Annotated in this window: 59 protein-coding genes and 2 pseudogenes (2 of these 61 cut by a window edge); 40 read left to right on the top strand and 21 right to left on the bottom strand. The window is 53.1% G+C overall.

What is annotated here, in order from left to right:
• The 3 genes from K6R05_RS19005 to K6R05_RS18995 form a co-directional block, all read left to right on the top strand.
• Positions 1-1,131, top strand: partial view of a sugar porter family MFS transporter gene (locus tag K6R05_RS19005; RefSeq protein WP_161736873.1) — the 3' portion only. 321 nt of this gene lie to the left of the window's left edge; only the last 1,131 of its 1,452 coding nucleotides appear in the window; the start codon falls outside the window, past its left edge; the stop codon is at positions 1,129-1,131.
• Between the two features lie 303 nt (positions 1,132-1,434).
• Positions 1,435-1,995 (top strand): lipid IV(A) palmitoyltransferase PagP, encoded by a 561-nt coding sequence (gene pagP / locus K6R05_RS19000; RefSeq protein ID WP_222925633.1) that lies wholly within the window; start codon positions 1,435-1,437, stop codon positions 1,993-1,995.
• An 18-nt stretch (positions 1,996-2,013) separates the two neighbouring features.
• Positions 2,014-3,513 (top strand): alpha/beta hydrolase, encoded by a 1,500-nt coding sequence (locus tag K6R05_RS18995; RefSeq protein WP_222925632.1) that lies wholly within the window; start codon positions 2,014-2,016, stop codon positions 3,511-3,513.
• A 39-nt stretch (positions 3,514-3,552) separates the two neighbouring features.
• Here K6R05_RS18995 and K6R05_RS18990 read toward each other — a convergent pair whose 3' ends face one another.
• Positions 3,553-4,407, bottom strand: a complete 855-nt coding sequence (locus K6R05_RS18990; protein WP_222925631.1) for an aldo/keto reductase family oxidoreductase — start codon at positions 4,405-4,407, stop codon at positions 3,553-3,555.
• A 95-nt stretch (positions 4,408-4,502) separates the two neighbouring features.
• Between K6R05_RS18990 and K6R05_RS18985 the strand changes: the two genes are divergently transcribed.
• Positions 4,503-5,432, top strand: a complete 930-nt coding sequence (locus tag K6R05_RS18985; RefSeq protein WP_222925630.1) for a LysR family transcriptional regulator — start codon at positions 4,503-4,505, stop codon at positions 5,430-5,432.
• Here the strand turns inward: K6R05_RS18985 and K6R05_RS18980 are convergent.
• Both K6R05_RS18980 and K6R05_RS18975 read right to left on the bottom strand, forming a co-directional pair.
• On the bottom strand, positions 5,416-9,930 hold the full coding sequence (locus K6R05_RS18980) for an ATP-dependent helicase (RefSeq protein ID WP_222925629.1): 4,515 nt from the start codon (positions 9,928-9,930) through the stop codon (positions 5,416-5,418). The two genes, K6R05_RS18985 and K6R05_RS18980, sit on opposite strands and share 17 nt — an antisense overlap.
• A gap of 106 nt (positions 9,931-10,036) precedes the next feature.
• Entirely contained in the window at positions 10,037-11,230 is a 1,194-nt protein-coding gene (locus tag K6R05_RS18975) for an MFS transporter (protein ID WP_222925628.1), read from the bottom strand.
• Between the two features lie 152 nt (positions 11,231-11,382).
• Between K6R05_RS18975 and K6R05_RS18970 the strand changes: the two genes are divergently transcribed.
• The 3 genes from K6R05_RS18970 to K6R05_RS18960 all read left to right on the top strand — a co-directional run bounded on the left by K6R05_RS18970 (position 11,383) and on the right by K6R05_RS18960 (position 12,699).
• Complete coding sequence (locus K6R05_RS18970; RefSeq protein ID WP_033735365.1) at positions 11,383-11,655, top strand: AbrB/MazE/SpoVT family DNA-binding domain-containing protein; 273 nt, start codon at positions 11,383-11,385, stop codon at positions 11,653-11,655.
• Entirely contained in the window at positions 11,655-12,020 is a 366-nt protein-coding gene (locus K6R05_RS18965) for a type II toxin-antitoxin system PemK/MazF family toxin (RefSeq protein WP_222925627.1), read from the top strand. Before K6R05_RS18970 ends, K6R05_RS18965 begins: the two co-directional genes overlap by 1 nt.
• A 286-nt stretch (positions 12,021-12,306) precedes the next feature.
• Complete coding sequence (locus K6R05_RS18960; RefSeq protein ID WP_222925643.1) at positions 12,307-12,699, top strand: VOC family protein; 393 nt, start codon at positions 12,307-12,309, stop codon at positions 12,697-12,699.
• 40 nt (positions 12,700-12,739) lie between these two features.
• Here K6R05_RS18960 and K6R05_RS18955 read toward each other — a convergent pair whose 3' ends face one another.
• A complete protein-coding gene (locus tag K6R05_RS18955) occupies positions 12,740-13,357 on the bottom strand; it encodes a pyridoxamine 5'-phosphate oxidase family protein (RefSeq protein ID WP_222925626.1) in 618 nt (205 codons plus the stop codon).
• A 272-nt stretch (positions 13,358-13,629) separates the two neighbouring features.
• Between K6R05_RS18955 and K6R05_RS18950 the strand changes: the two genes are divergently transcribed.
• The 3 genes from K6R05_RS18950 to K6R05_RS18945 all read left to right on the top strand — a co-directional run bounded on the left by K6R05_RS18950 (position 13,630) and on the right by K6R05_RS18945 (position 15,119).
• On the top strand, positions 13,630-14,178 hold the full coding sequence (locus K6R05_RS18950; RefSeq protein ID WP_222925625.1) for a GNAT family N-acetyltransferase: 549 nt from the start codon (positions 13,630-13,632) through the stop codon (positions 14,176-14,178).
• A 136-nt stretch (positions 14,179-14,314) separates the two neighbouring features.
• Positions 14,315-14,446, top strand: coding sequence for a hypothetical protein (locus K6R05_RS22195; protein ID WP_262390929.1), 132 nt, complete (start codon positions 14,315-14,317; stop codon positions 14,444-14,446).
• A gap of 127 nt (positions 14,447-14,573) precedes the next feature.
• Positions 14,574-15,119, top strand: a complete 546-nt coding sequence (locus K6R05_RS18945) for a TetR/AcrR family transcriptional regulator (RefSeq protein ID WP_222925624.1) — start codon at positions 14,574-14,576, stop codon at positions 15,117-15,119.
• Position 15,120: 1 nt separating this feature from the next.
• On the opposite strand, the gene K6R05_RS18940 is transcribed toward K6R05_RS18945, so the two are convergent.
• Positions 15,121-16,002: a LysR substrate-binding domain-containing protein gene (locus K6R05_RS18940; RefSeq protein WP_222925642.1), complete on the bottom strand. Its 882-nt coding sequence runs from the start codon at positions 16,000-16,002 to the stop codon at positions 15,121-15,123.
• Between the two features lie 96 nt (positions 16,003-16,098).
• On the opposite strand from K6R05_RS18940, the gene K6R05_RS18935 reads away from it, so the two are divergent.
• From K6R05_RS18935 to K6R05_RS18925, 3 genes are read left to right on the top strand one after another with little or no spacing between them, the layout of a single operon-like run.
• Complete coding sequence (locus tag K6R05_RS18935) at positions 16,099-16,404, top strand: carboxymuconolactone decarboxylase family protein (protein WP_222925623.1); 306 nt, start codon at positions 16,099-16,101, stop codon at positions 16,402-16,404.
• Positions 16,404-16,793 carry a tautomerase family protein gene (locus K6R05_RS18930; protein WP_222925622.1) on the top strand — a complete coding sequence of 130 codons (390 nt, stop codon included), beginning with the start codon at positions 16,404-16,406 and terminating at the stop codon, positions 16,791-16,793. The genes K6R05_RS18935 and K6R05_RS18930 overlap by 1 nt, the downstream gene beginning before the upstream one ends.
• A complete protein-coding gene (locus tag K6R05_RS18925; protein ID WP_222925621.1) occupies positions 16,790-17,317 on the top strand; it encodes a DUF4865 family protein in 528 nt (175 codons plus the stop codon). Before K6R05_RS18930 ends, K6R05_RS18925 begins: the two co-directional genes overlap by 4 nt.
• A gap of 25 nt (positions 17,318-17,342) precedes the next feature.
• Here the strand turns inward: K6R05_RS18925 and K6R05_RS18920 are convergent.
• From K6R05_RS18920 to K6R05_RS18905, 3 genes and pseudogenes are all read right to left on the bottom strand, one after another.
• A pseudogene (locus K6R05_RS18920) lies at positions 17,343-17,720 on the bottom strand (RidA family protein).
• A gap of 49 nt (positions 17,721-17,769) precedes the next feature.
• Positions 17,770-18,068: pseudogene (locus tag K6R05_RS18915) on the bottom strand (hypothetical protein).
• A gap of 469 nt (positions 18,069-18,537) precedes the next feature.
• Positions 18,538-18,804 (bottom strand): hypothetical protein, encoded by a 267-nt coding sequence (locus K6R05_RS18905; RefSeq protein ID WP_222925620.1) that lies wholly within the window; start codon positions 18,802-18,804, stop codon positions 18,538-18,540.
• 720 nt (positions 18,805-19,524) lie between these two features.
• On the opposite strand from K6R05_RS18905, the gene K6R05_RS18900 reads away from it, so the two are divergent.
• The 10 genes from K6R05_RS18900 to K6R05_RS18855 all read left to right on the top strand — a co-directional run bounded on the left by K6R05_RS18900 (position 19,525) and on the right by K6R05_RS18855 (position 30,675).
• Positions 19,525-20,139, top strand: coding sequence for a TetR/AcrR family transcriptional regulator (locus K6R05_RS18900; protein WP_161736864.1), 615 nt, complete (start codon positions 19,525-19,527; stop codon positions 20,137-20,139).
• A 456-nt stretch (positions 20,140-20,595) separates the two neighbouring features.
• Positions 20,596-21,669, top strand: a complete 1,074-nt coding sequence (locus K6R05_RS18895; RefSeq protein WP_095707936.1) for a TauD/TfdA family dioxygenase — start codon at positions 20,596-20,598, stop codon at positions 21,667-21,669.
• A 132-nt stretch (positions 21,670-21,801) separates the two neighbouring features.
• On the top strand, positions 21,802-23,187 hold the full coding sequence (locus K6R05_RS18890) for an MFS transporter (protein WP_222925619.1): 1,386 nt from the start codon (positions 21,802-21,804) through the stop codon (positions 23,185-23,187).
• A 27-nt stretch (positions 23,188-23,214) separates the two neighbouring features.
• On the top strand, positions 23,215-24,372 hold the full coding sequence (locus K6R05_RS18885; protein ID WP_222925618.1) for an ATP-grasp domain-containing protein: 1,158 nt from the start codon (positions 23,215-23,217) through the stop codon (positions 24,370-24,372).
• A complete protein-coding gene (locus K6R05_RS18880; protein WP_222925617.1) occupies positions 24,373-25,638 on the top strand; it encodes an ATP-grasp domain-containing protein in 1,266 nt (421 codons plus the stop codon).
• A gap of 112 nt (positions 25,639-25,750) precedes the next feature.
• A complete protein-coding gene (locus K6R05_RS18875) occupies positions 25,751-26,875 on the top strand; it encodes an ATP-grasp domain-containing protein (RefSeq protein ID WP_222925616.1) in 1,125 nt (374 codons plus the stop codon).
• Positions 26,876-27,024: 149 nt separating this feature from the next.
• Complete coding sequence (locus tag K6R05_RS18870) at positions 27,025-28,260, top strand: aminotransferase class I/II-fold pyridoxal phosphate-dependent enzyme (RefSeq protein WP_222925615.1); 1,236 nt, start codon at positions 27,025-27,027, stop codon at positions 28,258-28,260.
• Positions 28,238-29,536: an NtaA/DmoA family FMN-dependent monooxygenase gene (locus K6R05_RS18865; RefSeq protein ID WP_222925614.1), complete on the top strand. Its 1,299-nt coding sequence runs from the start codon at positions 28,238-28,240 to the stop codon at positions 29,534-29,536. Before K6R05_RS18870 ends, K6R05_RS18865 begins: the two co-directional genes overlap by 23 nt.
• A gap of 495 nt (positions 29,537-30,031) precedes the next feature.
• Positions 30,032-30,262 carry a type II toxin-antitoxin system VapB family antitoxin gene (gene vapB / locus K6R05_RS18860; protein WP_110332107.1) on the top strand — a complete coding sequence of 77 codons (231 nt, stop codon included), beginning with the start codon at positions 30,032-30,034 and terminating at the stop codon, positions 30,260-30,262.
• Complete coding sequence (locus K6R05_RS18855) at positions 30,259-30,675, top strand: type II toxin-antitoxin system VapC family toxin (protein ID WP_161736537.1); 417 nt, start codon at positions 30,259-30,261, stop codon at positions 30,673-30,675. Before vapB ends, K6R05_RS18855 begins: the two co-directional genes overlap by 4 nt.
• Positions 30,676-31,630: 955 nt before the next feature.
• Here K6R05_RS18855 and K6R05_RS18850 read toward each other — a convergent pair.
• From K6R05_RS18850 to K6R05_RS18830, 6 genes are all read right to left on the bottom strand, one after another.
• Positions 31,631-31,924: a DUF1493 family protein gene (locus K6R05_RS18850; protein ID WP_222925613.1), complete on the bottom strand. Its 294-nt coding sequence runs from the start codon at positions 31,922-31,924 to the stop codon at positions 31,631-31,633.
• Complete coding sequence (locus K6R05_RS18845) at positions 31,918-32,376, bottom strand: STM2901 family protein (RefSeq protein WP_222925641.1); 459 nt, start codon at positions 32,374-32,376, stop codon at positions 31,918-31,920. The genes K6R05_RS18850 and K6R05_RS18845 overlap by 7 nt, the downstream gene beginning before the upstream one ends.
• Positions 32,377-32,523: 147 nt before the next feature.
• Entirely contained in the window at positions 32,524-32,787 is a 264-nt protein-coding gene (locus K6R05_RS22190; RefSeq protein WP_262390928.1) for a DUF1173 domain-containing protein, read from the bottom strand.
• Positions 32,788-32,931: 144 nt separating this feature from the next.
• Positions 32,932-33,252, bottom strand: coding sequence for a hypothetical protein (locus tag K6R05_RS22185; RefSeq protein WP_262390927.1), 321 nt, complete (start codon positions 33,250-33,252; stop codon positions 32,932-32,934).
• Between the two features lie 231 nt (positions 33,253-33,483).
• Entirely contained in the window at positions 33,484-33,804 is a 321-nt protein-coding gene (locus K6R05_RS18835; protein WP_222925612.1) for a hypothetical protein, read from the bottom strand.
• 115 nt (positions 33,805-33,919) lie between these two features.
• A complete protein-coding gene (locus K6R05_RS18830; protein ID WP_222925611.1) occupies positions 33,920-34,615 on the bottom strand; it encodes a B3/B4 domain-containing protein in 696 nt (231 codons plus the stop codon).
• Positions 34,616-34,658: 43 nt separating this feature from the next.
• Here K6R05_RS18830 and K6R05_RS18825 point away from each other — a divergent pair, with 43 nt between their 5' ends.
• Positions 34,659-35,261: a helix-turn-helix domain-containing protein gene (locus tag K6R05_RS18825; RefSeq protein WP_161736542.1), complete on the top strand. Its 603-nt coding sequence runs from the start codon at positions 34,659-34,661 to the stop codon at positions 35,259-35,261.
• Between the two features lie 8 nt (positions 35,262-35,269).
• On the opposite strand, the gene K6R05_RS18820 is transcribed toward K6R05_RS18825, so the two are convergent.
• Positions 35,270-35,773 carry a MarR family winged helix-turn-helix transcriptional regulator gene (locus K6R05_RS18820; protein ID WP_161736543.1) on the bottom strand — a complete coding sequence of 168 codons (504 nt, stop codon included), beginning with the start codon at positions 35,771-35,773 and terminating at the stop codon, positions 35,270-35,272.
• A gap of 137 nt (positions 35,774-35,910) precedes the next feature.
• Between K6R05_RS18820 and K6R05_RS18815 the strand changes: the two genes are divergently transcribed.
• The 4 genes from K6R05_RS18815 (at position 35,911) to K6R05_RS18800 (ending at position 39,135) form a co-directional block, all read left to right on the top strand.
• The gene (locus tag K6R05_RS18815) at positions 35,911-37,068 is read left to right on the top strand and encodes an MFS transporter (protein WP_222925640.1); all 1,158 of its coding nucleotides are present in this window, start codon (positions 35,911-35,913) and stop codon (positions 37,066-37,068) included.
• A 67-nt stretch (positions 37,069-37,135) separates the two neighbouring features.
• Positions 37,136-37,828, top strand: coding sequence for an aspartate/glutamate racemase family protein (locus tag K6R05_RS18810; RefSeq protein WP_222925610.1), 693 nt, complete (start codon positions 37,136-37,138; stop codon positions 37,826-37,828).
• A 25-nt stretch (positions 37,829-37,853) separates the two neighbouring features.
• Positions 37,854-38,183 (top strand): DHCW motif cupin fold protein, encoded by a 330-nt coding sequence (locus K6R05_RS18805; protein ID WP_135911024.1) that lies wholly within the window; start codon positions 37,854-37,856, stop codon positions 38,181-38,183.
• A 211-nt stretch (positions 38,184-38,394) separates the two neighbouring features.
• The gene (locus K6R05_RS18800) at positions 38,395-39,135 is read left to right on the top strand and encodes a YoaK family protein (RefSeq protein ID WP_161736545.1); all 741 of its coding nucleotides are present in this window, start codon (positions 38,395-38,397) and stop codon (positions 39,133-39,135) included.
• Positions 39,136-39,174: 39 nt separating this feature from the next.
• Here K6R05_RS18800 and K6R05_RS18795 read toward each other — a convergent pair whose 3' ends face one another.
• On the bottom strand, positions 39,175-39,900 hold the full coding sequence (locus K6R05_RS18795; RefSeq protein ID WP_161736546.1) for an SDR family oxidoreductase: 726 nt from the start codon (positions 39,898-39,900) through the stop codon (positions 39,175-39,177).
• A 99-nt stretch (positions 39,901-39,999) separates the two neighbouring features.
• Here K6R05_RS18795 and K6R05_RS18790 point away from each other — a divergent pair, with 99 nt between their 5' ends.
• Positions 40,000-40,884, top strand: coding sequence for a LysR family transcriptional regulator (locus K6R05_RS18790; RefSeq protein WP_222925609.1), 885 nt, complete (start codon positions 40,000-40,002; stop codon positions 40,882-40,884).
• Between the two features lie 140 nt (positions 40,885-41,024).
• Here the strand turns inward: K6R05_RS18790 and K6R05_RS18785 are convergent, their stop codons facing one another.
• Positions 41,025-42,041, bottom strand: coding sequence for a substrate-binding domain-containing protein (locus K6R05_RS18785; protein WP_222925608.1), 1,017 nt, complete (start codon positions 42,039-42,041; stop codon positions 41,025-41,027).
• Between K6R05_RS18785 and K6R05_RS18780 the strand changes: the two genes are divergently transcribed.
• The 5 genes from K6R05_RS18780 (at position 41,949) to K6R05_RS18760 (ending at position 45,599) form a co-directional block, all read left to right on the top strand.
• The gene (locus K6R05_RS18780; RefSeq protein WP_222925647.1) at positions 41,949-42,353 is read left to right on the top strand and encodes a hypothetical protein; all 405 of its coding nucleotides are present in this window, start codon (positions 41,949-41,951) and stop codon (positions 42,351-42,353) included. The two genes, K6R05_RS18785 and K6R05_RS18780, sit on opposite strands and share 93 nt — an antisense overlap.
• 100 nt (positions 42,354-42,453) lie before the next feature.
• Positions 42,454-42,648 carry a hypothetical protein gene (locus tag K6R05_RS18775; protein ID WP_161736549.1) on the top strand — a complete coding sequence of 65 codons (195 nt, stop codon included), beginning with the start codon at positions 42,454-42,456 and terminating at the stop codon, positions 42,646-42,648.
• Between the two features lie 728 nt (positions 42,649-43,376).
• The gene (locus tag K6R05_RS18770; RefSeq protein ID WP_262390931.1) at positions 43,377-44,378 is read left to right on the top strand and encodes a catalase family peroxidase; all 1,002 of its coding nucleotides are present in this window, start codon (positions 43,377-43,379) and stop codon (positions 44,376-44,378) included.
• Positions 44,378-44,953, top strand: coding sequence for a cytochrome b (locus K6R05_RS18765; protein WP_222925607.1), 576 nt, complete (start codon positions 44,378-44,380; stop codon positions 44,951-44,953). Before K6R05_RS18770 ends, K6R05_RS18765 begins: the two co-directional genes overlap by 1 nt.
• A 55-nt stretch (positions 44,954-45,008) precedes the next feature.
• Positions 45,009-45,599, top strand: a complete 591-nt coding sequence (locus tag K6R05_RS18760) for a TetR/AcrR family transcriptional regulator (RefSeq protein WP_222925606.1) — start codon at positions 45,009-45,011, stop codon at positions 45,597-45,599.
• Positions 45,600-45,917: 318 nt separating this feature from the next.
• Here the strand turns inward: K6R05_RS18760 and K6R05_RS18755 are convergent, their stop codons facing one another.
• From K6R05_RS18755 to K6R05_RS18740, 4 genes are all read right to left on the bottom strand, one after another.
• Positions 45,918-46,172, bottom strand: a complete 255-nt coding sequence (locus K6R05_RS18755) for a biofilm/acid-resistance regulator YmgB/AriR (RefSeq protein WP_061060655.1) — start codon at positions 46,170-46,172, stop codon at positions 45,918-45,920.
• A gap of 162 nt (positions 46,173-46,334) precedes the next feature.
• A complete protein-coding gene (locus K6R05_RS18750; protein WP_150011759.1) occupies positions 46,335-46,628 on the bottom strand; it encodes a hypothetical protein in 294 nt (97 codons plus the stop codon).
• A 177-nt stretch (positions 46,629-46,805) separates the two neighbouring features.
• Positions 46,806-47,051, bottom strand: a complete 246-nt coding sequence (ycgZ, locus tag K6R05_RS18745; protein ID WP_033735314.1) for a regulatory protein YcgZ — start codon at positions 47,049-47,051, stop codon at positions 46,806-46,808.
• 247 nt (positions 47,052-47,298) lie between these two features.
• Positions 47,299-47,592, bottom strand: a complete 294-nt coding sequence (locus tag K6R05_RS18740; RefSeq protein WP_161736760.1) for a hypothetical protein — start codon at positions 47,590-47,592, stop codon at positions 47,299-47,301.
• Positions 47,593-48,050: 458 nt separating this feature from the next.
• Between K6R05_RS18740 and K6R05_RS18735 the strand changes: the two genes are divergently transcribed.
• From K6R05_RS18735 to K6R05_RS18710, 6 genes are all read left to right on the top strand, one after another.
• Positions 48,051-48,965, top strand: coding sequence for a metal ABC transporter substrate-binding protein (locus K6R05_RS18735; RefSeq protein WP_222925605.1), 915 nt, complete (start codon positions 48,051-48,053; stop codon positions 48,963-48,965).
• Complete coding sequence (locus tag K6R05_RS18730; protein WP_161736758.1) at positions 48,962-49,777, top strand: manganese/iron ABC transporter ATP-binding protein; 816 nt, start codon at positions 48,962-48,964, stop codon at positions 49,775-49,777. The genes K6R05_RS18735 and K6R05_RS18730 overlap by 4 nt, the downstream gene beginning before the upstream one ends.
• Before the next feature lie 2 nt (positions 49,778-49,779).
• Positions 49,780-50,640 carry an iron/manganese ABC transporter permease subunit SitC gene (gene sitC / locus K6R05_RS18725; RefSeq protein ID WP_161736757.1) on the top strand — a complete coding sequence of 287 codons (861 nt, stop codon included), beginning with the start codon at positions 49,780-49,782 and terminating at the stop codon, positions 50,638-50,640.
• Positions 50,640-51,509: a metal ABC transporter permease gene (locus K6R05_RS18720; protein WP_222925604.1), complete on the top strand. Its 870-nt coding sequence runs from the start codon at positions 50,640-50,642 to the stop codon at positions 51,507-51,509. The genes sitC and K6R05_RS18720 overlap by 1 nt, the downstream gene beginning before the upstream one ends.
• A 556-nt stretch (positions 51,510-52,065) precedes the next feature.
• Complete coding sequence (locus tag K6R05_RS18715) at positions 52,066-53,610, top strand: methyl-accepting chemotaxis protein (RefSeq protein ID WP_222925603.1); 1,545 nt, start codon at positions 52,066-52,068, stop codon at positions 53,608-53,610.
• Positions 53,611-54,517: 907 nt separating this feature from the next.
• Positions 54,518-55,403, top strand: the 5' portion of a protein-coding gene (locus tag K6R05_RS18710) for an omptin family outer membrane protease (protein ID WP_161736754.1). 53 nt of this gene lie beyond the right edge of the window; 886 of the gene's 939 nt are visible here — the first part of the coding sequence; its start codon is at positions 54,518-54,520; its stop codon lies off the right edge, out of view.

Raw genomic sequence — 55,403 nt, 5'->3', positions numbered from 1 at the left:
CTGGGTTCGCTCGGTACGGCACTGGCACCTTCCGTCAATGTGATGGTGGCCATGCGCTTCCTGCTGGGCATCGCTGTCGGCGGTGGCTCATCAACCGTGCCGGTGTTTATTGCGGAAATTGCCGGGCCACGTCTTCGTGCGCCGCTGGTAAGCCGCAATGAGCTGATGATTGTCACCGGACAGCTCATCGCCTATGTCGCCAGTACGCTTCTGAGCTATCTCCTGCATGATGAGCATCTGTGGCGCTACATGCTGGCCATTGCAATGGTGCCTGGTTTTCTGCTGTTTGTTGGCACGTTCTTCGTTCCGGCATCGCCACACTGGCTGGTGGCTGAAGGGCGTCTGAAAGAGGCAAAAAAGATTCTGAAGTATCTGCGTGAAACGCCGCGTGAAGTACGTCATGAAATGGCGCAGATGAAGAAGCAGGCGAAGGCAGCTGAACGCGGGCCGGATGCGAAAACCCTGATTCGTGAGAAATGGGTTATCCGCCTGATGATTATTGGTGTCGGTCTCGGCTTTGTCGCGCAGTTTACCGGTGTTAATGGTTTCATGTATTACACGCCGATCATCCTGAAGTCGACCGGCCTGGGCACCAGCGCCTCCATTGCTGCGACTATCGGTAACGGTGTGGTTTCTGTTCTGGCGACCTTTGTCGGTATCTGGGCGATTAGCCGTTTCCCGCGTCGTACCATGCTTATTACCGGTCTGTGTCTGGTGATTACGGCACAGATCCTGTTGGGCAGCGTGATGACCTTTATGAGTTCGAGCCTGATGCAGAGTTATCTCGCCCTGGGCTGTATTCTGCTGTTCCTGTTCTGCATGCAGATGTGCATCTCGCCGGTCTACTGGCTGATGATGTCCGAGCTGTTCCCGATGCAGTTGCGTGGTGTGTTAACCGGTGGCGCAGTTTCATTACAGTGGATTTTCAATGCTGTGGTCGCGTTCGGCTTCCCACCGATCATGGAGTATGCCGGCAGCACGACCTTCTTTATCTTTGCCGCGATTAACGTTGGCTCGCTAATTTTCGTGATGGCGATGGTGCCCGAGACCCGCGGTAAAAGTCTGGAAGAGATTGAGTCACACATGAAAGAGAAGTTTGGTGAAAAGCCGAAGGAGGCTGAAGCCTGTTAACCCCTCTACCGGATTCGGCCCGTCGGCTGAATCCGGTTTCCTCCCTTATCTGTACTCCCTCACGTCGTATCCCTTTCTGTCAGTTAAGCAGGCGTCATTCACTGTAATCAGCACAGTTCTGGAGATGGTTTCCGGACATCGCTGGCGATTTCAGGCTGAAATCGCCAGAATCTGGCTTAACCCTCAGATGTCGCTGACGGTTGAAACAGCCGTTTAAGCGAACCATGACCGTTGACAAAGATTGAATCTGGCTCTGCGCTATACTCACTTTTCATCTGCTCCGCATGCTGACCGGGATGCACCATGAACATATCAAACTCTGTGGCAGTGGTGGCTGCTCTGCTGATTGCCACGCCATTGCATGCTGAAAATGCGCCGGTTTCATCCTGGTGGAATGCGTTCACTGACGATGTTGCACAAACCTGGAATGCGCCTCAGCACACCGATCTCTACCTGCCGTTTATTAGCTGGCACGCTCGCTTCATGTATGACAAAGAAAAAACCGATAACTATAACGAAAATCCCTGGGGCGGTGGTCTGGGGGTTTCCCGCTATAGCGACAGCGGCAACTGGAGTGCACTTTACGCGATGGCATTTAAAGATTCGCACAATGAGTGGCAGCCTATTATCGGTTATGGCTGGGAGAAGGGATGGTATCCAGGCTCCGGTCAGGACTTCCGGCTCGGTGCCGGATTAACAGCGGGTATCACCGCGCGTGATGACTTTGGCAACTACATTCCGCTGCCGATTATTTTGCCGCTGTTCTCTGCGGGTTACAAAGCGGTGAACGTCCAGTTCACTTACATTCCCGGCACCTACAATAATGGCAATGTGCTGTTCGCGTGGTTTCGCTTAGCCTTTTAATTTTTCAGGAAAGGATTTATGGCCCGGAAGTTTAAAACTGCCACGCGCAGACTCTGGCGTTCAATGCTTATCGTGGGTTTGCTGTTATTGCTGCTACTGATTATTCGCATCTATGAGGCGGAACGTGGCCCGGAATTACATCGCTGGCACACCTGGATTCCACATGAGCTGACAGTTGAACAGCTCGATAAAGCCGGTTACACCGATTATCTTAACGCTGAACATCATCTGTTTGATGAGATGAAGCACCAGGTCACTGACAAACTGGATGCGGATGAGAAAACTCCGCTCAACCGATATTTCTCCGGCAGCATGATCTATCCGGGCCATTTCACCCAGGACTGGAACCGTTCCTATATTCTGCAACCAGAGGGCAGGCCGCGCGGTGCTGTGGTGCTGTTACATGGTCTGACCGACAGTCCTTACAGTCTGCGTCATATCGCAGAAACCTATCGCCAGCAGGGTTATGTGGCCGTAGCGATAAGGTTACCGGGTCACGGGACGGTGCCTGCTGGCCTGACTGATGTTGACTGGCAGGACTGGATGGCGGCTACACGCTTAGCGGTGCGCGAAGCAACCCGTCTGGCGGGCACTCAGACGCCGCTGCATCTGGTGGGATTCTCTAACGGTGGGGCGCTGGCGGTAAAATATGCGCTCGACAGTCTGGGCGACGCCACGTTGCGTCGTCCGCAGCAGCTGATTCTGTTATCACCGATGATCGGTGTCACCCGTTTTGCGCGGTTTGCCGGGATTGCCGGATTGCCCTCTGTTTTCCCGGCCTTCTCGAAAACAGCCTGGCTGAATATCGTGCCGGAGTTTAATCCGTTTAAATATAACTCTTTTCCGGTGCACGCTGCCCGGCAGACCTATTTGCTGACGCAGGCGCTGCAGAAAGAGATCCAGCACTACGCGCGTAATCAGCAGCTCTCAGGTTTCCCGCCCGTGCTGACCTTTCAGTCGGTGATGGATTCCACCGTCAGTACGCCGTCGGTCATCCGCTCGCTCTATAACTATCTGCCAGTGAACGGCAGCGAACTGGTGCTGTTCGATATCAATCAGGCGGTCAGCGTCAGCCCGTTATTCCGCCACTCCTCTTACACGGCAGTTAACCAGCTCTTACCCGCGGCCCGTCGGCATTATTCCTCCACGGTGATAACCAATGCTGCCGCCACGTCGCTGGAAATGGTGACCAAAAGCGTGCCTGCCGGTGAGATTCAGGAGCGGATTCAGCCACTGGCCATCAACTATCCGGCCGGGCTTTACTCGCTGTCGCACGTGGCGATCCCGTTCCCGGCTGAGGATGGTCTTTACGGCAGTGCGCCTGTGAACAAAAATGAGTTTGGTATCAGTTTTGGTACGTTGTCACTGCGCGGCGAGAGTGCAGTGCTGATTGTGGGGCTGGACTCGATTATGCGCGCGACCTCTAACCCGTTTTACCCTTACATGATTAACCGAATCGATCACCACATCGGTTGCAGTGATAAGCCGCAACTGGCCACCTGCCTCAGCAGTTTCTGAATCAATAAAGCCACAGGCCCGCAACATGCGGGCCTGTGATTATATCGCGTTCAGCTTTTCCATTACCTCATCCGACAGTTGCAGGCTGCCACTGGCCAGATTCTCTTTGAGGTGTTGCGGTGAGGAAGTGCCGGGAATCAACAGAATATTGGGCGAGCGCCTCAGCAGCCAGGCCAGTGCGACCTGCATCGGGGTCGCATTCAGTGACGCAGCAACATCATTGAGCCGATCCGACTGTAATGGGGAGAAGCCGCCGAGCGGAAAAAACGGCACATAAGCGATGCCCTGCTGCGCCAGCTGATCCACTAGCCCGTCATCCTGTCGATGCGCCAGGTTATACATATTCTGCACGCAGACAATGGGCGTCATCGCCTGGGCTTCGGCAATTTGCGTGGCAGTGACGTTGCTCAGGCCAATATGCCGAATCAGCCCGCGCGTCTGTAACGCCAGCAGCGACTCCAGCTGGGGTGCCAGAGAACCCTCTTTGGGCTTCGCCGGATGCAGCATACTGCGCAGGTTCACCACTTCAATCACGTCCAGCCCCAGATTGCGCAGGTTATCTTCCACCGCCTGAGTCAGCGCTTCAGGTTCCATCGCCGCCAGCCAGCCGCCTTTTGCATCGCGGCGTGCACCCACCTTGGTCACAATTGTCAGATTCTGCGGATAAGGATGGAGCGCCTTTTTGATTAACTGATTGGTTTCGTGCGGGCCATAAAAGTCGCTGGTGTCGATATGATTAACACCTGCCGCAATGGCGTCGCGTAAAACCTGAATTGCCTTTGCTTCATCTTTTACCGGCCCGAATACGCCTGGCCCGGCCAGCTGCATTGCGCCGTAGCCGAGACGGTTAACTTCACGATCGCCTAACGGATAAGTCATGGTGATGTCTGACATGAAAACCTCCTGCGTGAATGTAGATCAATTGTAACGGTGATTTAGCTGTGCAACTATCCGGTGAAATCAGGACAGACTGTACGGGATGATGCACAATGGCAATCGATATGGCGCTGCTGGATGCTGTCGTGGCGGTGGCAAAAGCGGGAGGATTTCGGGAAGCCGCTCGTATTACAGGCAGCAACGCGTCGCGCCTGAGCGATGCGGTGCGGCGGGCAGAACAGCAGCTAGGTATCCGACTGTTTCACCGGACGACACGCACGGTAGTATTAACTGAAGCGGGCAGGGCGCTGATGGAACGTCTGTTGCCCGCCATGAATGAAGTTAATGCCGCGCTCGATGCGGTGAATCGCTATCGCAACACGCCAGGCGGCACGCTGCGGCTGAATGTCCCGGTTAGCGCCACCCGGCTGGTCTTGCCCGGGCTGGTACCGGAATTTCTGCGGCGCTATCCCGATATTCAGCTGGAAATCGTGGCTGAGAGCAGCGTGCAGGATGTCTTTCGTGACGGCTGCGACGCCGGGATTCGTTATGAAGAGCGGCTGGAGCAGGATATGGTGGCGATGCCCATTGGCCCCCGTCAGCAGCGGTTCGCGCTGGCCGCCTCTCCGGCTTATCTTGCGGAACATGGCCGACCGGCTCACCCTCGCGATCTGATCCATCATCGTTGTCTGCGTGGCCGTTATGCCAGCGGCATCATGGCTGACTGGACATTCAGCCGCGAAGGGAAAGAAATCAGCGTTGAAACTCGCGGGCCGCTGGTGGTGTCCGTCGGCGGGGCAATGGATCTGGCTGTAGAGGCCGCGATTGCCGGAAGTGGTGTGATCTATCTGTTTGATGAGTGGCTCAGACCGGCCCTGGACAACGGCAGGCTGGAACCGCTACTGCAACCCTGGTGGCTGACCTTTTCCGGTCCGTGGCTTTACTACAACGATCGCCGTCTGATTCCGGCTCCGCTTCAGGCGTTTATCGATTTTGTGCGCGAAATAAATGCGCGCGAAAAACCTGTCAGCTATACCAGCTAAATCCCTGCGGCACCCGTGAAAAACCGGCGTGTCGCAATGCGTTAAGCAGCGGTGACTGCGATACCGCTTTACCATCTACCGTCTCCAGCGTAAAACTTGCGGGCTTTTCACGTTTCAGCGCCACGCCCAGCGCCGCGACTGCGGTCTCAAGCTGTGCGAGGTCGTCGCTGAACGTCAGCAACTCTTTTCCTCCTGGTGCCAGAAAGAGCATCAGCGCGCCGCCGGCGATCACGACCCGCGCGCCCTGACGACGCGTCGGGCGTATGCCGCTGGCATGAAGCGGCCAGCTCAGCATCGCGCCAAACGGATTGGCGGGGTCGAGTGCAGCCAGCGCCACCGCCTCAGTACCACTGGCCGGGGCTTCGGCCAGCGCCCGAAGCTGCTCAATGGTCTGGTGGTCAGCAAACTGCGCACCACCTGACCCGGCAACAAACTGTCCGCGCAGCAGTCGCCCGGCATCTTCCATGCTGCGCAGTACGGGCTGCAATGCCGGAAACCCACCGGGGATCTGCTCTGAAACTGCACTGCCTCGCGTGATCACCCCATAACGATCAAGCAGATTTTCTGCCAGCGAGAGAGCCAGTCGGGCAGGCGCAATTTCCTGCCGGTTAATCTTTGACCAGCGCCCGGCCAGCGTATTGACCGCTGGCCGCCGTGCGGGCAAAGCACCAGGCGTAAAGCGCTGTCCAAAGCGGGTGCGCAGAGTGCGTGCTGGTCGTGAACGGGTCACGCCGGGCGTGGTCAGCAGCCCACGTACCGCAATCCAGCTATCTGCCGTGACATACCCTCGCCACACCAGTTGCCACAGGACGTCATAGACGTCGGTGGGTTGTGTCTCTGGTGCGCCCATCTGCGCCATAATCTCATGAACAAACCATGCGCCGCCGCGGCTCAGTGCGTCGATCATCGCCTGCTGGATTGGCGTAAGAGGGAGTGTGGCGTCTGCCTCCGGCAGCGTCTCAGCAGCGAATTCGGTGAGGTGCAGCGAGATCAGACCATCATTCTGTCCCTGCGCTCTATGTCCGCACCAGATCACTTCGCCACTGGCTAACAATTCGTCGAGCATCGCAGGCTGATAGTCGGCAATCCTGGCGCGCAGGATTTGTGACTCCCACAGAGAAGCAGGTAATGGCACGCCCGCCAGTTGCTCTATCACCCGCAGCAGCCCGCTGACACCCTGATGCGCGTGGTTAATCAGGCCATGCCGCGTCAGCAACAGGCTGACCCAGGCGGCGGGTGAAACCGGCCGGGTTGCTTCGCGTGCTGATTGCAGTGAACGTAAGCGCAACCTTTTGAAGATCTCTGAGGAAACCCACTCCGTTTGCGATGTGTCCGCTGCCGTATCTGTGTTCAGCAGGCTACCTTGTTGATACAGGCGTAGCAGTACCGCATTCACTACGGCTACACCCAGTCCCAAATGAGTTGCCAACTGTCGGGCGGTGAACAGCGTATGGGTGCGAGCGTAGCGGTTCGCTAGATCGCGTAGTGGATCGGTCTGCGTCTCCAGAAATGTGTCGGGCAGATCGTCAGGCAGCTCAGTGCCCAGCGCATCGCGCAGGCGAGCCGCATCTTCAATTACGGCCCAGCGAGCTTCACCAGCGACCGTCACCGGGATCACGCGCCGGGCGGCAGCAAACTGCGACACGGCTTCTGCGATTTGCTGGTGATTGCCACTGAACCGCGCCGAAATACCGGCAACGGAGAGCGGACCGAGATCGCGCAGCAGATCGATAATGCCTTCGGCGTGCTGTGCCTGATAGCGGGAATCAATGCGCTGCAGTTCCTTTCCGATCTGCTCAACCACGTCAGGTGCCAGCAAATCACGCCTGCTGGTCTGGCCGAGCAGTTCACCCAGCAGATTACTGTCGAGCGCCAGCAGTGAGGCTCGTCGTTCAGCCTGTGGAGCATCGCTGGCGTAGATAAATTCTGCGACATAGCCAAACAACAGTGGAGCGGCGAAAGGAGAGGGCTGTTCGGTCATCACCTCAACCAGCTTTACGTCTCCCTGTGCCAGCTGTTCCATCAGCTGGTGCAGGGCAGGCAGATCGTACACATCCTGCAGGCATTCGCGTGCGGTTTCGATCAGGATAGGGAAATCATCATACTGTCGGGCGACGGCTAGCAACTGACCGGCGCGCAGCCGCTGCTGCCATAGTGGTGAGCGCTTACCCGGATTGCGCCTCGGCAGCAGCAGTGCGCGAGAGGCACACTCCCGGAAGCGGGCAGCGAACAGTGCTGATTGCCCGACACTCTCCGTAACGTCCTGAGTGAGCTGGTCGGCGTCGAATATAAACAGGTCAGCGCCGGGCAGATGCCCTTCGCTGGCGGGAAAGCGGGCTACGATGCCGTCATCGCTGGCTGCGACGGAAGCATCAATACCCAGGCGGTGCTGAATCCGGGCGGCAATTGCCAGCGCCCAGGGCGCATTGACCCGCTTTCCCCATGGCGAGTGCAGAATCACCCGCCAGTCGCCAGTTTCGTCCCGGCAGCGTTCAATCAGTAACGTGCGATCGTCGGGCAGTACGCCGGTCGCGACACGTTGTTCAGCCAGCAAAGCCAGCAGATTTGTCACTGCACGGGCATTCAGCCCCAGCGCGTGCAGCTGCTGTTGCGCAGCATCCGGTGAAGCACTGTTCAGGTGACGCAGAAACATCCCGAGGCTGGCACCTGAATCGGCAGAACGGCCAATGCCCTCACCGCGCCAGAAGGGCAAACGGGCGGGACGGCCTGGCGCGGGAACCACCAGCACCTGATCGTGCGTGATCTGCTGAATGCGCCACGACGTTGCCCCCAGAGTAATGATGTCGTTGACCCGAGACTCATAGACCATCTCTTCATCCAGCTCGCCGACCCGACGAGAGCCCGCCTGCTCTTCGCCTTCGGGCAGGATGACGCTGAACATGCCGCGATCGGGAATGGTACCGCCGCTGGTCACGGCCAGATTCTGAGCACCAGGTCGCGCCGTCAGCAGTCCGCTCTGGCGATCCCATACCAGCTGTGGCCGCAGCTGAGCAAAGGCATCTGACGGAAATTTACCCGCCAGCATATCCAGCGTGGCATTAAACAGCCGACGGGAGAGAGTGCGAAATGGATCGGCCCGGCAGACCTGCGCATACCAATCATCGGCCTGCAAAGGATCCATTGCCACCGCCGCCAGCGTTTGCTGCGCCAGAATATCGAGCGGGTTACGGGGCGGAGCCAGCGCATCGAGGTGACCCGCCCGCATCGACTGTAATATCACGGCTGAATCCAGCAGATCACGCCGGGTGCGGGGAAACAGGATGCCGGTGGAGATGCCGCCAACCTGATGTCCGGCGCGACCCACACGCTGCAGGGCGCTGGCGACTGACAGCGGCGCGCCGACCTGAATCACCAGATCCACCGGCCCCATATCAATGCCCAGTTCCAGGCTGGAGGTCGCCACCACGCAGCGCAGTCTGCCCTGCTTCAGGGCAGCTTCAATCTCGCCTCGCTGCTCTTTTGAGACGGAACCGTGGTGTGATCGGACTATAATTTCGTCGGCGCGCTCTGCATCCCGTTCATCAGCGGTTTGCTTCGCCAGGTAACGCGCATTGAGCCGCGCCGTCAGCTTTTCTGCCAGGCCGCGCGAATTCACAAACACCAGCGTGGCGCGATGGGCCATTACCTGCTGCAGAATGCGCGCTTCGATATGTGGCCAGATCGATCCGCTTGCAGTGCTCGCTTCACCGGTCAGGTCATCGGCGCTGGCAATATCGGTCATATCCTCAACCGGCACTTCGATCGTCAGGTGCAGCGTGCGATCGGCGGCAGGATTAACCACCTGAACCGGCTGACAGCCGCCGAGAAAGGCCGCTACCCGTTCAACCGGTCGCACCGTGGCAGAAAGCCCGATGCGCTGGGCGGGCTGTGGCAGCAGCGCGTCCAGCCGCTCCAGGCTCAGCGCCAGCTGGGAACCGCGCTTTGAACCCGCCACCGCATGCACCTCATCAACAATAACCGTGGTGACGCCCTGTAGCGTGGTGCGTGCTTTGGAAGTCAGCATCAGAAACAGCGATTCGGGTGTGGTGATCAGGATATCGGGCGGGCGACGTAACAACCTGGCGCGCTCCGCGCTGGGGGTATCACCGGATCGCATCCCGATATTCAGCGTGATTTCTGGCTCATTCAGCGCCTGCCGCTCGGCGTAAACGCCTGTCAGCGGCAGATTCAGGTTGCGCTGCACGTCGGCTGCCAGCGCTTTGACCGGTGAAATATAGAGAATGCGGGTGGTCGTTTCGCGTGTGGGAGCAGGCTGGTCAGTTCTGACCTGAAACAGCGTGTCGATGGCAGTCAAAAAGGCCGCCAGTGTTTTTCCGGAACCGGTAGGCGCGATCACCAGCGCATGCTCTCCACTGGCAATCGCCTGCCAGGCCGCCTTTTGCACCGGCGTCGGCGCAGCAAAGGCAGCAGAAAACCAGCGTCGGATGGCGGGTGAAAAACGGGCTAGGACCGTATCAGACTGGGATTTCGACATCATACTCACGGCATCGCGCAGTGACTGCGCCTGGAATTAATCCGTTGAGTGTAAGTGAAAATCGCCGTTTGTGGATGACGCGGCCGATCTCTGGCCGCATCAGTGGTGTTTAAGAACAGGCCGTGCCAGCTAAAGCGCGACCTCTGACCGCCAGGAGTGACACCAGCGCCAGCATAATAATGGTCATGCCATAGAGCCAGGCGGTGTTGGTCAGCCCGATATGGGGTGCGGCAATACCGGCCGCAATCGCGGGCAGGGCAAAGGCGAGATAGCTTTTGATCAAAAAAGCGGAGAACAACCCGGCCCGTTCATGACTCTCTGCTAACGGCATAATGATCTTCAGCACGCTGGAGAAAATCGATCCAAACCCCTGACCCGCAATGGCGGTGCCGATATAGAGCAGGGCCACGCTGTGCAGGGAAAGGCCTGTCAGTGTGACACCGACACCCGCCATCAGCATAAGGGTTCCAATAACTAATGCCCGCGCGGGCGGCAACGGACGAAAGAGTAATACGGCTGCCGTTGCACTTAGCATCAGCGTTGCCACAATCGAGCCGCCGATAAACGGCGATGTCAGACCGGTTGCATTTGCCACCATCGTGGGCATCAGTGACAGATAAAATCCGCCCAGCATCCATGTTGCGATGTTCACCGGCGTCACCTTCAGCAACGGACCCAGTGCGCGTCGCGGAATGCTGACCTGAGGCCGCAGCGCGGCCAGTACCCCAGGCTGAGGCGCAATCGTTTCAGGTATCAGTGGCAGAAGCGCCATCGCGACTATCATCAGCACCATCAGCAGCGCGTAAACCGTGACCGTAGGGAAAGGGGCAAAGCTAACCAGAATGCCACCTGTCAGCGTGCCGAGCGTCATCCCGAGAAACGCGGTGAACGAATTGAGCAGGGGTCCTCGGGTTTTACTGGCGTCAATCAGGCTGGCACCGAAGGTCGGCAGTGCAATACCCGTAGCAAAGCCCTGTACCAGTCGGGCGGCAATCAGGGTTGGGGCCGAACTGGCCACCATAAAGATCATCAGCGCGACCACGTTAATCGCCAGTGCCAGCAGCATCAGCGGACGTCGGCCAGTATAATCCGACACTTTACCCACCGTCAGCAGCGCGGCCAGCAACGCGAAAGCATAAGCACCAAAGATCAGCGTCAGCATGGTCGGCGTCAGATGAAACAGGCTGCGATAAAGCGGGTAGAGCGGCGTTGGCGCACTGCTGGTGGCTGAGATCAGCGCCGCACCGGTAAAGCTAAAAAGCGTGGTGCGGGTAGCCGCCTGCGCTGTCAGGATGGGGTTCATGGGAGTCGCCTTAATGCAAAGGATTAGCTTTTAATAAGGTATACGGTGATTCTGAGCTTAATGCAATATCTTTGCTTTAACGTTTATTGCGATGTGACTTAGTGTCACCTTATGCTAAGCTATGTGTTACTAAGTTACACACCGGAGGACGCATGGCATCAACAAAACTTCGTCAGCAGGGCGGAGCTGTCGTGCTGACTATCCCCAGTGAGATTGCTGCCAGAGCAGGCTGGACCGTCGGCATTGAGCTGGACGTGACCGCTGAGGGCGAATCCGTCAATATAGTGCCGGTTACGCGTGTACCACGCGGACGCCGGACCGTTGCTCAGTTGCTGGCCGGTATTGATCAGCTGGAAATCCAGAGTTATAACGACGAGGCCGTCGACGGACTGAATGACGCGCCGCAGGGAAGGGAGCATATCTGATGGTTTCAAGGAGGGTGCCGCAGAAGGGCGAAATCTGGCACGTTAATGGCGATCCGGTTGAAGGGCGTGAGTTTAAAGGGCCGCATTATTATCTTGTTATCTCTCAGCGCGAGTTAGTTGCAGCTCTGGGGACGGCAGTTTGTGTGCCGGTAATAAGCGGCGGCGTTGCGTCGCGCTCACAGGGAGTCACTGTGTTTCTGGACGGTAACAGCACAGATACTGGCAAGGTGACCGGCGTGGCGCTGTGTTATCAGGTGCGTTCGCTTGACCTGATAGCGCGTAAGGCAAGCTATGCTGCCAGGGTAGAGCCATATGTTATGGATGAAATATTGCCTCTGGTTATAGACCTTATCGACCCGCGATAAATAAAACTCTGCGACAGCAAGATTTTAATAAATTACTGATTTATTCAATCCGGGAAGGCATACAGGCCTCATTTAAACTGTAAGTGTGTGACCTGATGAAAGCGTCATAGCCACTAAAGCGTGATGCTCCTCAATTGCCTCCTTCGCCTGTGTTTTTTCTCGTCAGGCCATTGTCCTTTATTCTTCTCTGTCTCTTTCCTGCAACGTGTTTTTATGTGCTCTGCGGGTTGTCTATCAATACTGTTTCGACCAGTCTCACTGTTAAAAACAATCATGGAGCCAGATGATGAAGATAGCTGAGATCGATCATATCCATCTTTACGTTGAAAATATTGAGCAGGCAGAACAATGGTATAACGAAATCCTGAGCTTTTCCCGCGATGATGCACTGTACTTCTGGTTTGAGCAGGGCGGTCCACTTGTCATCAGGAATAACAGTGCATCCCTCTCTCTTTTCCTCAGAAAATCCCAGCCACCTGGTCACACGGTAGCTTTCGGGGTGGCCGCGTCATCCTTTAACGAACTCCTGCCTGTACTCAGTAAGAATAAAATCCCTTTCAGCGTCAGTGACCACGACGTGTCGATGTCCGTCTATTTCAGCGATCTCAGTGATAATAAGATTGAAGTGACCTCTTACGACTACCTTCAGGCAAAGCAGATACTGGAGAGCATTGCGTAACACTCTCGCAAGGGCAGGATCGGCTGGTCACCAACGGCGATCAGTAAAGCGAGTTCTTTAATCGCTCTGGCAGCGCTTTGTCATAGGCATCGCCATCGATTTCCGCAATCTGTTTCAGAATCGAGCCGGTGCTGGGCAGCGACTGCCGCGCAATCTGCGTTTCAGCATTCCATAACCCGGAGCGGATAATCGCCCGGCTGCACTGAAAGAAAACGCTCTCCACGTGGATGCGCAGCACGGTTTTGGGCTGCTGATTGTTGACCGCAAAGCGCTCAAGCAGCGCCGGGTCGGTACTGATCGCCGCCGTACCGTTCACACGTAGCGTTTCGCCGATGCCGGGGATGAGAAAAAGTAGCGCAACCCGATTGTCATTTAAAATATTACGCAGGCTGTCGATGCGATTATTGCCACGTCTGTCCGGCAGCAGCAGGGTGTAATCATCTTCGATTTCGATAAATCCGGCCGGATCGCCGCGCGGTGAAACATCCAGCCCCTCCGGTCCCGATGTTGCCAGCGCCACAAAAGGCGAGGCGGCTATAAACGGACGATAGGCGGGATGAATATGATCGGTCACCTTAGCCACAGAAGGCCGGGCGACAGTGCCGTAAAGACGTTCAAGTTCGGTCAGTTCCGTCACTAAGCTGTTCTGTTCAGGCATGTTTGCACTTTCCTTTTATTGATCAGATCCTCAGGACGCTGACGATAAGACACCACAGATCCGACGCGCAGGTTTAACCAGGACTTTAACACCAATAACTGCAGAGTCAGAGCCACTGCGTCGTCCTTTGTGATCACTATTCACTGTGATCCGTCAATCCCGGCTAGACAGAAAGGGATTACCGGGCCAGACCTGTTAAACCCAGGTGTTGGTATCAGAACAACCTGCTGATATAAAGGATTAACCTGATCAGTATCCAAAAGGAGCAAAGGATGTTTTGGGAATCAGAGCGGTTGCTCTACAGATTTACCCTTCGTGAGGATCTTGACGACCTTTTCAGAATTTATGGCGACCCGGAAACGCATAAATTTAACCCGCGAGGCCCGTGGCCTGACAGGGAATATGCTGTTCAGGCCATGGAGCGCATACAGGATAGCTACCGGAATCAGGGTTTCGGCGACTGGACAATATTCAAGAAAGCCCATCCGGAAAAAATTATCGGCTTTGGTGGCGTCTTCAGAAGCCAGTTTGACGGCCGTCAGACTAATAATCTCGGCTACCGGTTTGAGCCAGATGCCTGGGGTAAAGGATATGCCACTGAGCTTTCACGCAGAGCCATTCGTTACGGATTTGAAGAGGCCGGACTCAGCGTCATCACGGGCGTGGTGCGTGAAAACCATCTGGCTTCGCGCCGGGTGCTGGAAAAAGCAGGCTTAAGGTTTTTGAAAAAGGTTAACGATCTCGAAGGGCTGCCTCCCAGCCTGATGTATGCCCTCAGCCGACGTGAATGGCTTGACGCTGGTAACGCGCTTAACGTCTGATTTTCCTCTTTGCGAGTCGGGCGCAGTTTTGTCTGCGTCCTCTTACTGCCTTAAACCTCTGAGAAACCCTCTCTTATCCCGCGATTACTTTCCTGCTCACTGGATTACCTTAACCGCCTTACTCAGGGGAGGATTTATGGATATTCGTACGATTTTTATTTCAACGGTAATGGCAGTCAGTTTGTTGTGGATAGGCGCATCAGACAACCGTTCGTCTCATTTCAGCGGAGAGCCGGTCAAAGCGGGACTGAGTAAACTTCAGCCCTGAGTGTCACACGCCCGATCGCACACTTTAGCGCCTGCTCAGCCAGAGATGCGGTACACTGCCGCTATCTGTTAATGCAACATCGTTGCGTTAACCAAAACGTTGACGCTGAAAAAAGCAGGAGAACGAGATGGCGAGGGAGATGATTCGGCAGGGTGGGCGCAGCGCCCGTATTCAGGCGGAAGTGCATGATACCGTTAACCGGCTACTGGAAACGCGGGATCGTTCCGCCATTACCGTACCGATGATCGCCGAACAGGCAGGCGTAACACCCTCCACGATTTATCGACGCTGGGGCGATCTGGCCCAGTTGCTGGCGGATGTGGCCGTGGCGAGGATGCGACCGATTGCCGATCCGGAAGATACCGGCTCGATGATCGGCGATCTCACCGCGTTCCTTCAACATTATGCTGAAGAGATGTCCTCGAAAGTGGGTCGTGAACTGCTTGCCGATGTGATTGGCCGTCATGCTGAAGCGGCCAGCCATAAATGCTGTGGATTCACCTATCAGCATCTTGAAACCCTGAATAACCGGGCCATCGCGCGCGACGAAGCGGGTTTTGACGTTGATCGCCTCGTCGATGTCGCTGTCGCGCCCGTGATGTTCCACATACTGTTTGGTGATCGTGACGTTTCAGCGGAATACTGTTCGTTGCTGATTCAGCAGGCATTTTAACTCAGCCCTGAACGTAGGGCAGGGCGGCTTCGGTGATCAGGTGCTGCAACAGCGCACGAGCGGGATCGTCACTCTGGTCTGAGCGGGCCAGCGCAATACCCAGATGGCCAGGCTGCGGCAGTCGCTGTGATTCTGTCACCAGCCCCTCCGGCAACCCCGCGCGGGTGCGCAGGGTGATACCCAGCCCGGCCTGCAGCGCGGCCCAGATGCCGCTAAGACTGTGACTGGTAAACACCACGCGCCACGGAATGCCTGCCTTATCCAGCGCCCCGGTAGCGCGGGTTCGCATCACACAAGGCGCCTCAAATGCCACCAGCGGCAGCGGTTCGCCACGCTGCAGAATCCCCGCCAGATCAAATGCCGGATGCTGTATCCAGACTAACGGACACTGACCGATTAACTGCGTGCCAGACTGCTGTTCCGCCTGCCACAGGAGCGCTAAATCCAGCTCATGACGAGCCAGTGCCGTTAAGATCGCCAGATTTCTGTCGACGCGAGCGGTCAGCATCACGCCCGGATGCTGCCGGTTAAACGCGCCGAGAATGGCAGGCATCAGCGCCTCGCCAAAATCCTCCTGCATGCCGATGCGAATTTCGCCCTGCAATGCTTCGCCTTTCACGGCCCGCAAGGTCTCATCGTTCAGTGACAACAGACGTCTTGCGTAACTCATCAACTGCTCGCCACTGCGGGTTAATTGCAGATGCCGCCCTTTTTTCATCACCAGCGCGGTACCACATTGCTGCTCGAGTTTTTTAAGCTGCGCACTGACGGCTGAGGTTGACCGGCAGAGGTGCTGTGCCGCAAGAGCAAAGCTGCCCGCATCAATACCCGCCACGAAACTGCGCAGCGCATCCATATCGAGCGATTCGGGTACTTTGTTCATCATTGTCCTTAAAATGAGGATAGTGGATGCTGATTAATTTGATTTTCAGGATTAACGGGCTGAGTGACACTCTCTCTGACCAACGAGGAGCGTGCAATGAAAAAATCACTGGATCGGGAAACACTGGCGCAGCGCGCGCCAAAACTGGCTGAACTGACGCAGCAGGTGCTGTTTGATGATATCTGGCAGCGCGGCCTGCTGTCATCACGTGAGCGCAGCCTGCTGACGCTGGCAACCCTAACTGCGCTGGGACGCGTCCAGCAGTTGCCGTGGCACATTAACTACGCCCGGCAAAATGGACTGACGCTGAATGAACTGGTGGAGAGCTTCACGCATCTGGCATTTTATGCAGGCTGGCCTGCTGCCGTTACCGCGCTGAGCTATCTGGAGGATAATCACTGATGCCCTTCACCCGGATCACCTTGCGGCAAGGTTACAGCGATGCAGATCTTCATCTTCTCTCCACGCTGCTGCAGCAGGCGCTGGTCGCAGAATTTGACGTTCTAGAGCAGGACTGTTTTCAGATCATTGAGATGCTGCCTGGCTCTCAGCGTGTGTTTGATCGCCGTTATCTCAGCGGAGGCCGCAGCGAAAATTTCGTGCTATTTCAGATAACGGCAGGCCGTTCGCGTTCCCGGCAACAGAAGCAACGCTTTTATCACGCACTTTGCGCGGCACTTCAGACAAAGATGGCAATCGATCCTGATGATGTGATGATCATCATTCAGTTTAACAGCACCGAAGAGTGGAGCTTTAGCGGCGGCCGGATGCTGGCACAGGCGGCGTTATGATTATCATGCACTATCGCTTTACGCTGCCCGCTGACTATGACATGGGCATCATCGAACAGCGCATCAGTCTGAACGGAGCCCGGCTGGATGGCTTTCCAGGGCTGGTGGCAAAAGCGTATCTTTACGCCTGCCGTGAGGATGGAGTACTCAATGAAAATCGCTATGCGCCGCTCTATTTCTGGCGGGAGGCGAGTGGCATGCAGCGTTTCCTGCAAAGCCCGGGCTTTGCGACGCTGGTCAGGGATTTTGGCTGGCCGATCATCGAAAGCTGGCTGGCGTTTGAGGAACCGACTTTCATCACTAATCTGGCTGAAGCCCGTTTTATGACACTGAACCGCTGGACGATTTCGCCACATACGAACCTGGCAGCACTGCCGGTGAAAGCAGGCTTCAGCGCCTGGGATGTGACCCGCTGGCAGGGATTAACGGTTAACGCATCTCAGCAGCGACCAGCGTCCGGTCCGGAGGTCTATCGCATCGGTTATCTGGCGCGAGGCGCTGCCGCTGCAGATCTGCGGCTGTAGCAGCGGCGTTGATGCGGAGTGCCATTCAGAGGGCAAAAATGGCTTCAATCTCTATGCGCAGGTCAGCGGAGAACAGTCCGCTGACCTGTACCAGCGAGCTGGCGGGCAGATGTTCGCCGTAGTTGCGATAAAGCACTTCCCGCAGCGCGGTGATCTCTGTGAAAGAGGTGATAAATATCGTGACTTTCAGCAGCGCTGCGAGCGACGTATTCTCAGCTACGGCAACTGCCCTGAGTTGATCAAAAATGGCTTCTGCCTGTTAAACCATATCTCCCTGCTGAGCCGCCGTACCGAAAGCGGTCAGCCCTGAGACATACAGCGTCTCGCCATGTTTCACTGCGTAGACATAAGGCGCTTTTACTTCGTCCAGTGGCGGGTAATTTTTGCGTTCTGGCAGGGTCATATTTTCTCCTTCATCATGTGAATCATCAGACATTACTCTCCGCCACCACTTAGCGCATCAGCAGTTGCTGGCAGACAACATTATCCTGCGCGGCGCGCTGTTGCTCATCGGCTTTCAGTTGCTCCCAGCGGCCAATCACGCTGCGTCCCAGCCGCGGTTTATAGGCTATTTTCTGCAGCGCATAGTCAGAATTGCCGCCTTCAATAACATTTCGCATCTGCTGGTCGAACGGCTGCTGACCTTGGTGATCAATTGCGCAGAACACCGCGACGTAATACGCTTTGTCTTCCTCACTGTCGTGCGGGATTAAAAGCCAGCCAGGGCGAGGATAAGCAGCAGCGGAAGAATATATTTTAGCCATTTATAACACTTGTTTTCGTATGATTAACAGCCTCATACCCTTTTCAGTATGGCGATAGTATCTGAACCTGCACCCTGCACCCTGCACCCTGCACCCTGCACCCTGCACCCTGCACCCTGCACCCTGCACCCTGCCGCCAACGCAAATACCTTCTTATAGACATTTGTCGAATTAACGCTTTTGTGCCACATCATGCTCTGCAGCATCCTCATTGGAATGTCCGCATAGAGCATATGCATGGCGTAGCTACTGTTGAAAAGTAATGAAAATGTAATCCCGTCCAGCCTCGTTCAGCCAGATGCACACTGCGATGTCTGTCACGGCCCAGAGCCTGACTTTTCTCGGTACGGTCGGTCTCAGCATGACAGCACCTAAGCAAAAATTTCGGTGTGGAGACCATCAGCTCTTGCTGGTCCACGTACTGCGGGTCGGACAGCGAAATCAGACGATGCAATACTATACCGGCAGGCGCTCGGTCAGGCCGCCGGTAGTGCCGTCAAAATAGCCCTGCAGAACGTCAATGCCATGCGCAAACGTGTCCAGATCGCACTCGTGGTCACCGAGTTCACCTGCGTCGCTCAGCACCTGACGGAACTCCGCATATTTTCTGCTGAATATTTTCAGCGCGGTTCCGTTCGCGAAGTCTGCGTCTCTCTTTTCAGAGGAAGTAATTCCGTACAGGATTTTCTCGAAGGCGTAGCTGAAATCATCATGGGCTTTCATGGATTCGAACGTAACAGTTTTCCGGAGGATTCATAGCGTTATTACAGAAGGGCTGATTTACTCAATATGTAAAAATTAATCAAAGATAATATGAGTGTGCTTATTTTATTCCTGGTTACCAATAGTTTGCTTAAATAAACCACTCGAAATTACCTGATGCCCATCCTGTCATGATCCGACTTTTTCAATTTATAGCATTAACCGGAAGCGTAACACGACGGCGGGGCGGGGAAAAGCCTGGCGCAGACGGCCCTGGCTCGCGTCATTACACCATATGTAGTGGTTAATGCAGCTGACAGAGACACGATATGTAGTGCCATGCGCAAAAAACCGCCACCAGGGAAGAAAGATCCGGTGCTGCCCTTTTTCGGATCTTCTGAATCAGGAGAAAGAGACGTGAGCAGCATACAGTGAATAGGCAGCCAGAATGGCGCATCTGATATAAAATAGAACTTATGCTGAATTATTGACTGAAAGTGGAAATTATTGCTTTTAAGATTAAAAGCTGCGTCATGAGTAAAATTCGCTCAGCCTGAGTGTCTGAGAGGCGACATCAATCAGAAGACAGGATCAGACCGGCCCGCACCACAACGTTCCATACCGTCCCGCCTTATCCTCTTTACCTCACCATCACCAAAAGTAAAATTTTAGTTAAAAACGCTTTACGAAAGCATTAAATGGATTGTAGATTAAGTAATCCACAATAAAGGTTTATGATCCATGAAAAGAAACGCTGGCAGACCAAGAGAATTTAACCCTACTGACTTTCTGAACGTTGCTCAGGCACTGTTCTGGGAGAAGGGCTACAGGGCGACATCTCTTGCCGATCTTAGAGAAAAATCGGGGCTGGCCAGCGCAAGCATCTATAAACTTTATCCCGACAAACATGCCATCTTCCTTGCTGCGCTTCGTCAGTACATGGATGGCGGCCTGCGGCGCCTCACGCAGCGTGAAAACGAACTTGAACCCGAAACAGCCCTGACCCAGACGCTCGATTTTTTTGCACAGCTCACCGCCGGTCCTGATGGATCACGGGGATGCTTTTCCATTGCGGCGGCCAGTGAACTGCTTCCTGGTGATGAGGCTGTCCGGGAGCTGATTGAATATATGTTTTCAGGCCTGATTTCCCGGCTGACGCGCATTCTGCAAAAGGGCCAGAAGAAAGGCGTATTCCGGAATGACTATGATGCCGGCGTTATGGCTGAAGGCCTTTTTATGATGCTGGAAGGTATGAGGTTATACGGGAAAGTGAAACCAAAAATTGAAAATCTGCGAAGATCAAATGCGTTTTTTATCAATTCTGTTCTCGCATTGCCTGTCAGTAACGATAAGTAACCGGGATAACGTGATGCTGATGGCAGGAATGACCGTCCGGAGAAAAAAAAGGAACAGGCTCCTGACTGTTCTGCATGCGTCAGGTAAAAATGTTATCTGCGGCTGGAGCGAAAAAGGAAGGTTCTATAAAAGAATATTTGATGAAAGCACGCTGATTATACTTACACCATCATCTGCAATAATTACAGTAATGTAGTTATTAACCCTTACATATAAACACTGAGCTCGTTGCCTCAGGGTATTCTCATGCCATCAATAAAAATGAAACTATTTCACATCCGTTGACAGTGAAAAAATGATCCATAGGCGGAAAATCTATTGATTCTATCTTTCATTGCTTATGCATAATTGTCACTAATAATTCATCAAACAGGTTTGACTCAGATAATTTCGGGGAGTAGTTTTTATTATAGTTTTGTAAAGACCCCCTGTATAACACTGGATGAGGATTTATAAATGAAGCCGAATGTAGACCAGAATATTGTTCTCAGTACGGAAGAATCAGAATATATCCGATCAGTTCTTGAAAAAATTGACTATGATCCTTCAGGCTCAGACGTTTATTTAAATAAAATCAGAAAGGTTGCCTATACGGTATTTCCTGAAAGGGTGATCACGGCAATCAATAAGGTTAAAGGCTTTTCAGCGAGCGCGCTCGGTTCATTGCAGATTGATAATCTGCCGGTAGATAAGTCAGTCACCGGCAGTCCACGTCATAATGAATCAGGCAGCGCATTCAAAAGTGGCGTATTGACTGAAAATATACTGGTCACAATGGGTGTGCTTACGGGTGAACCCTATTCCATTGCTCATGAAGGTCATGAGCTGGTAAATAATCTTACGCCGCATAAAGAGGCAGCCAAAGAGTTTACCGGTCTCGGGTCTGAAGTTGAGCTCGATTTTCATATTGAAAATGCTGCGCAGGCATATATGCCGGAAGGCGACACGTCACCGCTTGCACTCATATTACTGGGCGTCAGAGGGGAACCGCTTGGCGGGCCGCAGACCCGCATTTCCGACTGCCGCCGGGCGCTGGAAAAACTTTCAGAAGAAGATATCAAGCATCTGTACGGCAAAAATTTCATTATCCGCGTGCCTTACCGCTGGCGCGGCGCGTCTGCTGAACCACGTGATAATACTGACCTGAGTCCGATTCTGTCAGGCCCTATCTCTGCCCCGCGTGTGACCGTAGCCTTCTACCCGGATATGGTACTGGCCGTGAATCCGCGTGCAAAACAGGCTCTGGAAAATCTTTATCAGGCAGTACGCGAAGTTTCATTCGGCGTTCAGATCAGCCCCGGCAGGCTGATCCTCATTAATAACAGTTTTACCCTGCATTCCCGTGACAGCTTCAAGCCCGCTTTTGATGAAAACGATCGTGCGCTCCGCTGGGTACAGCGCATTTTTGTAGCCCGCAACCTCTGGAACTTCAGGTCGTTCGTACCCGTTAAAGACCGCGTGTTTGATCCCAACGTGAAAACCGCAGCATCCGAAATACCGGGGCGCGAGAAAACGCCGTCGGCTGCCTGAAGCCACACCGCCACCGGCAGCCTGCTGGCCGGTGGCCTCGACAAGCCCGCCTTGCCTCCGTACGTCAAAGGCGAAGCAGGCGCAACAGAGTCAGCTGGCTTACTGTCAGTTGCCATGCCAGAAAGGAACATTATGAACCCAGCCAGCCGGACATCTCATCGATCAGCCATGACGGGAGGCCAGGGCAATACCGTGACGGGAACTCTGCTTGCAACCAGCTTTGGATTTATTGTGGTTCAGCTGGACGTGACTATCGTGAATGTTGCGCTTCCGGAAATTGGCAGCAGCCTTGAAACAGGGGTTTCAGGACTTCAGTGGGTGGTTGACGCTTATACACTGTCCTTTGCCGCTCTGTTACTGACGGCGGGCGCAGCCGGAGACCGCTTTGGCTGCCGCCGGGTTTTTAACAGCGGACTTTTTCTTTTCTGCCTGGCTTCCCTGACGTGTGCCCTTACGCATTCCGTGGATGTCCTGATCGCGGCCCGATGCATTCAGGGTGCCGGTGCGGCGCTGATCCTCCCGACGTCACTGGCGCTGCTGTCCCACGCCTGCGCGGGCGATCCGGTAGTGCGAAGCCATGCCATAGGATGGTGGAGTGCCATCGGGGGAGCAGTAAGCGCTATGGGGCCGGTCGCCGGTGGTCTTCTTACGACCGCCTTCGGATGGCGCGCCATTTTCCTCGTCAACCTTCCCGTGTGCCTGCTCAGCCTGTGGGCAACTTACCGGTTTGTGGCGGAAACGCCGGCGGAGAAGAGTAAAAGCTTTGATATGCCCGGTCAGGTCCTGGCCATACTGTTTCTGTTCCTGCTCACGTATTCCGTGATTGAGGCAGGAGCAGAGGGATGGCTATCACCAGAAATATGGACCGGACTGGCTCTGGCTCTTGCTGCAGCCCTGCTGTTTGTGGCCCGTGAGACGCGGGCAGCAGAGCCGATGATCCCGTTATCTCTGTTCCGGAACTCCGTGCTGACCATTGCCGTTCTTCTGGGACTGCTTTCCAATCTGACCTTCTATGCTCTGATATTCATTCTGAGCATTTTCTTCCAGAGTGTAAAAGGGTACTCCCCAACGCAGACGGGGCTGGCCCTGCTGCCATTTACAGTGATCATGATTGCCAATGTGGCAAGCAGCCGTCTTACCCGATATTTCACGCCCCGACTCACAGTTGCTGGCGGCGGAATTTTATGTGTACTGAGCTTTCTGCTGTTGCATGACCTCGACAGGGATACGCCGTATTACGTTGTCATGGTGAGCATGATTTTCCTGGCGATCGGTTCCGGAATAAGCACCCCGGCTCTCACATCAGCCATTCTCGGCAACGTGCCGTCAACGCGTTCTGCAACTGCATCAGCCATTTTTAACGTATCCCGGCAGGTTGGCAGCGCGCTGGGCGTCGCGCTGCTGGGCGCACTGATAGTGGGTGCTGCTGAGAGCATGACCGCTGGCGCAAGGCTTGCCTTTGATATCTCAGTGGTGCTCCGGGTGGCCGGAGTCATTCTGGCCGCATTATTTCTTTAAATAAATATATTGTCAGGAAAGGGGAGCATGATGAGGCTTGTAATTATAGGCACCCGGAAAACAGGCACAAGCCTGGCACTGGTCAGCACCGCACTGAAAAGAGGAATGCCCGTCACAATTATCAGCAATCCTGAAGACAGATTAGAGGAAGTTTTCCCTCCGGAAGTGGAAATAAAATATCTGCCTGCTGATGTCAGCATTATTTCCGGGTGGATTAGAAAAGAATACCTCAGGCCGGAAGCTGACCTGAGGATCACCACGATTAATGATGTGTACGCGAGCGTTGCTGCACAGGTCAATTCGGCACTTGACCTTCCGGGACCCGATGCCGCAGCCGTTACTCGTGCGGTATCAAAATTACAGCAGAAAAGGATACTCACCGATAACAATATCCCGACATCCGGCTATTCGGAATTCCACCTTTCAGATCATAAAGCCCGGGGGGAAGCGCTCCACAGGCTGCAGCTACCGGTAGTAATAAAACCCTCAGAAGGAACTGCGAGTAATGGCGTGAAACTCTGCTGTCAGCATTCCGAGGTAATCAGCCATCTCGACTATCTGGTTAATCAGAAAGAGCAGCGGCCGGACCTGGTCCCCAGCGATACGGTACTGCTGGAAGAATACCTGCCCGGAACAGAGTACTGCGTTGAGTATTTCGACGGGCATTACGTTGGCGCCATGCGCAAGTCCAAACGGTACGGCACCGAATTTCTGGAACGCGGCTATACGTCAGAACTGGATATTGATGAAAAGACCCTTCGTAACCTTATCGGAACAGGCGCCCGGGCAGTACAGGCGGCGGGGCTCGATTGGGGGCCGGTACATGTTGACTGCATCGTTCATAATGGTTTCGCCAGCATCATTGAATTAAATCCCAGGATTGCCGGCAGCTTCATTTGCGATATTGTCCGGGATGCCTATGGCTTTGATATGGTTGAACACCTCGTTGATAAGCTTCAGGGCAAAAAGGTCACGGTGCCTGCAGGCTTCCTGCCTGCCGCTTACGCCTGCGTTAATTTTTTCCTCGAAAGCGACCCGTTACCCTGGTCATTTACTGAAAAGGGTGAACTCAGTAACCACTTTATGCACATCAGCTACGGTCCACAGCACCTGAGTAACCGCAGGCGCAGGGCGTTCGTTTACGTCAGAAACCTTATACAGAATTTCCAGCCGGAGACTAACTAAATGAAACTAATCAGTACTGTCGTGATTGTGGATGGTGCATCAACCAGCGCGTATCTGGCGCCGGCATTCCGTTCTTATGGTGTTCAGTGTGTTCACGTTCTCAGCAGTGAGACACTGCCGGAACGCCTCAGGGCGCAGATCAATCATTCTGACTTTATACGCAGCCTCGTATATCAGGGTGATATCCGCGTGCTGGCAGAAAACCTGAAGGATCTGCAGATTGACGTGGTATTACCGGGTGGGGGAAGCGGTATCGAGCTTGCGGCCGAGCTTGCCGAAGCGCTTGATGTTCCTTACAAAAATCCCGTCCATCTTGCCAAGGCACGCCGCCATAAGTTTGAGCAGATAGAAGTCCTGAGCCGTAGCGGACTTCTCACGCCCAGGCAGTATCAGTCAGAACAGGCAGACGAGATCGTTGAATGGACGCAGGCTCATCTTACCCTGCCGGTTGTGGTGAAGCCTACCCGGGGAGCCGGTGTGAGTGGCGTGAAAGTGTGCCACACCCTTTCTCAGGTCAGGGAAGCAGCCGAAAATATTCTCAATTCAAAATCTTATTATGATGAAGATCAGAACGAAATCCTGGTTCAGTCCTGCACGCAGGGGCAGGAGTACATTGTTGATATTGTTTCTTTCGATGGCCATCACAAAGTTGTCAGCGTTTGGGAAGTGGATCGCGATCGCCGGGAATCACCGCGCCTTGAAAAAATGATGGTGGTTGACCATACCCAGCACAGATTCTCGGCACTGATTGATTATGCCAAAAAAGTACTGGATGCAGTCGGCCTTAAATTCGGACCGTCCCATATGGAAGTGATGCTAACCGTCGACGGGCCGGTAATCGTTGAGCTGAATTCCCGTCTGCATGGAAGCCTCGATCCCTTACTGACGACGGCGGTGACGGGGGAAAATCATGTGTCCGCTACCGTCAACGCGTTTGTCAATAATGCGCACTTTATTGACAGCATCGGTAAGGCCCCGGGATTCAGCGGCTACTGCGGACATGTCCTGCTGGTTTCTCCGGTTTCAGGCCGTCAGTTACAGAATTTCCCCTGGGACAGAATTGAAAGCCTCCCTTCATTTGTAAGCGTAAAGCGGTGGGTGAAACCGGACGGTCAGCTCCAGGTCACTACGGGCCTGCAGACGGCTATTGGCATGGTCGGGTTGTTTCATGAAAATTTTGAACAGCTGAACAGGGACTGGAAAACGATCAGGGCAATCGAAAATGAATACTTTATGGTTCCTCAGGCGTCAGCCGAGCCCGCATAAGAGATCTGAAAAGGCCGCACAGGCGGCCTTACTCACAGCTGACAGCCAGTATCATCTGCCCGTGCCGATTCCTGCATACGGGCAATGAGCTATCCGGGAAAACGAGGAACTTATGCATCTTGTTATTATCGGTGCCAGGAATACGGGGACCAGCCTGAATCTTGTGGACCAGGCGCTGGCCAGGGGGCTGCACGTAACGGTGATCACTGCTGAACATGATGACCTGACCCATGTTTTTAAAGAAGAAGTGAATGTCGTTACTCTGACTGTTACGGCAGATAATGTCGCTGGCTATATTCAGAATGTCATCCGTAAAGACAGCGAGTATATCCGGGTTACAACAGCACATGATATGTATGCTTCGGTGGCGGCACAGGTTTCGAATCGTCTGGGCATTCCGGGACCGGATGCTGAGGCTGTCTCTCGATGTGTTTCAAAAAAGTACCAGGACGTAATTCTGAACAGCCTGGGCTGCAGGCTGGGTGCATCATGCCAGTACAACCTTGACAATGAGTTATATCAATCCCGGTTTGAACATTTAACCTTTCCCGTTGTTTTAAAGCCAGTTAAAGGGTCGGCGAGTCATGGAATAAGAAAGTGTCACACCCCGGCTGAAGTTTCAGACCACATGCAATGCCTCAGGGAAATGTATAAAGCTCTGCCTGAAATTATACCCTCCGGAGATATAATGATAGAGAGCTTTATAAACGGCCCCGAATACTGCGTTGAAATATTCGATGGCCAGTTCGCAGGTATTATGGCGAAGAAAAAAAAGGCCGGTGATTTATTTATTGAGCGGGGGTACACCTCTGAAACCGACCTCAGTGTAAAGGCCATCAGGAATATTGCTGCGCTTTGTGAGCACGTCGTAGCCACAATGAATCTCTGCTGGGGACCTGTTCATATTGACTGCATTACTGAATCCGATAATGTTCATATTATTGAAGTTAACCCCCGCATTGCGGGAAGTTTCATTACGGATATTATCCGTGATGCATGGGGTTTCGATATGGTTAACGCGCTACTTAATAAACTGAATGGTTCAGATGTGTTCTTACCAGAGAGAGCAGAACCTTCAGGATTTGCTCAGGTTATTTTTTTCCTGGACTCCGATCCTGAAATAATGAAATTCAAAGAGAGCGGTATCCTGTCTGACAAAAATATCAGGCTGTCATTTTCACCCCAGATTTTAACCAGCAGGGAACGGAGGTCTTATCTTTATCTGGTCGTGTGTTGAATTATTTTCCGGATTCGTCTGAGCGGGAACTGCAGAACGCCTGATACCTGTTTTTAAAATGCGATCACTCCATATGGTGCGACCATTCCCGGATCTTTGCGTCTGAATATTATTGCGCCATATATTCAGCATAAGTAAGGAAAACATTGATGAATAATTTTAAGACACACTCGAACATCAGCAAGGTTCATGAAACTTCATCCCCTCACTGGAATAAAGCACGTCGCTCCAGAACTAGTCAACTGAGCGTCACGGTAAACGGAGATAACAGCCTGACGGATCAGTATGGACGTGATTTCATCCACTTCTGCACTACGTCCTATCTTGGCCTGGACTATGCGCCGGAAATTCAGCAAGGTGCCATAAAGGCTATCCAGGAACAGGCAACGCTGCGCGTAGCCTGCTCAAGGAACCGCTGCCGCCTCGCTCTGCTGGACAACTATCAGAATGCGCTCAGCGATCATTTCAACGCGCATGCCCTGGTAACGCTTTCCTGCAGCAGTGCATCAGCAGCAATGTTACCTTTACTGGCATCAGGTATTTTTAACGGCGGTATAAAGCCGTTAATGGTGTTCGACCGGTTCGCGCATTATTCAATGAATCATCTCAAAGCATTGTGCGCAGAAGAAACGTCTGTAATGACTATCGGCCATAATGACGTCACCGCTTTAGAGGACATCTGTAAAACTAATCAGCACGTTATTTACGTGGCGGATTCCTTTTACAGCATGGGTGGTATATCGCCCATCACTGAAATCGTGAGCCTTCAGAATAAGTACGGGCTTGGTCTGTTCTACGATGATTCTCATGCAATGAGCATTTCTGGCACCTGCGGTACCGGTTATGCCCGCTCTTACTTTACTGAACTCCCTGAAAACACCTTTATTGTTGCTTCCCTGGCCAAGGCATTTGGCGCTTCGGGTGGCGTTATACTGTACGGAGATAAAAAGATCACCCCGGTAATTGAACAGTACGGCGGCCCGGTTAACTGGTCCCAGAGCCTGAATGCGGCCGGCATAGGCGCCGGAATGGCTTCACTGGCGATACACCACTCGGCATTGCTGCCCCGGCTGCAAAAAAAGCTGTCTGATAACATCCATCATTTTGATCAACTCCGCGGCACAAGAGGTGATTCGAGCCCCAGTCCGGTAAGGTTAATTCGGTGTTTGAGCGCAGAAGAATGCATCTGGCTCAGCACAAAGCTGGCAGAGGAGGGCTTCCTTACCTCTCCGGTATTTTTCCCCGTTGTACCTAAATCAAGCCCGGCAATACGGATCACCTTAAGGGCTGATATGAAGAAGGAGCAGATCAGCGCCTTTCTGGCAAAGCTGAACTCTTTGATGACAGAAAGAGAGGTGCTTAATGAAAAGCCCGTTAATTTTTAATGCCTTTGTCCTTAACTCCCTTACCCATCTTAATCCGGGCCAGTGGAAAAATCCGGACAATCACTGTGCCGGTTTTATGACTCCGGATTACTGGGAAAAGCTGGCCAGCACGCTGGAGGACGCTCTGTTCGATGGGGTTTTTTTTGCTGATGTTTTAGGCCTCCATACTCAGAAAAATGATGAGTCAGAATATTGCATGTCCAGGGGCATTCAGTTCCCTCTTCACGATCCAGCCCCGGCGGTCGCGCTTATGGCATCCGTGACGCGTAACTTATGCTTCGGCATGACCTCGTCAGTTTTTGCTGACACACCTTATCTGTTTACCAGAAAGATGAGTACGCTGGATCATCTTACCCGGGGCAGAATGGCCTGGAACATCGTCACGTCTTATCTGCCATCGGCCATGCAGGCAATGGGGCTCATCGCTCCTCTGAATCATAAAGAAAGGTACCTTTATGCAGAGGAGTACGTCTCGCTGTGCATGGAAATGTGGGCCGCCCCCCCCCGGATGACCACCATCCCGGATGACACTTTCTTTTCATCTGCAAAAAAAGTGAGATTTGAGGGGGATTATATAAAATTCTCCGGATACGGTCTGTCAGCGTACTCTCCGCAGGGCTACCCCGTTCTCTACCAGGCCGGAGCATCTGATACAGGACTCGCTTTTGCCGCTAAAAATGCAGAGTGCGTTTTCCTGGCCGGTAAGTCGGTAGAAAATACTAACCGTCTCATGTCCGGCATAATCCATAAGTTCTCAGAACGGAAGAGGCCGCGCACGTCCTACCGTATCATCCCTCAGGTAACTTTTATCACGGCAGAAAATAACAGAGTCGCTCAGCAGAAGTATGAACATATGCTGCATTTTGCAGATATAAAGGGTGCGGAGATTTTAGCTTCTGCCTGGCTGGGTATTGATCTGACCGACCAGGATCCACTCCGCCCGCTGGCTTCCTTTCAATCAGAGGCCATTCAGTCATTTGCTGAGCAGTTTACAGTATCAGGTCACAGTAAATGTCCCGAAACTGTCGGCGAGCTGATCCGGCGTGCGGCTGTCGGAGGACTGGGGTGCGTTATGGTGGGCGGTCCTTCAGAACTGGCTGATAAAATTGTTACTTTACAGCAAAACGGCGCGGACGGGTTTAACCTGCCCAGCATAGTGAACTCCGGAACTTATGAGGATTTTATAGGCTATTTAATCCCGGAACTGAAGAACAGAGGCGTGTATAAAACTGAATATTCAGAAGGAACGTATCGGGAAAAAATATTCGGCGCTTAAAAATTAATATATTCATCAAGTTAACGCCTGAGATTCAGAACTTGCAGTTCTGATCTGAGACGAAAAATACTTTCGGACCCCATCAGGACAACAAACTCTACAATTCGAACAGTAAAAACGCCGCTTATGCGGCTTTTCCTGTCCTGATCATTTCTCATGCATAGTGAGCCTCCGTATATCCGGGGTTGCCTTGGCTGTTCATGCCGCACTGGCAAAGCATTTACTCCCTAAAGTTACCTTCAATTTTACTAAACGACCCTCAGCAAAAAATATCTCTCGGGATCCGCTTCTGCCTTTTTTCGGATCTTCGATAAAAAGAGACAAATCAGAATATGTGATGCATATACATATGTCCTGCATCTGCATATACTTAACAGATGCATATGCTTTACATCTTCATATACATCGCATATGCTTTATCTATGCAGCGCTGTTCTGCCACAAAAAATAGCCGGTATCGGCACAGTGTCGGAAATCCGACCGGAAGGAGTAACCATGAGAACCGTATCCATTTTTAAAAACGGCAACAATCGCGCCATTCGTCTTCCTCGTGACATGGATTTTGAAGGAGTGAGCGAACTCGAAATCATCCGGGAAGGGGACAGCATCATCCTGCGTCCCGCCCGGCCGACCTGGGGCTCATACCTTGAACTCGAAAAGGCCGATCCGGACTTTATGGCAGAGCGCGAAGACGTTGTCAGCGACGAAGGACGATTTAACCTGTGAACACAACCTATATGCTGGATACCTGTATCTGCTCGTTCATCATGCGCGAGCAGCCGGAAGCCGTACTGAAGCGCCTGGAGCAGGCAGTGATGCGCGGCCACCGCATCGTGGTGTCGGCCATCACCTACTCAGAGATGCGCTTCGGCGCCACCGGCCCGAAGGCCTCGCCGCGACACGCACAGCTGGTTGACGCGTTCTGCGCCCGGCTCGATGCCGTCCTGCCCTGGGATCGCGCCGCGGTGGATGCCACCACGGAGATTAAAGTGGCGCTGCGCCAGGCCGGGACATCGATCGGCCCGAACGATACGGCGATTGCCGGGCACGCCATCTCGGCTGGCGCCGTGCTGGTGACGAACAATACGCGGGAATTTGCGCGTGTTCCGGATCTGGCTCTGGAAGACTGGGTATATTAAACCCGGGTATGAATTGCAGGATATTAAAAGAATGAATGAACTGAAAATTGACAATCCGGCTCAACGATTACTGGATATTCTTTAAGCAGGAAAAACACAAAAACGGGACCAAAACTGTCGCTTGGTATGGGTCTTTCTGCTGCAGGCTCAGAAAAATAATGAGCAGCATCTTCTTTCCCGCCTGGCTATGCTCTGCCTAATCACATCTGTCAGGTCGATAACCTTCCGTTAAACCCGAACGGAAAGACTGATGAGCATGCACTACGTAAGCATTATGAATTTGCGCTCGAAGAGAAAAACCTGCGCCTGCTGGCCAGACGCATCAAAGCTTACGCGTTTCCGTCACACTACACACTTGGAGACCTGCATCTCACATCCCTGGAAATTGTTGAACTGATAATTGAGCTCGAAATGGCCTATGCGGTCAGGTTACCTGCACCGGATAAAAAACAATTGCTGCATACCCTGGCTAAAGAGTGTGAAACATTACCCACCACTGCCGTTGCGCACTCTGCAGGAAGCCCTCTATTACCGACTTTCAGCCGCACACTACCCTCGCAGGGATACTACTGTGACAATTATTTCAGATACCAGATACGTCGGGATGCGGTGTCCGTGACGCTACAGTTTCCAGAGGGATATCTCATAGAATCGCTGAGAAAAGGCATAAGGGACCTGCTCTGCTTTGTTCCTTCACTGTATCTCAAAATCCGGGAGCAGGATGGTGAATTCTGGCAATACGATGCCCCCGCTCTGGACGAAGTAGATCACTATGAATTGGAAGATTCTTCAACAAGTATACTGTCGAAGGATTTTGATTTTGAAGCGGGCAAGCTGTTCTATTTTCAGCTAAAAAGTGGAAATAAGGGCCCTCAACTCACGTTGCACTTCGCGCACGTAATTGTGGATGGTTATTGCTCCTTAACAATGATAACTGTCTCTGACATCTTATGTATCAGTCATAGCACCATATCCTGGCCCGGACTGACTCGATCAACATTTCGATAGTAAGAGGGATGGCCTCGCGCGGGTTTTCTGGATAGTAGAGGCTAAAATTCACCTGGTCAGAATCCATTGCAAACGCATCGAAGACGTTCTGAAGGCATTCCGCAGCATCTTCAGGGTCCAGCTTCATGTCCAGATTGAGCGACGTCTCTGGCGTGAGTGTTTTTTTCCGGAACGTCAGCAGTGAGCGACCGTTCCACGGCTCAATGAGTGCCATTACGCGTGTCTGGGTGTCATCTACCATAACTTATCCTCCCCGCGGGCGATGGCATTATTCAGTCTGACTGAATTGAAACTGATATTGGCAACGTCTCTGGCCAGAATCACCCAGCCCACTACGTGTATCGCCCGTCCGACAAAGGTGCTGAGCTTATGCGTAAAAAGAATACGCGCGGTCCGGGGCGGGTATCCCCCTACGATGGTTGGCAGCTGAATGCCGAAGGGAAACTTGGCTTTAGGGAACACCCTGCGTGCTGCCCGTGAGGCATAGGAGGTTCCCTTGAGAGCATCGCGCGGTTTGGTGCGGGTAGTCAGGACATTACGTCCGGACAGAATGGCCACGATCGCGCCGAAATCATCAATCCCCAGCTGTTCGGCGACTTCTTCACAGAAAATCATGATAAATAGCTCACCGGCGGTGAGGTTGGGTCTGCCTGCGTAGAAATAGGTGTTATTGAGTTCTTCAGTCGTGTCCACTGCCAGCTCCTGCAGGTTCAGCTTCATTTATCGTCCTGACGCTTCTTGAACAATACCTTCCGCGTTCAGGCCTGACAACCAGTCAGGCACAGGATAAACAGATACGGTACTTCAGCCATATCTCCCTGCAGTTAAAAGACACCAGTGTCAGGCGCAGGGAAATGCAGGCATGTCTGACTTCGCAGCAGCATCCCAGTACCACCAACGGCCGGGCCCAAATTCCGCATCATAGTGAGAGGTTTTTACCTGCCTGCGCTGCAGGTACTCTGGCAAGTTCATGCCGAACACTTCCATCGGAAGCGCGTCCACGCCAGGAACGTCTTTGAGCACAAAATCCGGAAACACATCTTCTTCACCGTCGTAGCGCAGAGGCTTGATAAAGGCGCGTTTTTCCTGCCACAGCCCCCTCATAGCCGGAATCCAGCTGAATAAAGCGTGGGCTGACCGTCATCAGCGCCACATCAATCACGATAATGCAGCTGGTCGGCCGGCTACGCCCGTCTGTTTGCCTGAACGATGTTTCCGGCGGCTCTGTTTCAGCGATAATCACGACTTTCATCCCCCTGCGCCAGTCGCCAGGCTCGCGGCTAAAGCTACGCTCCAGGCGGTGACGAACGTCTTCAGGCAGAACCAAATCTGGAAAACCAGAAAACAGTCCCAGCGGCAGTATAGTCTTCCGTCGTGCTTCACCGGCTTCACTCCAGCCTGCACAGAAACGATGATACGTCGCCATTTGTTCTTTCCGGCCGCTCTCAGGTGTTCCCGGTTAGCGATAACCTGCGGCGTATCTTTCATGACCATGAGCAGCAGAGATTCTTCCAGCTGAACGCGACCAATGCGAATCCGGGCAGCCGTCTGCTGCAGGCGCCAGCTCACCCAGCCAGTGCCGCCGCAGTCGGCTTATTGGTGAAACTGTATGCTGTCATAATGAGACTTCTTTCAGCACCATCAATAGGTTCAGACACTATTTTTAATGCATCTCTTTCAGCCGTAAACGGTAAACCCACGCTGATTTCAGGTGCTGAGGAATAAGGCAAGGCGGGCGCAGCAATAATGATGACCAGCGCGAAATTATTCGAATAATAAGATAAACACGCTCACCAGAAATCAGCGTTTCAGCAACTGCTGGCAGAGAAGATTATCCTGCGCGGCGCGCTGTTGCTCATCGGCCTTCAGTTGCTCCCAGCGAGCAATCACACTGCGGCCCAGCCGCGGTTTATAGGCTATTTTCTGCAGCGCATAGTCAGAATTACCGCCTTCAATAACATTTCGCATCTGCTGGTCGAGGGGCTGCTTACTATCATGATCAATCGCGCACAACACCGCGACGTAATACGCCTTATCTTCCTCGCTGTCGTGTGGGATAAACCACCAGGCGGCCAGGGCGAGGATCAGCAGCAGGGGCAGGATATATTTTACTTTAGCCATTTTAGTCACCGGTTGAGTGCCGTTAAGTCAGCCGGGTATGGCCAGACGCAGGGCGCGTATCCTGCCACAATTTCTGCTCACCGTTAACCTTGTTCATCCCCTGTTGAGGCAATGTTCAGTTTGCTGGCACTTCAATCAGCGTCGTACTGATTTGCGCACCCGGCATCATCTGCTGTAATCCCGAAACCAGATCGTCGCTGGCCTGTTGCAGCGCGGAAAGCGGCATAGCGTGCAGACTTTCCAGAATGAACCACATCTGCTGCGCGCTGGCATCCAGTCGGGTGCGCACGCCCTGACGCCAGTTCCAGCGGCGACAGGTTACGCCCTGATCGTCGCGCCAGATTACTTCGCCTGGTTCCGGTAACTCATAAACGACTTCGCCCTCTTTAACGGTATCGAAACGTTCACTGCCGTCAGCAATCACCAGACGTGGTTTGCCAGCATAGGCCGCGATATTTTCACCCCCGACCGGCAGCGCATAACGAATGCTGATGGCGTTATAGAGATCGACAACCGGATCGATAGCGGGCAGTGTGCCATCCCGCAGCACGCGCTTACGCAATGCTTCAGCCGAACAGGGCGTACGTTTCGCTTTGGCACCAAAGGCTTTAAACACCTCAGCCCAGGCGGCGAGATGTGCGTCTGCCCACGGCGCATCATCATTTAATACCTGCTGGCATGCGCTCCTCAGTGCTTCGCTGGCAACTTCTGGTCGGGTAATCGGTGTGGCTTCCACCGCAATGCTCATGGCACGAAAGCCAGGAGCGAGTGTGAAAATAGCCGGATCGATTGACGGATGAACAGATAACATTGAATACTCTCTCAGTGACTAATTTATTTCATAGTAATGACCGATGACCAAAAAAGTCAATATAACGACCGATGCCGGAGCTGATGTCGCCACTGTCAATCAGGCTGTTTCAGACCGCATAAAAAGCTGGCGCAAAAGCCAGAAACTCTCGCTGGATGAGTTATCCCGCCGGGCAGGCGTCAGTAAAGGGATGCTGGTGGAGATCGAAAAGGGTGCCGCCAATCCCAGCATCGCCATTCTGTGTAAAGTGGCTGCCGCACTGGGCGTCTCGGTAGCGGATATCGTTAGTATCTCGCATGCACCTGACGTCTGGCTGATTGAAAACAGCGAAATGCCCGTGCTGTGGCACGGTGAGCAGGGCGGGAGTGCGCAGCTGCTGGCCGGCACCCGTGGGCCGGATATGATCGAGCTATGGCGCTGGCAGATGTTTGCAGACGAGGTGTTCAGTTCCACCGGGCACTCGTCGGGCACGCTGGAATTGCTGCACGTCGAGCAGGGCATGCTGGCTCTAACCGTGGGTGAGCAGACGCTGATGGTTCAGCAGGGCTGTGCGGCGGTGGCCCGTACCGATATGCCCCATGCCTATGCCAGTGCCGATGACCAGCCCGTTATCTTCACCATGACGGTGGCGGAACTGCAGCGCTGACGGCGTTTTTATTCGGCTGTCGCTTCGCCGGGAAAGGCAAGCAGCAGCGTTTTCAGCAACCCCTCCAGTTCGGCGCGCTCTGATGCGGCCAGCGGTGCCAGCACCGCCTCCTGAATTGCGGTATGTGCACGAAGTGCCTGCTCAATCTGTTGCTGCCCGTGTGGTGTCAGCCCGACCAGCATGCTGCGCTTATCCTCTGGCGCAGCAACACGTTCAATCAGGTGCTGCTGCTCCAGCCGGTTCAGGCGATTTGTCATTGCGCCGGAGGTCACCAGCAGTGACTGGTAGAGCTGCGTGGGTGACAGCCGATAAGGGGATCCCGCCCGTCGCAGTGTCGCCAGCACATCAAATTCCCCCTCCTGAAAACCAAACGGCGCCAGTGCCTCACTGCGCGCTTTAGCCAGATGTTTCATCAGCCGCAGCACTCTGCCGAAAATACGCATGGAAGCGGTATCCAGGTCGGGCATCGCGTCGTCCCACTGGCTGACAACGAAATCAATATGGTCATGCATAAATCACCTTTAAATACTGTGGTTATTTTGTCGGGTTGTGCGCAGCCTCTTAACACCAGGGGGAATTTATCTTAACGTTAAGATAAATGATGACAGCCCGTTGCTGTCGTCGTCAATCCTCTGTTAAGGCGTCAATGATGAAAAATAAGGTGTTGTTCCCCATTCTGTTTGCCGTGATCGCTTTTCTTATCGGGCTGAACCTGCGCCCAATGCTGGCGATTATCGGCCCGCTGTTCCCGGTGTTGCAACTGCAGGCCGGGCTGTCGGCGACGACGTTCAGTCTGCTGACCACGTTGCCGGTGGCGATGATGGGTCTGGCCGCACTCTCTGTCCCGTGGCTGATTGCCCGCATCGGGCCGGTAAGGGGAATCGCCGCCGGTTTGCTCTGTCTGACTGTCGCTTGCCTGTGGCGCGGCGTTACGCTTACTCCCTCTCAACTGCTGCTCACCGCGCTGGCGGGGGGCGCAGGCATTGGCGTGATACAGGCGCTGATGCCCGCTCTTATCCGGCAACGCTTTGCTGAAGCAGCGGCGACGCTGATGGCGCTGTTCAGCACGGGCATTATGGCGGGCGCGGCACTGACTGCAGCCGTTGCTGACCCGCTGTTTTCATGGCTGGGCCTGCAACCCGCGCTGGCCCTTTCCGGCGGATTAACGCTGGCAACACTGCTGATCTGGCTGACTTTAGTCAGGCGATCGCCGCAGGTGAGCGTGGCCTCTGATGCAGCGACGATGTCCGTGCGGCTTACCCTGTTGCTGATGCTCTTTTTCGGCATTGGCACGGGTGCTTATACGTTAGTGCTGGCCTGGCTGCCGCCATTCTATATTCAACTGGGCTGGAGTGCTCGCCACAGTGGCTATCTGCTCGCGGCCCTGACGTTAACCGAAGTGGTGGCAGGATTCATCATCTCGGCGATGTTACATCGCTTTCCCGATCGCCGTCCGCTGCTGCTCGGCGTGCTGGGCCTGTTGTTGCTGGGGCTGCTGAGTCTGGTCTTTTACCCGGGTACGATGCCGATACTCTCTTCACTGTTACTGGGTACGGGCATCGGTGCGCTCTTTCCGCTGTCGCTGATCGTTACGCTGGATCATGCACGCAGTGCCAGAGAAGCGGGCATTCTGCTGTCACGTGTACAGGGTGGCGGATACCTGATTGCGGCTCTGATGCCGCTGCTGGCAGGCTGGGTGCGTGATAGCGGAACGTCAATGACTCAGGCCTGGCTGATCATGAGCGCTGGCGTGGTGGTACTGATGGTGATTGCCTGGCGCTTCAGACCGCAGAACCGCGCAGCCTGAATAAAGCCGTTGCCGATCAATGGCGATCTGGCATGCTGGAATAAAATCCCTGAACCCGGAGTGCATTGTGAAAGTGATTGGTCTGTTAGGCGGCATGTCGTGGGAGTCTACCGCGCTCTATTACCGCATTCTCAATCAGCAGGTTAAACAGCAATTGGGTGGCCTGCACTCAGCGGAGCTGGTGCTCTGGAGCGTCGACTTTCAGCGCATAGAGCAACTTCAGACTGCGGGCGAATGGCAGCAGGCGGGCGAGATTCTGGCTGAAGCGGCTCGTAATCTGGAACGCGCTGGTGCGCAGTTCATCGTGCTCTGTACCAACACCATGCATAAAGTGGCGGCGCAAATCAGTGCCGCAACAGATATACCGCTGCTGCATATTGCCGATGCCACCGGACGTCGCATTCAGCAGGCCGGTATACGTAAGGTCGGATTACTGGCGACGCGCTTCACTATGGAGCAGGATTTTTATCGCGGGCGTCTTCAACAGCAGTTCGGTCTTGAGGTGATGACGCCCAATGAAGCGGATCGTCTGTTTGTGCATAAGGTGATCTACCATGAGCTGTGCCTGGGCGAAATCATTCCCTCGTCGCGTCGTCGCTACAGGGAGATTATGCAGTCACTGGTGGCGCAGGGGGCTGAGGCCATTATTCTGGGCTGCACTGAAATTACTCTGCTGGTTGATGCCACCGATGCCAGCGTGCCGCTGTTTGATACCACCCTAATCCACGCGGAAGAGGCCGTTATCCAGGCTCTGACTTAACGCTTATCCTCAATAGGGGAATCGCATGAAAATAGACAATCTGCCGTTTGGCCTGACGCAGTGGGATCAGGTGGAAGAGACAATTCATCCCGGCGAACAGGGACAGGCGACGTGGCGAACCATGAAATTTAACGACATCCGGGTTCGCATGGTCGACTACTCGCCAGGTTATGTCGCCGACCACTGGTGCACCAAAGGTCATATTCTGCTCTGCATGGCGGGTGAGTTGCATACTGAACTGGCTGATGGCCGCCGTTTCGTGCTGACTCCGGGCGTCAGCTATCAGGTCGCGGATGAGGCTGAACCGCATCGTTCTTTTACAACGACAGGTGCGCAACTCTTTATCGTCGACTGAATTAGCAATCCGCTTTTGCAAGGCTTGCCCGCTGGTGGATCATCGCGCCGTTGACACTTTTAAAAGTAAACTGAATCTGCTTTATAAAAATCAGCAAAATTAATGGCTTATTTCATCAGAGTTATCTGGTTCTGACAGGAATTATTTCCATCAGGTTGTATGCTTGAAGCCTTATAAGAACGTTTTGCATTCACCTGATGTGGGGAAGCCTGTGCTGATAAAAAAGAAGAAAGTTCGTTCACATACTGAAGACCGACTGCTGGCGCTGGTGCTGGCGACCACCGCCGGCATCCTTAATGCCATGGCGCTGGGGGCGTTTGGATTTTTCCCATCGCATATGACCGGTAACACTTCGCAGATATCTCAGGAAGTCACCACCAGCGATCTTCACACTATGCTGTTTTTGATGGCGCTGATTATTGCCTTTGTACTGGGCTGTACCGTTGCCCGGCTGGCGGTAGTGGTGGGGATCAGGCATAAGTTACGCACCATTTTCTGTCTGATTATTCTGGCGGAAGGTGCGGCGCTGACGGCGGCGTCGATCTTTGAGCTGATGTTCTACCGGCCAAGCTTTAACGGGGAAGTTCTGATAATGCTGGGCTTTTTGATGGGAGTGCATAATGCAACCTCGACACAGCTCTCCAATGGCCGCGTCAGATCGACCCACATTACCGGTACGCTGACCGATGCAGGCATAGCGCTGGGGTCGTGGATTTTTGCGCATACGTCTCATGCTGTGCATCTGGAAACCGACGACCGTCGCTTCTTCCAGAAGGTTCTTCACACCCATCTGACGACGGTGTTCTCCTTCCTTAGCGGCTGTATTGCCGGATTGCTGCTGTTTAAAAGCTATGGGTTTAACGCGATGGTGGGACTGGGCGTGTTTCTGATGCTGGTAGCACTGACGGCTATCGCCGTCACCGTCCAGCGCACCCGCAGAAGCCTTTACTGATATTCCGGCCCGCTGCACATCGCGCAGCGGGCCGGTTGTTTACTGCTGTGTGCGGGTTGGCCGCACGACAATCTCGTTTACATCCACCTCTTCAGGTTGCTCAATCGCATAGCGCACGGCGCGGCCAATGGCATCCGGTTGTAGCGCGATAGCGCGATAATGCTGCATCGCCTCGGCAGCTGTCGGGTCGGTAATGGTTGAGGTCAGCTCGCTCTCGACCACACCGGGATGGACACAGGTCACCCGCAGCTGACTATTCTCCTGCCGTAAACCGTCAGAAATCGCCCGCACCGCAAACTTGGTGGCACAGTAAACTGCCGCAGTAGGTGACACGGCCAGCGCACCAATTGATGCGATATTGATGATGTGTCCGCGCTGGTGGCCCAGCATGGTCGGCAGCACCGCCGCGATGCCATAGAGTACCCCTTTGATGTTTACATCGATCATCTGATCCCACTCTTCGACCCTGAGCGATGCCATCGGTGATAGCGGCATAATACCGGCATTATTGATCATCACATCAACCCGTCCCCACTTCTCCAGCGCAAACGCCACAAACTGCGCCACCTGTTCGCGGCGCGTAACGTCCAGCGCTTTGATCGCCACCTCTGAACCACTAAACCGCAGCTCCTCAGCCAGGGCGGCCAGACGGCTTTCGCGCCGCGCGCCCAGTAACAAAATGGCATCGGTTTTTGCCAGTTCACGCGCGATGCCTGCACCGATGCCGCTTGAGGCACCGGTAATTAAAATCACTTTCTTCGTCATTTTGTCTCTCCAGTCAGCTTGTCACTGGCGATCATACGGCGGCTGCATTATAAAGATAATCCACCAAACGTTTTACAGACTGGTAACTAAATCTGACCAATGAATGCGGACAAGAATGCCCTCGAAGTTTTTGTGATTGTGGCACAGACCCGAAATTTCCGGCTGGCAGCGGAACAGCTAGGCGTGACCCGTCCGGCGATTAGCCAGAGTCTGCGGCGTCTGGAAAACCGGCTCAACATTACGCTGATGCAGCGCACCACGCGTTCAGTTCAGCTAACAGAAGCCGGACAGCGGCTCTATGCGGAGGTGGCTCCGGCGATTAACCAGCTTAACCGCGCCGTCACTGATATTGCCGAACTGGCGGCTGAGCCACGTGGCCAGTTACGGCTGGCGATCTCCTCAATTGCTGAACGGATGCTGGGAGGCGAACTGCTGGCGAGCTTTATTACTGCTTACCCGCAGATTGAGCTGGATATTACCGTGACCGATGACGAGTTTGATATTGTCAGGCAGGGCTATGATGCAGGCGTGCGGCTGGGAGAAGTGATCGCGCAGGATATGATTGCGGTGCCGGTTTCCACTGCGCAGCGTCAGGTAGCAGTAGCGTCACCCTCTTATCTGGCGCGTGCAGGCACGCCGCAACATCCCGAAGAACTGGTCAGTCATCGCTGCATCGGCTGGCGTAAAGGACCAGGCATGGCGCCTTATCGCTGGGAGTTTGCTGAGCAGGGACGGGAGTTTGATGTCGCCGTCAATCCGCAGCTCACAACCAATGATATGGGGGTGATGATCCGCACCGCCCGCGCCGGGGGCGGCATCAGCTTTGGCATGGAGGAGACCTTTCAGCCTTACATTGCATGCGGTGAACTGGTGACGATACTCGATGGGTGGTTACCTGCCTTTGCGGGGTTCTATCTCTATTTTCCCAGCCGTAAAAATCTGGCCCCTAAACTCAGGGCATTGATTGATCATGTCAGGCTATGAAGAGAGCAGAAATGCCTGTTAAGCAGCGCTAAAATTGCAGACACTGACCGGCTCCAGCCAGTCAAACGGTGAGCCATTCAGAGAGCCCGAAATTGCAATGCACGTCTTGACGTTATACGGGGTTACGGCGTGTCAGTGCTTCAGGCTGTCATGTTGTATCGGGTGATGATATTGATTTTAGAGTAGGGCACGGGCGGTTCAGACGCGGGCAGGAAACCGTGGAACTCCAGCAACGTTCTGAAGGCGTGCAATGCGTCGAGCTGTAAATTGTGCTCAATCAGCGCATCTATTTTACCGGCCTGCAGCAGGGCACAATTCTCCTGATCGAGATCGTGACCGATACAGGCGTTCACATGCCGCTTTTGTTCGGCAAACGCACGCAGGATGCCGGGATTGCCGCCTCCGACCGTATAGACCGCATCCGTGTCCGGATGGCTCTGCAAGAATTGCGTCATCGACTGATGCATCCGTGCATCGATGCCATACCCTCCTGCCACCACGCTAACCTGATGCTGAGGCGCAAACTGCTGCATCGCACGCTGAAAACCCTGGATTCTCTCCTGTTCACCCATGAAATCGCGACTGCCTGTCATCGCCACAATATGTGAACGGCTGACTCGCAGCCATTTTGACATCAGAAAAGCCGCCAACTTACCGGCATCAAAGTTATCCATGCCGATATAGCGCAGGCGCGCGCTGTCGGGTAAATCGCTCATCATGGTGACCACCGGAACGCGATGTTTCAGCAGCGATTCAATAGTGGGATTCAGCTCATCGGAGCAGGCCGCTTTCAGAATGACACCGTGACTGTGAAGCGCCTTTTTGTTCAGCAGCGCGTTAATGGCTTCTGCTGTGAGATTCGCGCCAAAGTGGAAACGCAGCTGAAGTCTGAAAGCAGCAAAGCTGGCGATTTGACTGCTGAGCGCCTCACGAATCAGTGGCTGAAAGCGGTCAGGGGTATGCATGATGACGTCGAAGTAGATCGTTCTGCCTTTGGCGAGGCCGGCTTTTTGCATCAGTTCCAGGTCCGCTATCGCCTGCTGAATCCGATGCTGAGTGCGCGCATGAACGTTGCCACGCTGATGCAGGGCACGATCAATGGTGGCAAGGCTAAGCCCCGACTGGACAGCGATTTGTTTGAGGGTGTATTTAGCCATGCAGGACTCACGACAGCAGAGGATAACCAGAGTTTTATCATAATACCGGCTAACAACTGGGGTTCAACTGAAACACGTTCTTCAAAGTATGACTGGTCGGCAGAGAGAAAATGCGGCATCGGGGACAGGAATAACAGTTTGTATAAACCTGAAACTCAGCGTTACGCTCAAACGACATATTTAATCGCCCCACTTCCGGTATTGGTAAAGTCAGATCCAGGCAGTGATGACACTCTTTTGACTATTTACTGGCAAGGGCATAGTGCTGGCTTAGATAATTCCAGAGCAAGTCTTAAGCTGGATGATTTATAACCGGTTTGCCGCTTCGCTTATATTTCCGTTAAGATGGCTTTTTTGTTTTTTGACACCCGATAATGTTAGACTGTATATGCATACACCATCGGGAGGTCGTGTGAAGTACGATAATGAAAAAGAGATCCGTGCGCTGGTTGGCGCGGTCGTCAGTGATTTGATCAAGGCGGGGGAGCCTGTTCATTTTCACGACATTACGGACGCTCTGTTTCGCCTGAGCGAAGAGACGCGTGACAGTAAACTGAAAGCATTGTGCCAGGAAGCGATTGGCTTTTTTACCCGCAAGATGCATTAAGGTTGATGGCGTCGATGGCGGGCGCCATCCAGAACCTTCCCTTCCTGCCATAACTCCGCAGCACCACTTTAACTGAGAATAAGACGCAGTAAACAGCGCCGATAAAATATGCGAATTAAAGAAATTCATTTTAAGCCCTGTTATATTTTTGGTTTGTCAGTTCAGTCAGAATAATCTTCTGTTGGCCTGAAACGAAAACATAATAATTAATTTCATCGGCTGCAATCATTATTCACAAAAAAGCGTTTGGGAAGTTTTTATTCTATAACTTTCCAGGAAAAATATTTTTAATTTCAGCGGGCTGTGGCAGCGTTTTCTTCTGTTTCAAGTGTTACTCATACTGTTCTGACTATGTATGATTTGAGAAATGATTATGACCGGGAGAATGTCCTGCGTAATCGCCGGAATGGCAAAGACGAACATAACGAGTCGCTCAGGCAGCGTTTTGTAGATCACTTTGATATCTGTAAAAGGCAAAGGCCTGTTGTGGGTGAGCACTTTTCATCAGACTTGCAACAAGAGCACCGCAGGTTAAAAAAAAAGGAAGACATTCCTTTGACTTGCATACCTACCTACTAGTAGATTCAGTGGGAGTGTCAGTCGTAATTATAAATGCTTTTCTGTTATCGCAGGCAAAGGGTACGGAATGCGCGTGGACTTCAGCTTCTGCAATATAGAGTGTATTGATGAATAAACCTTCTCTTGCTGCACGTCAGAAAATCATGTGACTGGCGCTTATTGCGGGCGTCCCTTTGCTGCTGACCGCACTGATCCTGTGGGCAGGCGGGTGGCTGGAGACCAGCAGGCTGACATCGGACAAGCTGGTGGCGGCTCTGGAAAAATCTGGCGGTTACCACCCTGGCTATCGGCGTAATCATGCTAAAGGCGTCTGTATCATAGGCGACTTTTCGGCTAACGGTAACGCCAGTAGCCTGTCACGCGCGGCGCTGTTCGCCCCCGGCGTTACGCCGGTGGTGGGCCGTTTCGCTATCGCAGGCGGTAATCCGAATGCGCCTGATTATGCGGTACTGGTTCGCAGTATGGCGCTGGCGTTTTATCAGAAAAATGGTGAGCAGTGGCGCACCGGCATGAATGCAATGCCGTTTTTCCCGGTGAAAAGCGTTCAGGGCTTTTACGATCTGCAAAGCGCCACGTTGCCGGATGCTAAAACCGGTAAACCTGACCCCGCCAAAATGCAGGCTTTTGTACGGCAGCATCGTGAGATCAAACCCTTTTTTGCCTGGGCTAAACAATATATGCCCGCTTCCAGCTGGACCCGCGATCGATTTAACAGCCTGAACGCCTTTGATTTCATTGATTCACAAGGTCATCCACACCTGGTGCGCTGGAGTATGGTGCCGCACGCTGACTATCAGCCGATGGATGAAAAAGAAAAAGAGCACACTGATTTCCTGCAACGCGATCTGCAGCAGCGGCTGGCGCAGGGGCCGCAGAAATGGGACCTGATTATTACCGTCGCGGGGGTGGGTGATAAAAGCAATGACGCAACGATTGACTGGCCTGCCGATCGTCAGAAGATCAATGCCGGAACGCTGACCATCACTAAAATGACGCCACAGCAGCAGGGTGCCTGTAACGACATTAATTATGACCCGCTGATTTTGCCGGATGGCATAACCGCATCGGACGATCCGCTTCTGAATGCCCGTTCGTCAGCGTACGCCAAATCTTATAATGCACGCACCCATGAACAGGCAGTGGCCCCTTGATGAAACAGATCACCACTTTTCACCCGGCACTGCGCATCATCCACTGGCTGATGGCGGCGGCGATTATGGCCATGCTGTTTATTGGCGTCGCGATGGTATCCACGGTTTCGACATTGCACGGCCTGCTGGTGGCCATCCATAAGCCGCTGGGTCTGATGATTCTGTTGCTGGTCATTGTGCGGCTCTGGCTGCGCTTCGCCACCGCTACACCAGCACTGCCGGCCACGCTCCCTGCCTGGCAGAAATTGTCAGCACATCTTTCACACTGGGCACTGTATGCCATGATGCTGGCTCAGCCGCTCATCGGCTGGGCGATGCTGTCGGCGGGCGGCTATCCCGTTACGCTGGGTCATCTGGTACTGCCGTCCATTGTTCCGGTCAGCAACGACGCGTTTGCGGTTTTGCGACCGCTTCACAGCTGGGTGGCCCTGGCGTTGTTCATGACCGTCATGTTGCATCTTGCCGCAGCCTTGTTCCATGCGTTGATTCTGCGCGATGGTGTGTTCAGCAGTATGACGGTTTCACGCAAACGCCTCGCCCCTGGTGCGCTTGACAACCCGGCTGACGGTCAGTAGGTTCAGGGCCGTTTACAGATTTGACGTCATTTAATTGTTGCTGCCGGGAGCATGCATGAGTACAGAACGTTCACAGAAAGCCGAAGAAATTATGCATCACACCCGCGTGCTGCTCACCTCTGGCGGTTACAACAGCTTCAGCTATGCCGATTTAGCCGAGCGGGTGCAGATTCGCAAGTCCAGTATTCACCACCATTTCCCAGGCAAAGCGGATCTGGTTCAGGCGGTTGTGAGTGATTATCGTCATCAAGCGCGCGCAGGAATGGCGGCCACCAGCCAGCACTTCGCCGGTGATGTACTGGGCGAAATTAATAGCTATGTGAACTTCTGGGCGACCTGCATAAAAGAGAACAATTCGCCTTTCTGTATTTGCGTGATGCTGGCGGTCGAATTGCCAGTATTACCCAAAGAAGTGGCTCAGGAAGTCAGTGCTCATATTTCCGATCTCACTGACTGGCTCACTGACGTGCTGGTCAGGGGCGAGAAGAACGGCGTCTTTTCCCTGCGAGAAAGTGCCGCTACAGAGGCAAAATCACTAATGGCAACGGTGCATGGTGCGATTATTTCTGCGCGTGCTTTTAATAACGCTGATGTATTCCTGCAAATTGTTGAACCGGTCATCGGACGATTAGTGAAAGCCCCATGATGCCTTGAAGATGATAAGTTTTATGTGATTTTTTGCCTGTTACCAGCAAATAAATAAAATTGGCGCGGATTATCACCCAGCAGAGTGATACGAGTGTTTTGGGAAAACAGAGAGGGATATTTTGCGCGAGAAAGCACAACTACGTCAGGGCTGTCTATGACCTATGGCCGTTGCGGTCTGCTTTACGATTTGCAGCTACGGTTGGGCGTTTTGTACATAGTAGGTGGATTGGTTTTAGTTATTCGTCAAAAAGTGCCTCAAAAGCGGAGTATTAATCTCACTGAACCTGCGTTATCGCCAACAACGCAGGACAGGTAATCAGATATCAGTATCGTCAGGTGTACGGCCAACCACAATTTCCAGCGTTCTGCGCAACACATCCAGTCTGATAACGTCGGAAGTACATTCCAGTTCGGCAATCAGATAAAGAATTATCGCTTTGTTGGTCACACGTCCCTGATCAGCCACAATGTCACGAATCACTGCGCCCAGCAGTTCGGTTTCCGGTGCCAGCAAATCGCCTTCACTACGAAAATAGTCAATAATGGATAAATCTGATGAAGAGTGTTGCATGATTTTTCTTTCTCTGAGGAAAATTCGTTATACGCAATGGGTGAAAACAAAACGAGTGTAGACGCTGTATTCGTTTTGCCCAGCCAGCCAATAAAAATTTCGCTTAAAGGCTGCCGCTTCGCTTATCGCTAGCCGTGTGTATCAGGCACACAATACCCTTTATCAGTGCTTTTTAGACCCATCAGGTGGGCCATCGCTGTTCATACGATGCGTGGTCTTATCACGTTCAGCACCGTCGCCCTGCACACGTTTACGCGCGGTAACCATACCGTTTCGAACTTCAGTGATAGCTTTGCGAATCACAGACACTTTAGTGTCGTCATCGGCATTAGCAGCCATGAGTTCAAGCTGCGCGATTAAGGCGTTACTCGACACCGGTTTGTCTGACTTAAGTAATGTCAGGACGGCTTCGCCGATCATGACATCTGTCAGTTTCTCATCTTCACTTCTGTACATACTGGCTTCTCTGATTACGAATCAATGGCCATGCTGCGGGTCCGTATACGTCAGCGGGTGCAACTTGTTGCACCAGATACGGCTAAGCAGTACTGGGCTTCGGTCCTATGGGTAAATCTTCCTGAATGTTGGCTAAGAGCAGGCGACGATAGAAATATCTGAAGCCGTAAGCGGGTATTAATCTTCGCGACGAAAGAGCATCGCGATTAATTCATGCAAATGGCTCTCTTCTTCTGGCGTCGCAGCCAGTTCAAGGCGGCTCAATAATTTACTGCAAATTGCTTTACGGCTGAGGCTATGACCTGCGCGCAGAATTTCGACTACAACCGAACCCAATGTTTCCTGTTGCGAAGGTGAGCTGGCCTGATTGAAGTAACGGGCAATATCGCTGATCGTTTCCGGGCCTTGTCCGTTCTGACGCATGATGATTTCCTCAGATGGTGAAAATGTATAGCATTCCTGATGCGCAAGTTATACATCTTTTTAAAACTTGTACAGGATTTTGGATTTTTGGAATGATTTTTTTTGTGCAAAAAGTGCTATTTCTTTAAAAACAGGGTGTTACGAGGAGGTGGTGAAGAAGTGAAAATTGTACCATATTCTTGTACAGGAACAAGCCCTCTGGTGTTCCGACCTGATTGTTCAGGCCGGCAGAAGGTAAGAAAGAGTGTTAATGCTTAAAGAAGATGTCATCAGCAGAGGCGCTGATAGCCGGTTCGATACCCGCATTTCTGGATAACCAGTTTGCCGGACGGGTAGTGCGTGAACCAATCGTTTTGAATCCCGTCAGCCATTGACGCGCAGTTTGCATCTGCTCAAGGCGATACTCATTCACTTCTGAGTCAGCCATTACCTGGAGTTCTTGAATCAGCAGTTCAACGTTCACTTCCTGACCAGCATTAAACAGGTTCATTGCGGCTTCGCCAATGATGACATTCGCTTTTTCGTCGCTGGAAAAATACAAAATATCCTCCTGGGTGATTGCGGTAAGTAATATTAACTGTAGCAAAAAAATTCATCAGGCTTAATCAATTCGGCCTATCAATTAGATTATTTTAATTGTGGAATTGCTGCGTCTGTTGCGAGCATGTCATCCGGTAATGCGACTTCATTTTGTGAATGGCAAAGCGTAGTTGAACGCTTTTTCTATGCCATTACCTCTTTTCTCATTTTGTGGCACGGAATCAGGCAGAAGAGAAATCCGCCTGTCCCGAAACTATAAGCCTGCTGAATGCCACGCATTATCTAAAATATTCCTATTTATATCAGAGGCTAACCGATCTGCTTTACAAAAGCTGACACCTGAACCTGAATGCTGAAGAAACTTCACATCTCACTGCTGGTCGAGAGTTATAGCCTGTGCTATAAAAAATAGCCTATGCTAATTATGTTCTGTTTTTAATCACCTCTGGAGCCCGCCTAATGGTCCCGATAAAAAAGATCACCACGCTGTTACTGAGTGCGCTGCTCTCAACCCTGATGGTGAGCAGCAGCTATGCAGCAGAAAAATTTAAGATAGTCACCACGTTTACGGTGATAGCTGACATGGCTGAGAACGTGGCTGGCGATGCCGCGGAGGTCACCTCTATTACTAAGCCCGGTGCTGAAATACACGAATATCAGCCCACTCCCGGCGACATCAGGCGGGCGCAGGGTGCGCAGTTGATTATGGCGAACGGGCTTAATCTCGAACGCTGGTTTCAGCGCTTTTATCAGCATCTGGACGGCGTCCCGGAAGTGGTCGTTTCAGCTGGTGTCACGCCGATGGGTATTGGCGAAGGGCCTTATAACGGTAAACCAAATCCGCATGCCTGGATGTCACCGGACAATGCGCTGATCTATGTTGATAACATCCGCGATGCGCTGGTGAAATATGACCCGGTCAACGCAGAGACCTACCGTCAGAACGCTGCCGCCTATAAGCAAAAAATTACCGCTGCACTGGATCCGCTGCGCCAGCAGATTGCCGCTATTCCCGAGCAGAAACGCTGGATGGTGACCAGTGAGGGTGCGTTCTCCTATCTGGCGCGTGACCTGGGCATGAAAGAGCTCTACCTGTGGCCGATCAATGCTGACCAGCAGGGTACGCCGCAGCAGGTGAGAAGAGTGATTGACCAGGTGAAGAAAAATGCCATTCCGGCGGTGTTCAGTGAAAGCACCGTGTCAGATAAGCCCGCCCGCCAGGTCGCGCGGGAAACCGGTGCCCATTACGGTGGTGTGCTTTACGTCGACTCCTTAAGTAACGCGCAGGGACCGGTGCCAACTTACCTCGATCTGCTCAAAGTCACCACGAAGACACTGGTGCAGGGCATTAAAGCGGGAGAGAAAGTGCAATGACAGACACCATTGTGGTTTCAGGCGTCACGGTAACTTATCGCAACGGACATACTGCACTGCATGATGCCAGCTTCAGCGTGCCGGGCGGATCGATCGCCGCGCTGGTGGGCGTTAATGGCTCCGGCAAGTCAACCCTGTTTAAAGCGCTGATGGGATTTGTGCGGCTCGCCAGCGGCAGCATCTCGGTGCTGGGGATGCCAACCCGCCAGGCGCTGCGCCAGAGTCTTGTCGCCTACGTGCCGCAGTCGGAAGAGGTGGACTGGTCGTTTCCGGTGCTGGTGGAAGATGTGGTGATGATGGGGCGCTACGGGCATATGGGGCTGCTGCGGCGGCCAAAGTTGCATGACCAGCAGATAGTCAGTGAGGCGCTGGCGCGGGTCGATATGCTGGATTATCGCCATCGTCAGATTGGCGAACTCTCTGGCGGGCAGAAGAAAAGGGTATTTCTGGCACGCGCGATTGCGCAGCAGGGCAGCGTGATCCTGCTGGACGAGCCGTTTACTGGCGTGGATGTTCAGACCGAGGCCAGAATCATCAGCCTGCTGGGGGAATTGCGCGATGAAGGTAAAACCATGCTGGTCTCCACCCATAATCTGGGATCGGTCACGGCGTTCTGTGATTACACGGTAATGATAAAAGGCACGGTTCTGGCCAGCGGCCCAACCCGGACTACGTTTACTACCGCTAATCTTGAGCGCGCGTTCAGCGGGGTATTGCGTCATGTGATGGTGAAGGGGCTGGACGATCAGATCATCACCGATGATGAACGCCCCTTTATCGCACCTCATGCCGCACGGGAAGAGGGGAGCTGAACATGGCGCTGTTACTGGAACCTTTTGGTTATCACTACATGCTTAACGCGATGTGGGTATCCGCGATGGTAGGCGGACTCTGCGCGTTTCTCTCCTGCTATCTGATGCTCAAGGGCTGGTCGCTGATAGGTGACGCGCTTTCACACTCTATTGTTCCTGGCGTCGCGGGCGCTTATATGCTGGGACTGCCGTTTGCGCTGGGAGCATTTCTCTCCGGCGGGCTGGCAGCGGGCAGTATGCTGTTACTTAATCAGCGCACACGTTTAAAAGAAGATGCGATTATTGGCCTGATATTTTCCTCTTTCTTTGGTCTGGGGCTGTTTATGGTGTCGCTCAATCCGACAGCCGTGAACATACAGACCATTGTGCTGGGCAACATACTGGCGATTGCGCCAGCCGATATTCTCCAGCTGGCGCTGATTGGCGGGCTGTCGATTATCATTCTGCTGTTTAAGTGGAAAGATCTGATGGTCACCTTCTTTGATGAGAACCACGCGCGCGCCATTGGTCTGCGCCCTGAACGACTGAAAATCCTCTTCTTTACTCTGCTCGCAGTTTCAACCGTGGCGGCGCTGCAAACTGTTGGCGCCTTTCTGGTGATCTGTCTGGTGGTGACGCCCGGCGCAACCGCCTGGCTGCTCACCGATCGCTTTCCACGTCTGCTGATGATTGCTGTCGCGATTGGCAGCATCACCAGTTTTCTTGGTGCCTGGGCGAGTTACTACCTGGATGGCGCAACGGGCGGCATCATCGTGGTCGCGCAGACATTGCTGTTCCTGCTGGCGTTTGTCTTTGCGCCGAAACATGGTCTGCTGGCTAACCGGCGTCGTGGCCGCCAGCAACCCAAAAGGGAGCCTGTCTGATGTGGATCCTTGAACCCTTCCAGTTTGCATTTATGAATAGCGCTTTGCTTATCGCGTTTGTCGTAGCGATCCCCTGTGCGCTGCTGTCGGTGTTTCTGGTGCTGAAAGGCTGGGCGCTGATGGGCGATGCCATGAGCCATGCGGTATTCCCTGGCATCGTGCTCGCGTGGATGGCAGGACTGCCGCTGGCGGTGGGCGCGTTTGTTGCAGGGCTGTTCTGTGCCGTTGCCAGTGGATTTCTGCAGGACAACAGCCGTATTAAGCAGGACACCGTGCTGGGCATTGTCTTCTCCGGCATGTTTGCGGTGGGGCTAATCCTCTACATCGCCATGAAACCCGAAGTGCACCTCGATCATATTCTGTTTGGTGACATGCTTGGCATAACCGGCGCAGATATCATTCAGACAGCGATTATCGCGTTGATCATCGTTATGGTGATTGTCGTGAAGTGGCGTGATTTTATGTTGTTCAGCTTCGACCCTCAGCAGGCGCAGGTCTCTGGCTTACCCGCCCGTCTGCTGCATTACGGGCTGCTCTGCATGGTCTCGCTGACAATTGTAGCCACGCTAAAGGCGGTGGGGATCATCCTGTCAATCTCCCTGCTAATCGCGCCCGGCGCAATCGCGGTGCTGATCACCCGTCGTTTTTCACATGCGCTGCTGGCGGCGGTTGTTGTAGCGGTGATCGTGTCACTGAGCGGCGTTTATCTTTCGTTCTTTATCGACAGTGCGCCTGCGCCGACGATCGTGGTGTTGTTTGCAGTGGTATTTATTGTCGCGATGGTCATTGCGGGGCGGAAAACCCGGCAGCTGGAAAGGTTGAAACATCGTTATAACGACAAGAGCGTCTGCGGTGATAAACAATCCTGATGCAATAATACGGCGTGGTGAAATTCAGATTTCAGAGTGGCTGGCGTCTAATCAGGCTTATTCTCATGCCTGAACGTTGACGTTTTAAACGGCGAATGATTCATCTTGTCGGGTCTGGCAGTGATATCCGCTCTGTGCCCGGAGCGGATAATTTAATCACTCAATAATTATTAATGGTGGTGTCAGCACCGATTTAGATAATTATGCGAAAAACTAAAGTAGCGCACTTCCTTAGAAAGGTATGATTCCGGCAATCCATTCAATCGCGTTGAACAAAAAATACACTTAGAAATAATTTGTAGCGTGAAATGATTTTTAACACTAATTAATCTGCTGATAGTTATTGTTTTAATTGATAATTATCAATGGGTTGTGTTTTTCCATGCGTGTTTCTCTCTTTCTGATTTCTTAGTTTCCTCTCCCATCGTCTATATATATTTTCTGTCGCGCCGTTATTGATGGCGCAACCAGAAAAAGTTTTAATGATTTTTTTATTCAACCTCATTTCTTAACACCAGAGCAACATAGCAATCTCAAAAGTATAACGGAAAATAATATGAAAATAGCCACGCGTCTTGTCGCAGGGTATAGCCTGCTAATCATCCTTTTTCTTCTCTGCACCGGGACGGCACTCCATGCACTCTGGCAGGCAAGGGACGATATGGAAAACGCTGTAAATAATAAAATTTACCGCTATGAACTGATTCAGAACATGCGAAATTCGGCCAGAGATATGGCGATCGCAGTCAGGAATATTGCATTACTGAATGAACAGAATGACAGACAGCCTGAATGGGACAGGATGGTCGCTCAGAAAGCCATCTACATTCAGAACAGGGACAAACTCACTGCCAGTATGTCGCAAAACGTCTCAGAGGAAGGTAAAAGTGCGCTGGAAAATCTGACCTCCACGGATGAATCCGCACTTAGCCTGCTTATGACGGCGGGCAGGAAAGCGATGGCGGCACCTCAGTCTGAAACCGTTGATTACCTGCTAAAAACCGTAAGGCCAGGACAGCGAACAATGCTGAATGCCCTTGATCGGCTTTCAACTATTCAGATGCAGGTAAGCAGGAAAACCGTTCTGGATGCCAGGGAAGCCGCTGCGCAAACGGCTATGCTGATGTCGGTGATGGTGTTGATTTCTTTCCTCATCGCTATCGCAGCCTGTTACTCCATCATTCGGACGCTCATGCGCCAGCTGGGCGGTGAGCCCGCGCAGGCACAGGCGCTGGCCGCGGCGATTGCGTCGGGTAATCTGACATCGCCTGTCCTGTTACGACATAACGATACCTCCAGCCTGCTGGCCTCGCTGGATGTTATGCAGGCCAACCTGCGCAGTATGGTGGCAAATATCAGAGATACATCTGCATCCGTTGCACTGGCCGCAGATGAAATCTCACAGGGTAATACAGAACTCTCCTCCCGAACCGAACAGCAGGCTGCCGCCCTGCAGGAAACGGCGGCAAGCATGGAACAGCTCACCGCTACCGTAAAAAACAATGCAAGCGGGGCGCATCAGACCGCCAACTCAGCCCGTGAAACCGCGCGCCTTACCCGCGCCGGGGAAGCAGATGTCAAACGTATGGCAGAGACTATGCAAGCCATATCAATGAGCGCGACTAAAGTCCGGGACATCACCTCTGTGATTGAAAGTATTGCGTTTCAGACCAACATCCTGGCGCTGAATGCAGCCGTTGAGGCGGCTCGTGCAGGAGAAGAAGGACGCGGCTTTGCTGTTGTAGCGGGTGAGGTCAGGACACTGGCGCAGCGTAGTGCCTCCGCCGCACGGGATATAAAGTTGCTTATCGAAGAAGCGGTAACCCAGGTGGAAAGCGGCGTCACAGTCGCCTCGTCAACCGGCGACAGCATTATGCAAATTGTTGGCATGGTGAATGAACTGGCTGTGTCGATGGATACGATTTCCCTTGCCTCATCAGAGCAGATGCAGGGCATATCTCAGGTCAGTGTCGCCGTGACGCAGATGGACAGCGTGACGCAGAATAACGCTGCGCTGGTGGAAGAATCGTCTTCAGCCTCACAGTCGCTCTCTGAACAGGCTCACGCGCTGCGGGGCATGGTAGCCGCGTTTCAGGTGTGACGACCTCTGGCGATAGCGTTCGTCTGTTGAAGGCGCTGCCAGTATCCACATCTCCGATGGTCTGCTTTTCCGGCAGATAAGGATGGGTGACAGGCACCTGTCTGTCACTCATCGCTAAGACAACATTCGTTTTTTTCATTTTCTGACTACAGAAAAAAGAGCATGAAAGGGAACAGGGGGAGAGTAAAGATACCCCTGTTGCCGCCTAATCCCGCGTAAAGTCAGCCATGCCGCCCTGATGCGCTTTACCGCCAGGCTTGCGCCTGAAAAAGAGTGCCGCAGCCTGAGCTGGAACGCTGAAAAAATCCAACTATCGCGCTAACCTTTTTGATTACTCTTCGGGTGGAAGGGCTGATGATAGCATTGTGAATGCTGCGCTCAGTGGTAAGGCCTGAGCAAACCTGCCTGTACTTCGCGGCACTACTGGTTAAGCTATTGCATAGAAGCGTTGACCTGCCGCAGACCTTGCAGAATGCAAAACAGCACCTGTGATGTGCCCTGTGCGGCGTGGTGTTACAAACCTCACTTCAGAAAACATCTCTCCTTATTGTCGTCATCGTCTCATTGGTCTTTTTCCCATAAAGCGGATATTTGCCAGCCGCAGCAGTTGCTCGCCTGAAAACAAACTTCTGACTGGCCAAAAGAGGGGCTGGTGAATGACGCACAGTGAAATAACAAAAATAATTAATGTTTTTCAGAAAGCAGCCGATTAAGGAATTTGCCTTAACGGTTCAAAGCTGCGAGCAAAAAGGGGTAAGAAACCTGCGGCTTCGCATGAGCCGCCGCGCAGGCTTTCGCCAGTGTTCCGGGGCTTGTACCCCGCAGGTGAGTATAGAAGCGCAGCAGCCGTGCTACGAAAAGAATGGCGCTGCTGTACAGGGATTACCTTTATGGATATGGAACTGAAATGAAAAAAAGCACCGTTGCAGTGATGATGATGGCGACTCTGTCAGGCGGAGCCTGTGCAGATGCAGGTCGATTTTCACCGAATTTTTCTCCGGAAAGCTTTACTGTGTCGACGTCAGCCGGGATGCTGAGTGGCAAATCTCATGAGATGGTTTACGACACCGAAACAGGCCGCAAAGTCAGTCAGCTGGACTGGAAAATAAAGAATGTTGCTATTCTCAAAGGCGAGTTATCCTGGGATGCATACTCATTTCTGACGCTGAATGCGCGAGGCTGGACTTCACTGGCTTCTGGTTCGGGTCACATGGATGACTATGACTGGCTCGATGACAACCAGTCTGACTGGACGGACCATTCATCCCATCCCCGCACAGATGTTAATTACGCCAATGAATACGATCTCAATGTAAAAGGCTGGGCATTACAGGGCGATAACTATAAAGCCGGACTGACAGCTGGTTATCAGGAAACCCGTTTAAGCTGGACAGCTTTTGGCGGTTCATATAATTACGATAACGGCGCTTCTACGGGTGATTTCCCAAGAGGCGAGCGCGGTATTGGCTATAGCCAGCGTTTTTCCATGCCGTATATTGGTCTTGCGGGCCAGTATCGTATAAACGACTTTGAATTTAACGCCTTATTTAAATTCAGTGACTGGGTGCGGGCACACGATAATGACGAGCATTACATGCGCGATCTTACCTTCCGTGAGAAAGCGACTAATTCGCGGTACTACGGAACATCAGTAGACGCTGGCTATTATGTAACGCCAAATGCCAAAGTATTTGCCGAATTCACTTACAGCAAATATGAAGAAGGCAAAGGCAGCACTCAGATTATTGACAGAGTCTCCGGTGAATCAGCATCCATTGGTGGAGATGCGGCTG

This window comes from Pantoea alfalfae (assembly GCF_019880205.1).
Lineage (GTDB): Bacteria > Pseudomonadota > Gammaproteobacteria > Enterobacterales > Enterobacteriaceae > Pantoea > Pantoea alfalfae.
This window is presented reverse-complemented; position numbering and strand designations above follow the sequence as displayed.

What these genes read in the sequence shown, in the direction of transcription:
- pagP (WP_222925633.1), top strand. Translation starts at nt 1,435, where the DNA reads ATGAACATATCAAACTCTGTGGCAGTGGTGGCTGCTCTGCTGATTGCC.
- K6R05_RS18995 (WP_222925632.1), top strand. Translation starts at nt 2,014, where the DNA reads ATGGCCCGGAAGTTTAAAACTGCCACGCGCAGACTCTGGCGTTCAATG.
- K6R05_RS18990 (WP_222925631.1), bottom strand. Translation starts at nt 4,407, where the DNA reads ATGTCAGACATCACCATGACTTATCCGTTAGGCGATCGTGAAGTTAAC.
- K6R05_RS18985 (WP_222925630.1), top strand. Translation starts at nt 4,503, where the DNA reads ATGGCAATCGATATGGCGCTGCTGGATGCTGTCGTGGCGGTGGCAAAA.
- K6R05_RS18980 (WP_222925629.1), bottom strand. Translation starts at nt 9,930, where the DNA reads ATGATGTCGAAATCCCAGTCTGATACGGTCCTAGCCCGTTTTTCACCC.
- K6R05_RS18975 (WP_222925628.1), bottom strand. Translation starts at nt 11,230, where the DNA reads ATGAACCCCATCCTGACAGCGCAGGCGGCTACCCGCACCACGCTTTTT.
- K6R05_RS18970 (WP_033735365.1), top strand. Translation starts at nt 11,383, where the DNA reads ATGGCATCAACAAAACTTCGTCAGCAGGGCGGAGCTGTCGTGCTGACT.
- K6R05_RS18965 (WP_222925627.1), top strand. Translation starts at nt 11,655, where the DNA reads ATGGTTTCAAGGAGGGTGCCGCAGAAGGGCGAAATCTGGCACGTTAAT.
- K6R05_RS18960 (WP_222925643.1), top strand. Translation starts at nt 12,307, where the DNA reads ATGAAGATAGCTGAGATCGATCATATCCATCTTTACGTTGAAAATATT.
- K6R05_RS18955 (WP_222925626.1), bottom strand. Translation starts at nt 13,357, where the DNA reads ATGCCTGAACAGAACAGCTTAGTGACGGAACTGACCGAACTTGAACGT.
- K6R05_RS18950 (WP_222925625.1), top strand. Translation starts at nt 13,630, where the DNA reads ATGTTTTGGGAATCAGAGCGGTTGCTCTACAGATTTACCCTTCGTGAG.
- K6R05_RS22195 (WP_262390929.1), top strand. Translation starts at nt 14,315, where the DNA reads ATGGATATTCGTACGATTTTTATTTCAACGGTAATGGCAGTCAGTTTG.
- K6R05_RS18945 (WP_222925624.1), top strand. Translation starts at nt 14,574, where the DNA reads ATGGCGAGGGAGATGATTCGGCAGGGTGGGCGCAGCGCCCGTATTCAG.
- K6R05_RS18940 (WP_222925642.1), bottom strand. Translation starts at nt 16,002, where the DNA reads ATGAACAAAGTACCCGAATCGCTCGATATGGATGCGCTGCGCAGTTTC.
- K6R05_RS18935 (WP_222925623.1), top strand. Translation starts at nt 16,099, where the DNA reads ATGAAAAAATCACTGGATCGGGAAACACTGGCGCAGCGCGCGCCAAAA.
- K6R05_RS18930 (WP_222925622.1), top strand. Translation starts at nt 16,404, where the DNA reads ATGCCCTTCACCCGGATCACCTTGCGGCAAGGTTACAGCGATGCAGAT.
- K6R05_RS18925 (WP_222925621.1), top strand. Translation starts at nt 16,790, where the DNA reads ATGATTATCATGCACTATCGCTTTACGCTGCCCGCTGACTATGACATG.
- K6R05_RS18905 (WP_222925620.1), bottom strand. Translation starts at nt 18,804, where the DNA reads ATGAAAGCCCATGATGATTTCAGCTACGCCTTCGAGAAAATCCTGTAC.
- K6R05_RS18900 (WP_161736864.1), top strand. Translation starts at nt 19,525, where the DNA reads ATGAAAAGAAACGCTGGCAGACCAAGAGAATTTAACCCTACTGACTTT.
- K6R05_RS18895 (WP_095707936.1), top strand. Translation starts at nt 20,596, where the DNA reads ATGAAGCCGAATGTAGACCAGAATATTGTTCTCAGTACGGAAGAATCA.
- K6R05_RS18890 (WP_222925619.1), top strand. Translation starts at nt 21,802, where the DNA reads ATGAACCCAGCCAGCCGGACATCTCATCGATCAGCCATGACGGGAGGC.
- K6R05_RS18885 (WP_222925618.1), top strand. Translation starts at nt 23,215, where the DNA reads ATGATGAGGCTTGTAATTATAGGCACCCGGAAAACAGGCACAAGCCTG.
- K6R05_RS18880 (WP_222925617.1), top strand. Translation starts at nt 24,373, where the DNA reads ATGAAACTAATCAGTACTGTCGTGATTGTGGATGGTGCATCAACCAGC.
- K6R05_RS18875 (WP_222925616.1), top strand. Translation starts at nt 25,751, where the DNA reads ATGCATCTTGTTATTATCGGTGCCAGGAATACGGGGACCAGCCTGAAT.
- K6R05_RS18870 (WP_222925615.1), top strand. Translation starts at nt 27,025, where the DNA reads ATGAATAATTTTAAGACACACTCGAACATCAGCAAGGTTCATGAAACT.
- K6R05_RS18865 (WP_222925614.1), top strand. Translation starts at nt 28,238, where the DNA reads ATGAAAAGCCCGTTAATTTTTAATGCCTTTGTCCTTAACTCCCTTACC.
- vapB (WP_110332107.1), top strand. Translation starts at nt 30,032, where the DNA reads ATGAGAACCGTATCCATTTTTAAAAACGGCAACAATCGCGCCATTCGT.
- K6R05_RS18850 (WP_222925613.1), bottom strand. Translation starts at nt 31,924, where the DNA reads ATGGTAGATGACACCCAGACACGCGTAATGGCACTCATTGAGCCGTGG.
- K6R05_RS22190 (WP_262390928.1), bottom strand. Translation starts at nt 32,787, where the DNA reads ATGAGGGGGCTGTGGCAGGAAAAACGCGCCTTTATCAAGCCTCTGCGC.
- K6R05_RS18835 (WP_222925612.1), bottom strand. Translation starts at nt 33,804, where the DNA reads ATGGCTAAAGTAAAATATATCCTGCCCCTGCTGCTGATCCTCGCCCTG.
- K6R05_RS18830 (WP_222925611.1), bottom strand. Translation starts at nt 34,615, where the DNA reads ATGTTATCTGTTCATCCGTCAATCGATCCGGCTATTTTCACACTCGCT.
- K6R05_RS18825 (WP_161736542.1), top strand. Translation starts at nt 34,659, where the DNA reads ATGACCAAAAAAGTCAATATAACGACCGATGCCGGAGCTGATGTCGCC.
- K6R05_RS18820 (WP_161736543.1), bottom strand. Translation starts at nt 35,773, where the DNA reads ATGCATGACCATATTGATTTCGTTGTCAGCCAGTGGGACGACGCGATG.
- K6R05_RS18815 (WP_222925640.1), top strand. Translation starts at nt 35,911, where the DNA reads ATGAAAAATAAGGTGTTGTTCCCCATTCTGTTTGCCGTGATCGCTTTT.
- K6R05_RS18805 (WP_135911024.1), top strand. Translation starts at nt 37,854, where the DNA reads ATGAAAATAGACAATCTGCCGTTTGGCCTGACGCAGTGGGATCAGGTG.
- K6R05_RS18795 (WP_161736546.1), bottom strand. Translation starts at nt 39,900, where the DNA reads ATGACGAAGAAAGTGATTTTAATTACCGGTGCCTCAAGCGGCATCGGT.
- K6R05_RS18790 (WP_222925609.1), top strand. Translation starts at nt 40,000, where the DNA reads ATGAATGCGGACAAGAATGCCCTCGAAGTTTTTGTGATTGTGGCACAG.
- K6R05_RS18780 (WP_222925647.1), top strand. Translation starts at nt 41,949, where the DNA reads ATGAACGTTGCCACGCTGATGCAGGGCACGATCAATGGTGGCAAGGCT.
- K6R05_RS18785 (WP_222925608.1), bottom strand. Translation starts at nt 42,041, where the DNA reads ATGGCTAAATACACCCTCAAACAAATCGCTGTCCAGTCGGGGCTTAGC.
- K6R05_RS18765 (WP_222925607.1), top strand. Translation starts at nt 44,378, where the DNA reads ATGAAACAGATCACCACTTTTCACCCGGCACTGCGCATCATCCACTGG.
- K6R05_RS18760 (WP_222925606.1), top strand. Translation starts at nt 45,009, where the DNA reads ATGAGTACAGAACGTTCACAGAAAGCCGAAGAAATTATGCATCACACC.
- K6R05_RS18755 (WP_061060655.1), bottom strand. Translation starts at nt 46,172, where the DNA reads ATGCAACACTCTTCATCAGATTTATCCATTATTGACTATTTTCGTAGT.
- K6R05_RS18750 (WP_150011759.1), bottom strand. Translation starts at nt 46,628, where the DNA reads ATGTACAGAAGTGAAGATGAGAAACTGACAGATGTCATGATCGGCGAA.
- ycgZ (WP_033735314.1), bottom strand. Translation starts at nt 47,051, where the DNA reads ATGCGTCAGAACGGACAAGGCCCGGAAACGATCAGCGATATTGCCCGT.
- K6R05_RS18735 (WP_222925605.1), top strand. Translation starts at nt 48,051, where the DNA reads ATGGTCCCGATAAAAAAGATCACCACGCTGTTACTGAGTGCGCTGCTC.
- K6R05_RS18730 (WP_161736758.1), top strand. Translation starts at nt 48,962, where the DNA reads ATGACAGACACCATTGTGGTTTCAGGCGTCACGGTAACTTATCGCAAC.
- sitC (WP_161736757.1), top strand. Translation starts at nt 49,780, where the DNA reads ATGGCGCTGTTACTGGAACCTTTTGGTTATCACTACATGCTTAACGCG.
- K6R05_RS18720 (WP_222925604.1), top strand. Translation starts at nt 50,640, where the DNA reads ATGTGGATCCTTGAACCCTTCCAGTTTGCATTTATGAATAGCGCTTTG.
- K6R05_RS18715 (WP_222925603.1), top strand. Translation starts at nt 52,066, where the DNA reads ATGAAAATAGCCACGCGTCTTGTCGCAGGGTATAGCCTGCTAATCATC.